This window comes from Leptospira ognonensis, assembly GCF_004770745.1.
GTDB classification, from domain to species: Bacteria; Spirochaetota; Leptospiria; order Leptospirales; family Leptospiraceae; genus Leptospira_A; species Leptospira_A ognonensis.
In genome coordinates this window covers 1-57,671 of sequence record NZ_RQGD01000014.1, presented here as the reverse complement: position 1 = coordinate 57,671, position 57,671 = coordinate 1, and the positions used below count along the sequence as shown (strand labels likewise).

Here is a 57,671-nt window from a genome sequence, read left to right as displayed (position 1 = left end):
TTTTCGAATCGGGATCATTTACATTTTTTAATCGGATCATCCCAGGTATATATTTTTCTTTGAGTTCGGATTCTGAGAGACCTTGTGTTTCGAGTACGACCGAAAAACTTCGTATCTCGCCCGAATTAAGAGTGAGTTGTTCTCCTTCGCCAGAACGGATGAGCATTTGTTTATGATGCCGCGTGTCATAGGCTTCCAATACGTAAGTCGCAGGCATAGGTGCAATATTTTGAATTCGTAATGCGACAAACGCTCGCACCTTATTATCCGGTAGAAGAATCGGCGGCATAGATTTGTTTCCTGCGGCGATCATTGACATCGGCACACGAGTGATAAGTTTGTAGGTAGCAGCGGAGACAACGATTGTAAGTAGGATCGCATATATGACAGTTCTTGGACGAACCCACTTAACTTTTGTTTTGGTCTCAATCTGATCGAGTGAAAAATAACCGATGAGAGTTTTTTTATTTTCTTTTGCCATGATGCTCGTGCAAGCATCCACACACTTTCCGCAAGCGACACATCCGACTTGTAAACCATCGCGGATGTCGATGCCAGTGGGACAAACCACCACACACATATTACAAGAAATACAATCACCGATCTTCGACTTCCCGTCTCGTCTCGGCTCGCCACGTTTGTAGTCATACGTAACATTCCACGAGTGTTCGTCCATGAGAATGGTTTGGAATCTAGCATAAGGGCAGGCATATTTACAGAATTGTTCTCTGATAAACCCGATATCAACAAACATTGCTATGGTGAAAAAACCGATGAATAAGGGATATGTTTTCGAAAGGAAAGTTAAATTGGCAAAATCAGCTGCCATAGTATATGGACTTACAAAATAACCAATCCAATGAAAGGAGGCGATGAAAGAAATGATCATCCAGATCGTATAAACTAAATATTTTTTTAAAGCGGGAGCATCTTTTTTTCCGTACTTGGAATCAAGAATAGCCCTTCCAATGCGATCGAATAGGTCTGTATAAATTGTCTGAGGACAGCCCCATCCACACCAAACCCTTCCGATCACGGAAGTAAAAAAGAAAAGAGAAAGTCCCATCGTGAGAAGGAAAAACCACAGGATTAGACCCTCCTGTGGAATGAACAGACCACCAAACAAATGGAACATACGATGAGGAATGTCCAATCGAACCAAAGGAGTCCCTGATGGTAAAACCACCCACGGTGCACCTAGAAATAACATTACGAGAAAACTCATCACAAAATTTCTTCTGGTTCTAACTTTACCTGATTGGGGTCTGGAAATGATCATTTATTTTGCCTTTACCAACGTTTCATTTTTAGTCGCAAGCCAAGCAAGCACGGCATAAACTTTTTCTGCTCCGAGACCGTTCCAAGCTGGCATACCACCTCGGTTCAGTTTTTGACGTTCAGGCCCGATTCCGCCCATCACGTTCTCGAATACTTCTTTGTCTGTATTTCCATGAATCCAGTCTTTGTCCACAAGGCTTGGGCCAACAGCACCTTCACCCGTAGGACCATGACATGCGGCGCAGATTTGCTTATACGTCGCTTCTCCCTCCTTAATCGCTACCGCATCACCGCGATAAGGGTTGGACCCGTCAGCTACAGCAACTAACTTCGTTTTTGCTGGAAATTTTAGTTCATGTTCTTTGACTTCGTTCTCATATGCTACATTTTGAGGCCATTCAGAATACCAGTGAAAATACACTACGTATCCAATGGAAAAAATAATGCTTATGAGCCACACTAACTGCCACCATGTGGGCATGGGATTATCTGCTTGGTATATCCCGTCGACTTCTTTCGGTTCTTTCATAAATTAATCCTCCTCGAGCATTCTTTTTGCAGGACGCTCGATTTCTTCTTTTGTGCGTTTTTTATAAACGTAGTAGGTGATGTAACCGATTGCCAAAACGAGAAAAGGCAATCGTAATCCTTTGTAGATAATCAGTAGATCTTCATCACTCATTACAAATACCTACTTGATGGACTTCTGTAGTTCAGCAGAATCTCTTCCTAGCTTTTGAAGATAGGCGACGAGCGCATCCCCTTCCGTTTTGCCTTTCACGAGATCAGCTGCCTTTGCAAAATCTTCTTCCGTATATGGCACTCCCACTTTACTGAGCGCTTTCATATTAGAAACTATTTGTTCCGCATCAACAAGATTGTCTGCTTCGAATAACCAAGGATATGCTGGCATAATCGAATTTGGAACTCCACCAAGTGTTCTAGGGTTCAAAAGGTGGTTTTTATGCCATTCATCAGATCTTAGCATTTGGGACTCGTGTGCGAGATCAGGACCAGTCCGTTTAGACCCCCAAAGGAATGGATGGTCATAAACATACTCGCCACCTTTTGAGTAACCGTTACGTCCGTATGCTTTTGTTGGATCAAATCTGTCCACTTCCCATTTGAAGGGGCGAACCATCTGCGTATGGCAGCTGATACAACCTTCTTTTTGGTATACGTCGCGCCCTGCTAGCTCTAAAGCTGAGTAAGGTTTTACGGCTTCAATTTTAACGACTGATTTCGTTAAAAAGAAAGGTGGGATCAGTTCAAAGAGACCGCCAATTAACACGGCAATGGTCGCGTATACAGTAAACTTTACGCTTTTATTGTCCCAATGATCAGCAATGTTAGACAACCAATCTAAAAGTTTGTTAAATCCTAACAACATTATCTTGCTCCTATTCGTAGGTCTTGTTCAACGAATCCGCTATCTTTAGCTTGCATCGTCTTGATAAAGTTATAAACCATGATGAGGATACCTGTTAAGTAGAGTGTCCCACCGATAGCTCGGAAAAGTCGGAAAGGTTTTAAAAATTCAACAATTTCGATCCAGTCTTTATAAACTAGTTCTCCATTTTCTCCAACCGCTCTCCACATAGATCCTTCTGTGATTCCTGAAACCCACATAGAGATGATATAGAGTAGGATACCAAGTGTTCCTAACCAGAAGTGAAGATTTGCTAGTTTCTCGCTGTATAAGTTAGAGTTCCAGATACGCGGAACTAAATAGTACAATGCAGCAGCAGACATAAAGCCAACCCAACCCAATGTTCCTGAGTGAACGTGACCAATGATCCAGTCTGTGTTGTGGCCGAGAGCAGAAACGGCACGAATGGATAGCAATGGACCTTCAAATGTTGACATACCGTAGAATGTAACGGCCGCTAGCATCATCTTCAATGTCGCATCTACTTTAATCTTATCCTTAGCCTGTGTCAGTGTTAAGAATCCATTCAACATCCCACCCCAGGAAGGCATCCAAAGCATGATAGAGAAAACCATCCCCGTTGTTTGTAACCACTCCGGTAGTGGAGAATATAACAAATGGTGTGGACCTGCCCAAATATAGATAAAGATCAGTGACCAAAAGTGTATGATCGAAAGTCTATGTGAATAAATCGGCTGGTGTATGTGTTTGGGTAAATAGTAATACATGAGGCCGAGGAAAGGTGTGGTCAAGACGAATGCGACTGCATTGTGTCCATACCACCACTGGATGTTGGCATCAAATACTCCTGAATAAACAGAGTAGGATTTTAGTAAGCCCGCTGGAATCACAATGTTGTTTACAATAAAAAGTAAAGGAACAGTGATAAAAGATGCTAAATAAAACCAGATAGCAACATACATTTGTTCTTCTTTTCGTGTGAAGATCGTCGCCATATAATTTACCAAGAAAATTACATACCATACCACGATGAGCAAATCTAATGGCCATTCTAATTCAGCATACTCTTTAGATTGGCTGTAGCCAAGAGGAAGAGTAATCGCTGCTAAAACGATCGTTAAATTGTATAATACTAAGTGAACTTTTGACATCGTATCATTCCACATTCTGACTCGACAGAGCCTTTGTATGGTATGGTATGCCGTGGCAAAAATGACACTAAGTGCGAAGCCAAAGATGGCTGCGTTTGTGTGTAGGGGGCGAAGTCTTCCGAAACTCGTGAAGGGAAGTTCCAAGTTCAGCTGTGGATATACCAATTGGAACGCGATGATCACACCGAATAACATCGATGCAACGCCCCAAATTAAAGCTGAAATGATAAACCCTTTTACGATAAAATCGTCATATTGAGGTTTTTCTGTAGCCAATGTCTCACTCCTAAAATCTAGCTTGTGCGAGCTGGAAGAGTGTTTCTTTACTCACACATTTACTTTATATCAAAAGGGACGAATCAGAAAAAGGAAAACTAATATTGCGAAGACATCAGAAAGGTTGATAATTGTCATACAAGGATCCTAAATGAATATTAGAATCATTAAAATCAGCGGGCTATCTTTGAGATTTGTTTCTCTTAGAATTGCAGTTCGTAACCAAAGTTAGTTTTGGGTTCATACCTTCTTTCTAAAACCGAAGAATAAGGTACAGCGTCCAGCTGTCCCATTGTCGTACGCATGAAAAATCTATCTTTACTGTCAGGTGCCGTATCTTCGTCACTTCCCGCATCAGCGACATTCGCTTTGGGGTGAAAAAGGAATGCATCCAAAACGTTCCAAAGATAGACGGCAGCGGTGATCCCGCCAACGTACTGCAAGTTGCGGTAATGTTTTTCCACGGATTCTCTTTGTCCTTTGAAAGGGGACACTTCATTCGCCGCATAGGCAGAGATAGGATCTACGGGGGTTGTCGAAACGACGGGCCCCGCACCGAGTAGCGCGCGAATATAGCCCGTTTGTGTGTAGGGATTGTCTATGTTATTATAATCTCGTTTTGCATTTAAAAAGTAGCGATTTTGTTCATAAGTAAGAAAGAGTCCCACAGCTATGAGAGAAGGGTATAAATAAGCCTGTAGCTTTCTTCCTTGGCGGTACTGCCCCCAACCTGGAAGAACGGCCGATCTCCAAGTGGCACCACCACGAGTGAGGTCCTTACGTTTCTCAGCAGCGAGACGTTCGTCTTCCTCTGCTTGTTTCTTTTTGGCAGCTTCTTCTTTCGACTTATTGGCATTTGCCTCTTTGTCTGCTTTTTCTTTTTCTGCTAATTCTTTTTTGAGACGCTCGGCTTCTTCTTTCTCTTTCTTAATTCTCTCTTTTTCCGCTGCCGCAAGCGCTTTTGCTTCTTCCGCTTTTCTTAGTTTATCTTCTTCGTCTGCTGTGATGTGTTCTTTATAGACAACTTTTAAAATATCAGCCTTAGAAATGACGGAGGTGCTTCCATCTTCTTTTTGGACTTTTAACTTATTTTGGTCTTGTTCGATGATTTTACCTTTGATGGTTCCGCCACGCTTCAAAAGAATATTCTCTGCAGACAAGGAAAAATAAATAAAAAATATACAGAAAGGGATCGTGATGTTCAGATTGAGTTTAGATATGGATTTCAAAGGTGCACTCTTTTGCTGCAATATTACTTAACCATTCTAGTCGTCATTTTGACAACAATTAGGCTACTATTTCCTATCATGGTTCTCTTTTACAAGCAATGCAAGAATATTTTTAACCCTAAAAGGGGGGAAGTTCTGCCAGCAGGCAAAACCCTCCCTTGTTACGAGGTCGTCTGTTCCAAATGCAGTCCGAATTCAAAGTAAGATTCTAGGCATCTACTTCCTGAGTTAAAAAGTGGTGCACTTGTTCAGCACACTTTCTCCCTTCGGAAATCGCCCATACTATTAAGGATTGTCCCCGGCGGACATCGCCACAAGCGTACACTTTAGGCAGACTTGTAGCGAAAGAGCCAGGTTTTGTTCCAAAGTCAGCTTTGACATTTCCTCTTGCATCTAGATCCAGTCCTTGGCTCTGGAGGTCTTGCAATAACCCTTCTTTTACCGGATTTACAAAGCCCATCGCAAGCAACACTAAGTCTGCCGGCCATTCAAATTCCGTTCCTGGAACTGGATTAAATTTTCCGTTCTCCTCTTTTACCTCTTGCCCGTAAATAGATGTGACTTCTCCCTTATCATTTCCTTTGAAACCGAGAGTAGAGATGGCCCATTTTCGATTCACACCTTCTTCATGTGAGGTGGAAGTTCTAAACATTTTAGGATATAAAGGCCAAGGAGTGGAAGGATCTCTTTCCTTGGGTGGTTCTGGGAATAGTTCAATTTGAGTAATGGATTTTGCACCATGACGGTTGGAAGTTCCGACACAATCCGAACCGGTATCACCACCACCAATCACGATGACATTTTTGCCCTTAGCGTTTAGAATTTCGATTTGGTCACCCGCAACACTCTTATTGTTTTTAGAAAGAAACTCCATAGCAAAATGGACACCCTTTAGTTCTCTTCCTGGTAGAGGGAGGTCTCTTGGGATTTCAGAGCCGCAAGCGAGAACAATGGCATCAAAGTCAGCTTGCAGTTGTTTTGTTGTAATATCTATACCAACGTTTACGTTTGTTTTGAATATGACACCTTCGGCTTCCATTTGTTTCACACGCTTGTCGATATGCCATTTTTCCATTTTGAAATCTGGGATGCCGTAACGAAGAAGTCCGCCTATTCGGTCGTTTTTTTCAAATAGAGTTACAGAGTGTCCGGCACGCGCGAGTTGTTGGCTTGCCGCGAGCCCTGCTGGCCCAGAACCAATGACAGCAACTTTCTTATCTGACTTATGACTTGGTGGTTGCGGGATCACCCATCCTTCTTCCCAAGCTCTGTCAACAATGGTTCGTTCGATGGACTTGATCGAAACAGGTGGCTCGATAATACCCAAAGTGCAAGCAGATTCACAGGGAGCAGGGCAGAGCCGTCCCGTAAATTCTGGGAAATTATTTGTTTTAGAGAGGTTATCCCAAGCTTCTTTCCAGCGTCCACGATACACAAAATCATTGAACTCAGGGATTAGGTTATCAACGGGGCAGCCTGTTTCGCCATGGCAAAAAGGTATGCCACAGTCCATACAACGCGCGCCTTGTGCTTTCGCTGTCTCCTCTGGGAAAGGTTTTTCAAATTCTTTATAATTTTTTAACCTTTCGCCTGGGGCGATTTTTTGAAGGTATTCTTTTTTAAATTCTAAAAATCCTGTTGGCTTACCCACGTGCGACTGCTCCTTCTTTTTTTCCTTTCTCCGAACCGTTCTTTGCTTCTTCAGCCAATTTCTGAAGTGCCTTCTTGTAATCTTTTGGTATCACTTTCAAAATGTTCGCAACTTCCTTATCCCAAGCATTGAGAATTTGAGAAGCACGTTCTGAACCTGTATATTTTTTCTGATTCTCGATGAGAGTTTTCACTTCGGAAATCTCTTTTGTATCCGTAAGTGATTCTAAATCGACCATCTCTTTATTGATGTATGACTCTGCATCACTTTTAGGATTCCATATATAAGCAATGCCTCCAGACATACCGGCGGCAAAGTTTCGTCCAATCTCACCAAGAACAATCACACGACCGCCTGTCATATATTCACAACCGTGATCTCCTGTTCCTTCTACGACAACAGAAGCACCAGAGTTTCGGACGCAAAATCTTTCACCTGCGAGCCCATTGACATAAGCATGCCCGTTTGTCGCACCAATGAAACAAGTGTTACCGATGATGATGTTTTCCTCAGCCTTATAGGGAGCTGTTTTCGGTGTTTGAAAAATCAGCTTACCTCCGCACAAACCTTTACCTACATAGTCATTGCCTTCACCAATGAGTGTAAACGTCATGCCATTGGTCACAAATGCTCCAAACGATTGTCCTGCGGTTCCCGTGAATTCGATCTTGATCGTGTCTTCTGGTAGACCATTAATTCCATGCACCTTTGTGACTTCATGAGAAAGCATCGTACCTACGGAGCGATTGAGGTTTACAATCGTTGTTTTGATTTCCACTGGTTGGTTATGATCAATGGCTGCCCGAGATTTTCGGATCAACTCATTATCAATTTGTTCATCTAAGTGATGGTTTTGTTCCTTAGTCCGGAAGAGTCCTGTAGGGAAAACAGGTGTCGGTCTATGGAGTACTTTTGTAAAATCAAGCCCTCTCGCCTTCCAATGGTGGTGTGGTCTTTTGAATTTTATTTTTTGGACTTGGCCAATCATTTCTTCAAAAGTTCTGAATCCTAGTTTTGCCATGATTTCTCTGACTTCTTCTGCAACAAAAGTCATGAAGTTTTCTACATACTCAGGCTTACCTGTAAATTTACTTCTTAAGAATTCATCTTGCGTGGCGACTCCGACAGGACAAGTGTTCAAGTGGCATTTTCTCATCATGATGCAACCAACAGCGACAAGTGCCGAGGTAGAAAAACCAAATTCTTCTGCACCAAGTAACGCACCGACTACGACATCCTTACCAGTTAAAAGTTTCCCGTCGACTGCTAGATAGACACGGTCCCTGAGACCATTGGCAACGAGTGTTTGGTGGGTTTCAGATAGGCCAAGTTCCCAAGGCGTACCAGCATGATGGATAGAGGAGATGGGACTTGCACCTGTCCCACCCTCATGCCCTGCAATTAGGATATGATCTGCATGTGCCTTTGCAACACCGGCAGCAACCGTTCCCACACCAGATTCAGAAACTAATTTGACGGAAACACGCGCACGCGGGTTTGAATTTTTTAAATCAAAGATCAACTGTTTTAGATCTTCGATAGAATAAATATCGTGGTGCGGAGGAGGGGAGATCAAGGTCACACCGGGTGTTGAGTATCTCAATCTACCAATGTAGTTATCAACTTTATGCCCTGGCAATTGACCACCTTCTCCAGGTTTTGCGCCTTGTGCCATTTTGATTTGAAGGTCATCGGCATTGGTAAGGTATTCCATGGTCACACCAAATCTAGCGGATGCGACTTGTTTGATGGCCGATCTCATCGAATCGCCATTTGGTAAAGTCTTAAAACGAATCGGGTCTTCGCCACCCTCGCCTGTATTTGATTTGGCACCGAGTCGATTCATGGCGATCGCAAGGGTGGTATGTGCTTCCCAAGAAATGGATCCATGACTCATCGCACCTGTCTGGAAACGTTTCAAAATGGCACTGACAGACTCTACCTCATCGAGAGGGATTTCTTTTGAGCCTTCAAAATCTAAGTTGAACAAGCTGCGAAGTGTAATCGCCTTATCGTGCTGATTGTCAATGAGAGAGGAAAACTCTTTAAAGATTTTATAATCTCCCGTTTGCGTTGCACGTTGCAATTTATGAACGGTCGTTGGCGTATAAAGATGCGTATCTCCATTTTTGCGGAAGTAGTGAACTCCACCTGGTTCCAAGTTATTTGGAAAAAAAGTTGGGTCATACGCGGTTGTATGTCGTCTCACCGTTTCTTCTTCAAGCATCTCGAGAGATAGACCTTCGATTTTCGACTGCGTCCCGGCAAAATATGTATTGACGAGTTCAGAGTCGAGCCCTACGGCTTCAAAAATCTGCGCGCCACAATACGACTGCAAGGTGGAGATGCCCATTTTTGAAAAAACTTTGAACAGGCCCTTGCCGATGGACTTGATATAGCTTTTTTTTGCATCTTTGTAGTCCTTTACTTCAGGAAGTAATCCCTGTTGTGCAAGATCGGCTAAGGACTCGAAAGCTAGATATGGGTTAATGGCATTTGCGCCGTAGCCACATAACAGAGCAAAGTGAGCAACTTCCCTCGGTTCCCCAGATTCGAGTACAATACCAGCTTTAGTTCGTAAACCTTCTCGGATTAGAAAGTGATGCAATCCCGAAACAGCGAGAAGGGAAGGAATGGCTGCGCGTTTTTCATTTACCCCGTGGTCGGTGAGTATGATTAAGTTAACATTTTTTTCCCGAATGGCTTTTGCTGCTTCCTGACATACTTTGTCCAAGGAATTTCGCATATCATGCTTTTTCTTTGGGTCAAAAAGGATTTCGAATGTTTTAGCTTTGAAATGACCTTCACTGATCTGTTTGATCTTTTCAAAATCTTCGTTTGTTAGGATCGGATGTTCCAATTCCAGCCTATGAGCATGTTCTGGCTGTTCGTCGAGAAGATTCCCTTCTGGACCGATATAGGTCGTAAGCTCCATCACCAATTCTTCCCGAATGGGGTCGATTGGCGGATTCGTAACTTGTGCAAAATTTTGTTTGAAATAGCGGAAGAGTGGTTGCGGTTTTTCGCTGAGCACAGCTAACGCCGAGTCAACTCCCATGGAACCAGTTGGTTCCTCTCCATTTACGCCCATCGGTTTTATAATCGTGAAAACATCTTCATGGGTGTATCCAAAAGCTCTTTGGCGTTCTAAAATGGTTTCGTGTTGCGGTTGTTTTACGAAATCGGGGTCCGGGAGCTGCCCCAAACGAATCATTTTCTCTTCGACCCATTTGCGATACGGCTTTTGAGTGGAAATTTGTTTTTTGATTTCTTCATCATCGAGGATCTGCCCTTTCTCCATATCGATCAGTAGCATCCTACCTGGTCTTAGGCGGTCTTGTTTGAGAATTTGGTCTGGAGGGAGGTTCAGCACGCCCGCCTCAGAGCTCATGATGATTTCATCCGATTTGGTGATGATAAAACGTGCAGGTCTCAGCCCATTTCTATCTAAAGTGGCTCCAATGATTCTTCCATCTGTGAATGCGATGGCTGCTGGTCCATCCCACGGTTCCATAATCGTCGCATGATACTCATAAAATGCTCTTCGGTCCGCATCCATACTCTTGTTTTTTGACCATGCCTCAGGTATCATCATCATTACGGCATGTGGCAAGCTTCGTCCGCCCATGACAAGTAACTCAAGAACAGTATCAAAGGTAGCCGTATCAGATTGCCCTTCCATCACGATTGGCAACATTCGTTTTAGTTCTTCACCATATAACGGAGATTCCATGACCATCTGGCGAGCTGCCATCCAGTTCATGTTTCCACGTAGGGTGTTAATTTCACCATTATGTGCAATCTGACGGTAGGGGTGGGCAAGATCCCAAGTTGGAAAGGTATTTGTCGAAAATCTAGTGTGAGTTAGACAGAATGCTGATGTTAGATCAGGAGATTTTAGATCTTCGTAAAATTTACGTACCTGGTCTCCAAGTAACATGCCTTTGTAAACAATCGTTCTAGAAGAGAAGCTAGGTACATAGTATTGAGATCTATCTAATTTATATTCGCTTCGAATTCTTCTATCGATGAGTCTACGAATGAGAAATAGTTTTCTTTCAAATTCATCCGAAGTTTTTATCTTCTTTGATTTTTTACCTATGAATACTTGTCTGAAGACAGGCATTGTTTTTGAAGCTACAACCCCCGCATACTCTTTGTTTGTTGGTATTTCACGGAATCCAAGAAAATCCTCTCCCTCGTCAACGATGATTTTTTCGATCACATTTTCGATGGCTTCTCTTGTTTCTTTGTTTTGAGGTAAAAATAATACTCCGACGGCGTAATCACCTTCCTTCGGCAGGGTAAAAGGCAAAACCTTTCGAAAAAAAGCGTCCGGCAGATTGATCATGATTCCCGCACCATCGCCAGTCTTCGGATCTGCTCCCTCGGCGCCACGGTGCTCTAGGTTGCACATAAGTTTGATCCCTTTGTCCACGATGTCGCGAGAACGGACGCCCTTATAATTTGCTATGAATCCTACTCCGCAAGAGTCTTTATCCTCTGCAGGGTCGTACATACCTTGCGCTTGAGGTCCGAGCGGGGGGAGGGTGAGTGGATTTCTTTCTTTGTGCATGACTATCCTATCCTAAAGCAAGTAATGTACCTTGTCCCGGAAAAAGCGTCTCGTGTCGAATCCTTTTAAAATCAGCAGATTGTGGTAGATTTAGGCATTCCGAAAAATACAGAAAAGTACGTTCTTATGGCAAATAGCGCAAAACAAGGTCAATATGCTATTATTATGGGCAGAAGAAGGTGTTCAGACAGAAAGCAAAATGAGAGAGGAATTGGCAGAAAGCGCATTACCTCCCTTTGAGCCAGAAAAGGATCTTTTCTGTAATTTCCTCTTTTCGAAGTCCTGTTGTATCGATTTTAAAGTGGGCCGACCTTTGGTACTGCGGCAGTCTCCTTGTTAGGATTTCCGAATATTCTTTTGTTTTCGAAAGATCAGGACGAGTCTTGTCTCCCTCAACTTTTGCGATAAGTTCCTCTATATCCTTTTCGAGTAAAATGATCCTACCAATTTTTCTTAGAAGAGCGAGTTTGCGTTCACTCAAAATCTCATTGCCATCGTCGTCTAAGTCGAAGAGGATCCCTCCACCACAATCGAGTACAATTCCTTCGGCATTTTCAAGTTTTTTTAAAACAGAATATTCTAATTCTCTAAACTTTTTCCAACCGTTTTTTTCAACGTACTTTGGTATGCTGACCCCTCCATTTTCATAGACGATGACAGAATCAGTGGAGACGCTTGGAAGTCCCGTTGCTTTAGAGAGAGCGCGTGATAATTTTGATTTACCAACTCCTCTTGGACCGATAAGCACAATATTCATAAGCTTAAATGTTTAAGAGATCAGCAAGGCCCGCTTGTAAGTCAGGGATGTGCAGAAAATATGTTTCTATATCAGCCTCAGTGACACCTGTCTGAGTGAGTGCAAATGGAGATATGGGAACAGATTCTCCCCCGATATCAATGCCTATTCCGGAAACAACGATGAGAATGCTTGCGATATGCACAACACTTGTTAGCAAAGGATTCACAGTGGAGAGATCTGGATTGAGATAATGAGCAACAACATCAACAAGTTCAGGTGGAAAATTCCATCTTGTGAGAAGGATTTCTGAGATTTCCATATGTGTGTAGCCAAAGTATTTTTTCTCAAGCAGAGGGAAGGGGTCTTTGTTTTCTTTCAATTCATTTCTTAATTGGAAAATCACTGGTTGAAAGAATTGTGCGAGGACGATTTTCCCCACATTGCATAATAATCCTGAAGTAAATGCCAAGTCTTTATCGATCTTAAGTTTTTTATGAGTGACGATCCGACTCGACATCTCCGCGACGAGAAGTGAGGAAGTCCAGAGTTGTGCGGCTTCCAATTGGTAGCTTCCCAGATCTTGTGAGAGGATCCCCTTTGCCGCAGTCACGAGAACAATTTCTTTGACAGTTTTGGTCCCAAGAGTCATCAATGCTTCTTGAATCGTGCGAATTGGTTTAGAGGCACGGTAATAAGCAGAATTGGAAAGTTTGATCACACTCGCCGTGATCGCTGGGTCCTTAGAAATTTCTGTTGCTAAGTCGGCAATGTTCACATCCGGTTTCTGAAGCTTTTCCAAAACCTTCGACACAACAGAGGAAATGGACGGAAGTTTATTAACATCTTTTAGAATTTGATCAACTTTTTCCTTTTCCATGGTCGACTAACGCACCTTATAGAGGTATTTTTCCATACCTGCTTTCTTAAGTAAGACTCTACCATCATCACAATATAAACTGATTGTCCGCCCTTCGTTACCTGCAATGTCTTCGACGATGATCGGGATTTTATGGGTTTCCATGAACTTTCTGACGATCAGAATGTTCTGTTCTCCAATGTTTTGTAAAAAATTTGAATTGATACCCTTAAACATGGACGCTCCACCGAACATCCGGCAATAAAATTTCCCAACAGGAGACCCCGCATCTGTCATCATCTTGACCAGTTCGGGAAGAGCCGTCTCACCATATTTATGCGGAAATTTAAGGTTGTCTTTCCCTGTCGGATCCTTTGCTAGCATGATGTGCGAAAGACCTCCGATTTTTTGATCAGGATCGTAAAGAACGATGCCTATACAAGACCCAAGAGTGGTTCTGAGCACCACATCCCCTTGGCCGACCTTTATATCGGCAATTCCAACATTAATGATTTTAGATTTAATCGACATTCTACTCGTTTTTTAGAGAATGGAACCAACTACTTACGATTTAATCATAGAAATTCCTCAATATGCCTTCAATCAAAAAAACTAAACCAAAAACAAAAACATCCAGAAAATCCGAGTTCCAAACGGATGAACCATACCATTTAGAATACATTGGAAAGACCGCGGTCCACATTTTGGGCACTGCGCACATTTCTGAGCTTAGTGTTAAGGCCGTCGAAGACCTCGTCACGCATGTAAAACCAGATACCATATGCATAGAGTTATGCGAATCACGCATGAAATCTGTAGAAGACCCAGATTACTTAAAAAAATTAGATATATTTAAAGTTTTTAAGGAAAGAAAAATGTGGTTGCTACTTTCCAGCCTCATACTCTCGTCCTTCCAAAAAAAAATGGGGCAGAACAAGGTAAAACCTGGTGATGAAATGCGAAAGGCCCTTGAAATGGCGCGTGATAAGAAGTTAACAGTTGTTGCGGTTGATCGAGAAATTCAGACAACTTTACGTCGTGCCTGGAGCAATGTTGGGTTCTTATCAAAAATGTATCTAGTAAGTGCCCTCATTACATCGCTATTCGTGAAAGAGGATGTCTCGACAGAAAAGATAGAAGAGATGAAAAGTGAGGATATCTTAAAAGATTTATTTTCACAGCTACCTGGCCGTTATGATTCGATAAAAAATGTCATCATCGATGAAAGGGATACCTATCTCGCAGAAAAGATCAGAAGGGCGGCCACCCTTCCTTCTGCTAAAAAAATCGTGGCAGTGGTGGGGGCAGGTCACCTCCAAGGGATCATCAGTCATATACAACATGAACATGATTTGGCCCCGCTTGATTTGATTCCAAAAAGAAAATGGATGGATATGATCCAGCTAGCGATTTATCCTATTTTTTTTGCAGGCCTCATTGGTTATACGACCTATTCCCAAGGAGCCGATGCGGGAGGAAGCTTGTTATCCAAGTTAGTCATCATCAAAGGCGGTTTGGCGGCACTTGGTGCCATGATCGCACTCGGGCATCCGATCTCGATCTTGCTTGCTTTTATCACAGCTCCTATTGGTACTTTTGTTCCCATCTTTAAAGCAGGCTGGGTCGCCGCATTATCAGAATCGTATCTTCGAAAGCCTACTGTGGAAGACTTTGAGAGAATTGCCTTGGATTCGGAGAGTTTTGCTGGTTTTTGGAAAAATAGAGTGATTCGCATTTTTCTGATTTTTTTTCTTCCCCAGTTTGGTTCGACAATCGGTACTTTTATCGTTGCCTGGAAGGGTTTGAACAATATTCTTTAACGATTTTGAGGAAACGAGCGTCTAATGAGACAGACCATGAAACGTAGATTTTTTTCAGGGATACTATTATTGGGATTTTTGCTCTTTGTTAGCTGTAAATCTTCCCTATATGACCTTTGCCCGAATCTCTTTTCAAAGGCAGAGGTTTCCACATCTTCGGTTCCTAGCTGCCATGAGTCAAATCAAGCTACAAAGTCCCACAAATCGCCGCTCGAAAGAGATTGCCAGTGTCCACTTTCCTTTCAAGACTATACACTTGATTCCAAAGGATTGGAGAAGATCAGCAGTATTCTCCAAGTTTCAGGCATCATAGTCGGATTTCCTCCTGTCTTTCATGCGTCGCATAACAAAAGCTATCTCTTCGCAGTTGCTTACGGCAGAAACCAGAGCACCAAACATGATCCCAGCATTCAATTTTTAGCCTCTATTAAACTCATCATCTGATTCTTTAATATTTACCCTTCCCTTTAAATCATTTTTTTTAAGAATATAGGAGAATTATATGAATCGTAAACAATTTGTAGCACAATCAGCAGCCGTTCTTGCAACCGCAGGAGCTTTATCCAACCTTTTTGCCCAGGATCATAAGCATGAACCAGGTATGACAATGACAAGTAAGCCATCAAAATACGGAAAGGCACTCATGTCAGCACTTCATTGCAAACTAGCGGCTGAGGTATGTCTCGGACATTGCATCGCAGAACTTTCCAACGGTGATAAGAGTTTAGGAGAGTGCGCCTCCTCTACTATGGAAGTGATTGCCGCTTGTGAGGCTTTCATTTCTCTTGCCAGCCAAAACTCAAACTTTACAAAAAAGGCCGCCGCTTTATGTGAAGAAATCTGTAACTCTTGTGCAAAGATCTGTAAAAAACATGCAGACCATCATAAAGAATGTAAGGATTGCATGGATAGTTGTCTGGCTTGTTCTAAAGAAATGGCGAAGGTATAAGCTGTAATCTCAAGTCTCAGTTAAAAAATAAAAGGGTCAGCGCTTTTTCTTTTTTGCGCTGGCCTTTTTTTTGGCAACCGGCTTTGACTTTTTCTTTGGTTTCGCAGTAGGTGCTGTTTTTTTCGTATTTTTTTTGTTATAAACCGCAGGGTCATACTTCGAAAAGTCCACAACTTCCACTCTCTTGGGAGTGGAATGAATGGGGCTTGCTTTTGCGACTGGCTTCTCGATAGGATCTTTTGGTGTGCCTAGGAACTCCCTAAGAGTCCGTAGGTTTTCTTCTCGCCTAACAAGATTATAGTTGCCAGGAATATCAAACCATAAATCTCTCCCTTGGCCAAATTCTGTGCTTTCTTGCGGAGGGAAGCTAAAATCCTCTATAGCCGAAAGAGGTTGGAATAGGGGAAAAAACAGTGCATTTTTATAATTCTTTGTCACCCAGTCTGAATTTGCTCCCCAAAACGAATAACGAGTGTTCAGGAAGCGGTCGGATCCATGAAACGGTGTCCCTAAGGTAATCAGTCTTTTCACCTTTCGGCGAGCTTCGTCGGGTAACACGAGGCAGGTCAATCCACCAGTGTTATGTGCGATGAGTGTGATATCGTTAGGTGCTGTTAAGATTTGTTTCGAAAGATGGAGAACTGCCTCTTCGATTGATTTTGGGTTGCGAAGTGTGGAGAGGACAGAGACGTGAAATCCCAAGTTGTCTAAGTTTGCCTTCAGGCGATGATAAAAGCCTTTTCCTGCCTCATACCCGGGTACGATCAATATATCTTTACCAGAGCAATCTTCTGGCTCGATGTGACCTGGCAATAAGAAGAGAAACTTTGCCCATAACCTTTCCAAATTTTCTAAAAAGCGAAACATACAAAGAGGTTTATCTAGTAGGAATTTCTGTCTATGAAAAACGGAGTTTATTTTGAAGTTCTTGTAAACACTCCATCCCAAACGCCAGGAGGAGGTTCTTTGAATAGTACCTGACATCGTTCAATCAACATCTGAGCTGCTACGTCTTTCTCGCCAAAAAAAGAGAAAGATTGCTCGAAACCACGAATTGCCTCTTCCCATCTTTGTTCCGTATAAGCGAGAAAGGATTTTTGATAGATTGTCTCTCCCTGCAGGAGTTCGGGTGTCGCCTCGTTTTTCTTACAGATCAGACCATAGATTTTGACAGGTGCGTCCTTTCCCTTGACTCGGATGCGATCCAAGAAACGAAAATGGTACTCTTCTCGGCAGGCAGCCTCAATTGATTCCGAAACAAGGATATCTACCCCGTAATCTTTGGCAGCTGCTTCGAGCCTGGATGCTAAATTCACAGTATCTCCCATCATCGTATAGGAGGCTAAACTGTCTGTGCCCATAAAGCCCACCTTTGCTGGACCGCAATTTAGACCGATGCGGAACTTCATTTTTCTTGCCGACTCCGTATAGTCCATTTTTTCAATCCACACCTTCCGCAAATCTTTAATGCGTGTTAACATTTCGAGAGCTGATTTACAAGCTAGACTTGGGTGATTGGGAAACTGAATGGGTGCTCCATAGATCCCTACAATGGCGTCGCCGATGTATTTGTCGAGAGTGCCGGAATTGGCTTTTAAAATGTCTGTCATTGCAGAAAGGTATTCATTGAGTAACCGCGCTAAATCGCTTGCGGATAGTTCTTCGCTAATCGATGAAAATCCAGCAACATCTGAAAAGAAGGCAGTAATTTCCCATTCTCCGCCACGTTTCAAAGCCTCCATATCATCTAATGCTTGTGATACGACACCAGGGTCTACTAGATTTCTTAAGATGCTATTAAATTTTCTTTTGTCTTTACCTTCTGTATAGGTAAGGTAAGCGAATCCAATCAAGTATGATATGGGAAATGAGAGTATAAAGGATGTCGGTGGCAAGATCAAATCAAGACGGTAGAGGGTATAAAAAGTGCCAAGAAATAAAGCAACAGCAAGGATAGGGAAAATATTTCTGAGCCAATGTACCTGGCTATAGAACAAGATCAGGGTCCCTAGAGATAAGACAATGATGGTAAATAGAAACCCCCAGTATTGTGGCAATTCACGCAAGGTATGACCCTGGATGGTGTTGGAAGCAAATACAGCTTGTGCGATGACTCCCGGGAACAAACCAAAGGGAGTCACAACATCATCATGGGTAGCTGCGGCAGAGGTTCCAATGAGAACAATTTTATTTTCAAATACATCAGGAGGGACAGTGAGTTTGTTTGGATCCTCTACAGCTCCAGAGCTCAATTGGTTCAAAGATTCAATGATTCCTGCTGCCGAATACCTAGGAATGGCCCTTAGTTCTGCTTCCGTATAAAAGTATGCACGAACCATGCCATCCTTCCCGATTGGGAGCCTTCGTTCCTTCTCTCCACTTCGAACAATCAGAGTACCATCCTCTAGCTCAGCAGTGATGACGGATTCCGTCTCACCAAATGCGCGCAAGGCGAGAGTGGGGAAGTGCCGGTTCCCCCATTTCATAGTTGGGGCAAATCGCCTGAGTATACCATCGCTATCAGATATGACATTCACAACATGAAGGAAAGGAGCTGTTGTAAAGATTTCACCAATAGGTAGAGATGCACTTCCGTATTTCGGAAAAGGAGAGTCGGCAGGTAAGTCGATCAGAAACCTTTTGGCATTCTGTTCGATCAATGGATTTACAATCGTGGAAATATCGCTCCTGAAATTTGCAGCATGCGAAACTTTACCGATGGTTTGGTTAGCTTCAACGAGTGCAAAGTCTCGGTCAGATCTTTCTGTGAACATGATATCAATGATGGTAAGTTTGGGAGGTGCTAAAATATTAACGTAGCTCAGTAGTGTCGGGTAAACCGTACGTTTCCAAGGCCACTGACCGAGTTCAGGATCATCTGCGTGTTTGGCGATACTCTGTTCATCAATGTCGATAATGACGATTTGATCGGACATTTTGTAATGGGTCGGAAGGCTGGCAAAGAGGGCATCCGAAAGCTTGCGGTCAAAAGTTTTAGAAACTCCAAGTAAGCTGAGTAAGAGCACAAAAGACATCGGAATTGCAAGTGTTAGAAGGAAGGGGAAATAGACTTTTTGTAATTTCATGGATTGAGAAGGTCTTTATACCGATTCCATCTTTGTTTCACCAAAGGAATTCCCTTTGTATCCACGCTTGCTTCGATTCGGATGAGTTTCGCGATCCTTTCTGACGTATCTGGATGGGTTTTTTTCAGGTGATCTGCATTTTTTGATTTTGCCAGAGTGGTAAGAAAATTCCCCAAGCCTTGCGAGCCGTAACCTGCACCAGCTGCCAGACTAACGCCGGCCTCATCGGCTTCCCATTCTACTTTTTCATCTCTACCTGTTTCAAATAACTGGGTTTCCATCTCATCTAGGACTGCCGATGCGGCGGCACTGATGGTTTCACCACCTGCAGGGCTTAGCAAACTTGCTAAGATATCGAGGAACACATTGGACCCAACAAACTTACCACTGTGGAATAAGGTAATATGTCCAATTTCATGACCGAGAACTCCTGCCAATTCGGATTCACTCTGGATTTTTTTAAGTGTCCCTTTCGTGATAAAAATAAACCCACCAGGACAGGCCAAGGCGTTCTCTTCCTCGGTATCGAGGACCCCAAATTTGAAGCTTAGATCTCTTCGGGAGGAGATCGAAGCGACTTGGTTTCCCACGCTATTTAAATACCCAGTCAGAGCAGCATCCTTCATTAGGGGATATTTTTTTAAAAGTCTGGCTGCGAGGGCTCTTCCCATTTTCACTTCGGTTTTCGTATCTTCCGACACCCGTCCAGTAAAACTACTCTCCTGGTTCTCTGCTTTACTTGTTCCCGATTCTGATCCCTCGGAGGGGAGTGATTCTAACCAGCGTAAGGCTTCAAAGTCGTATAACTCAGCGCCACCTCGCACGCGCATCTTTTCTGTCTCGGAAAGCCCGCGCGCTGCGGCAGTTTTTGTGAAGTCAGAAGCTCGCTGTCTTGCCACAATCGTCTCTGTAGAATTAGAAGTAACGCCTAACTTGATTTGGCTACTAGGAGGTAGTTGGGAGACGAAGAGTTTGGAAACCCAACCTGTTTTGTCGTCCATACGTACTTGCACGAACAAACCTTGTTCGCTCATCGGATTTAAGGTCTCGCCCGGTTTTAGGGTCGGTCCATCCGAGGACAACTGCGGCTCTTTTAGGAGTTTTGCTTTCGGACTCTGGACATACAGTATGCTTTTTGCGTGAATCGTACTGAAAGTGAACCATATTAGAGAAAGATAAAGAACGGAGAATTTCATTTCAGTCAAAATGTGAAAGACTTTATGTCTTTTGAAAACTCTTTTTTAAATTGATTCTTTCGAATTGACAATTTAGTTCATCTTCTACTTAATACGTTGAGATGAAACGATTCTGTCTAATCCTGATCCTTATTTTTTTTTCCTTCATCGGGTGTTCTAAATCAAAAGACAAAAGCAATGCAGTGGATGCTTTGCTCGGAAGACTTTTGATCCGAAACCAACTGGCGAGCGGTTCTTCTACTACTCCAAGTGCCATAGCTTCTGAACTTCCCACAAGTCTGGCCGTACCTGTGCCTCGTTCCATTCGCAAGTCTTCCTCTAGCACGAGAACAACACGAAAAGCCAGACTCTTACAAACTCGTACATTTGATGAGACTCAATTAGAAGATTATTATACTTCAGGATATTCAGGACAAATTGATTTACAATCTGGTGGGGATTATGTTGCCGAAATTTTACAAGAATCAAAAAGAGATTTGATTCTACTGAGCAGCGCTTACGCTAAAGCAAAAGCGACCCCTGGAGTTTGTATTCCTGGTGGGTCAGGGACAGTGACTGTCACGCAGAGTATGTTAGATGAGATGGTAGATGGTTTAGAAAATCTCGGTCTGTCCAATGCGGAAGCAAAAACGGAGCTTTCTTCTTTGCAGGATGAAGGAGTGCTTCCCACTCTTGGTCAGGTTGTTCCGAGCCCGGCAATGCTCTATAAAGCTTCGACAAACCCGGATTACGATGTGGAAATTTCCTATTCTTTTTCTGACTCCATTGCAAGTCCCGTCGTTTGTCCCACAAACAACAAATACCAAAAACTTATGAAGTTCAAAACTGATTTTAGTAAGATTTTCAGTTCCAGCAGAAAGTCCTTAAAATCATTTGGAACTACGATCGACATCACAGCCTCTATCACCAATTTCAGCGGCACTGGGAAAAAAGATAAGACGGTTCTTAATTTTAGAAGAGTCCTTTCGTCCGGGAAAGCAAGCAAGACAATCACTAAAACAAAATTTATTTTGGAACAGTGTGATGCAGATGCTGCCAACAATTCTGGGAATTGTGTCACCCTTGGGTATCGCAATGAGGACAATTATAGTGGGACTAAATATACTACAACCGTAGAAGGCCGGACAGACGATGATGGGGGATATATCCGCACTGGATACCTTGATCCGGATGCCAATGAATATTACTTTTATGAGGAGGCTTTCAACGCCTCCCGAGAGCTCGATTATTACTCTATGTATTTCTTTGATTTAGCTGATGACTCAAATGATGATAATGGTGAAGTAGGTGACTTTTCCAATTATGATAAGTACTATGAAACCACTTATCGCTTTGAAGATCAGGTCATCTTGAAAATCAATTCAGGTGGGGTGCTTGGAACTGGTTCCTTTACTGGCTATGATGAATTTGTCATCTATCCCACCGGGGTTGACCCAAACAATGACAGCATTGGTGAATACCAATTAGGTGAGGGATTATACGTTGATGAAGATGATGACGCCGTTATTTTGATTGCCGATGATGATACAAGCGAAGTCTATATTGATTTTTATGGAGAATTGAGCGATTTCAACGCAGGATTGCAGGTTTGGCGAGTGACTTACGATACCGACTCTAATCCTGTTTATACATCTATAAATACCACGTTAAAGAAAATCTAAACACATGAAACAAATCAAACTCTCACTTCTTTTATTGCTTTCAGCCTCACCAATCCTTGCCTCGGAGCCGTTTAACAACATCCAAGGATTTTATGGAGAGCGCGCTGCTGGACTTGGTGGTGCCTTTACTGCCTTATCCGATGACCCTTCGGGAGCCTATTACAATCCAGCGGGCCTCGGATTTACGCATAACGATGGGATTTCCATTTCCGCAAGTAACTTTAAGAATGCGAAGAGAAGCTATCTCAACATCGACACTCCAGGACAGACTTACAACCAAACATCACAGGGTTATAATCCTAACTTTGTTGGGCTTGTGAAAAATTTTGATAAATGGAAGTTCGCATTTTCGATCGTAAATACCTATAATTATGCCTATAATCGAGCCGACCAGGTGAACTACCCACTTGTTTCGCCGACGATCAACACGACACGAAATTACACAAAGGAAAACTACAGCCAATTGCTCGTAGGACCAAGCATAGCCTATCTTCTCACGGACAAGCTTTCATTGGGTGCGACACTTTATTATTTGAGTGACACGAAAAATGTAGCGAGAACCCAATTTCAGCAATTCTCTGATCTTTCTTATGTCATGCGAAGCTATGTAGACAACCGCCAAACATCTGGTATTATGCCCATCATCGGAATCCAATACCAACCATGGCAAAAACTATCCTTAGGCATGAGCATCCGCAGAATCATTGTTACAGGCGGTAATCGCCTCTATAATGAGGTGTATGTGGATTCTGCGAGAAGGGCGGGAACGTCTGCCGTTGATTTTGTGGAAGGAACCGGAGATGGATTTTCCTCCATTGAAAATGGTGTGATAACAAACAAACCCAAGCTCACAACTGCGATTCCTCAAACTTCCGAAATTCGTTGGGGAGTTGCCTTCTTTCCCACAGCGAGATTTCTCGCCTCCTTTGATATCATTCACACAACAGGGTATAAAAAACGACGCAACCAAGACGAATTCAGCGGCGCTGGCAGTCGGATTACGTATACGACTACCGATACTGAGATTCGAGAATTGACACGAAGTGCGACAACAAATTTTGCATTAGGAATGGAATACTACATCATGGATACCTTCTCTGTATTAGGCGGTATTTATACCAACGAACCGAATACAAAAAAGGTCTCCTGGGCGCAGTCTGCAGCGGATTTATATCTACAAACGGCAGTAGCCAATCAGGTATCGGCAACGTCTGGAGAAAATAGTATCGTTTACCGAATCCCTAGAAGTGGAAACGATCCAAGAAATGAATACTCACGAAATCGAGGGATCAGTTTGGGATTTTCTTGGGTGACATCAAAATCATCACTATCTGTAACTTACATCCGTGAAGTAGGGAACGGAAATTCGCGCATCGATCCAAACTCTCTTTCGCAAAGCTTTGAATATAGTGCGCATTCTGTCTATATCATGGTGAGCTCTCGGAATTAACCTTTTTGCGTTTCTTCTTTTTTTATCTTTTAGTCTCAGTTTCCCTCTTCGCTGAGACTCCACCTAATTATTCTCGGGCAAAAAAAGAGCTCCTTATTGCCTGGGAGCGCGTATTCCCTTTGCCTTACGGATCGATTCTTTCTGAAGATCCCTTGCGAAAGGGAATTACAAAGGAAAAGCGAGGTGACAAAAAAGTTGTTTGGGTTTATAATTTTACTGTTTTCATGCCTAAGTATGACCGCAATCAAAACGAACCTAAGGCAAGGAAAGAGGGTAGAGAGATCCTTGTCTACTTTCTGTGGGAGCCATCGGAATCTGAAGATCCCTATCGCATACAACTTGGCGAATTAAATCAAAATCTCTAGGAGTCTCCATGTCAATTTCCAAAGAAGCTGCGGACAAATTAATCACCGAAAAAATGAAGTCAGAAGGACTGAGTGATGCCTTTATAAATGACTTTCTAGAAAAAGTCGATCAAGTTCGAAAAGGTGAAACAGGGATTGTTAAATGGGAGACCGTAGGAGATCTCGATCCCAAGACAGATGAAATTGATTTAAAAAAAATTCATGAGAACTTCCAGGAATCACAGGCGAATTTAGCAAAGCTCGTAGTCATTAAGTTAAACGGTGGCCTCGGTACGTCTATGGGTTTGGAAAAAGCAAAGTCCTTAATTCCTATAAAGGAAGGTAAATCCTTTCTCGCAGTTATGGCAGCTCAGATCGAACACATTCGAAAAAAATACCACATAGAAGTACCATTACTTCTTATGGATTCATATAATACGCAAAAGGATTCACAAGAAGAATTGAAAAAAATTGGGTTCAAACAAAAAATTGGAACATCATTCTTACAACATAAAGTTCCGAGACTGGACAAAATAAACTTGTCGCCCGTGAGTTTAACTTCGGCTAAAGACGAATGGTGTCCACCAGGACATGGAGATATCCATTTCACTCTGATCGAAACAGGTATCCTAGACCAATTAATAGATATGGGCTATGAGCTAGCCTTCCTCTCCAATGGTGACAATCTTGGTGCAACTGTAGATTCTCATATCGTCTCCTATCTGCTAAGCGAAGGGATTGATTTTGCAATGGAGATGACACCCAAAACTCTTGCCGATAAAAAGGGAGGAGCCATTTATCGAAAGTTAGTGGATGGAAAATTTCAAAGGTATGAACTCCTCGAGACAGCGCAAGTGCCGTTGGAAAATGAGCATGAGTTTAGTGGGCTCGGAAAGTTTAGGACTTTTTCTACAAATAATTTATGGATCAATTTGAGATCTCTTCGTGACAGACTACGGGAAGGCCATTTTTCCTTATCCCTGATTGTAAACCCGAAAAAGGTAGAGGGTAAGGAAATCCTCCAACTTGAAACGGCAATGGGTTCGGCTGTAGGTAACTTTTCAAAATTTAAGGGGATCATCATTCCTCGCGATCGCTTTGCTCCTGTTAAAAAAACAGAAGACTATCTCATCAGAAGGTCTGATGCGTATACTCTTAATGAGGATTACTCTTTAACGATGTCAAAGGCACGCAAAGCCAATGGTCTTGGGGAAGTACTTGTGAACCTTGATGAGAGATACTATAAAAAAATCACCGATTTCGATTCTCTTTTCAAAGCCTATCCGTCGCTTGTAGAGTGTGAAGAACTTAATGTGGAAGGCGAGATTGAATTTGACGTAGCCGTAAAAATTATCGGCAAAGTGAAACTCATCAATGCTTCAAACTCCTTAAAAAAACTGTCTGAACTGAAACTGGAAAAATTAGAAAATAATACGTACCGATTTTGAGCACGAGAAAGTTTGTTAGTTCTATATTTACTTGGTTTGTTTTGGATCTTTTCATTTTACGTTGTGGATCGCCTTTCTCTCCGAGAAGCAACTGTTTAGAAAGAAACAAGTGTGCAACGATCGAAGGGGATTGTTTCCTTCGAAATGATCTCATATATAAGTTTTCGACTCAGTCGCCGATCTATTCAGATCAAGATTTGGCAATACTCTTAAATTCTTGTAACGGACTAAAAAATAAATGCCACAAGAATTGTGAAAGTGGCACGTTATTTTGAATTTATTCCCTTACGAAGGAAAGTCTACTTTTTTCTGGGAGGAGGCTTTTTTCATAAACATCCGCCGAAAGTGAATCAAGGTTAGGGGATAACTGGATTTTCCACTTACCTTTTTCTTCCAACAGGTTGGCATCGATGACATAGTTGCCTCGATAGAACTCTTCATTATTCCATTTTAATATATAGCCGTCGTTATCGTCTGATTGTACTTCTAATTTTATTGGCTTAATGGAGGATTTCCCATCCCAATGCATAGCAGTCCAAGGTCCTAAAAATTTTGTAATTGTAGATTCCGAGAATGTGCGAACTTTTTTCGAATCGACTATCGTCTCACTGATTACACCAACTACGGACTTAGAAAAAGAACTGATCTCCTTCCCAGATTCTTTAGTTTTGAGAGCAAAAAAGTAAAATTGATTTTTGTCTAAATTTGTGACTAAAAATTGTTTCAATTTTCTGTCTACGGTTGCTACCAGCTTCCAATCCTTGCCCTGCTTTTTCCGCATAAATAGGCTAAAAGATTCTGCTTTAAGATTTTGGCGCCAGCTAATATTGATTTCACGTCGTGATGAGTTGGCTTCCACATTTTCAATCTCAGTAATCTCGCTTTCATTTCCACGTTTCGCAACGAGTTGTTTGAAACCTGAGGCAATTTCTGATGGTAACGAAATCGACTGATCAGAAAAAACGGCACTTACGGAGTAAGAGTAATCTGACTCATTGAGTTTAGTATCAACAAACTTCAGTTCACTAGTCTGGCCAATTTTTTCCCAATCATTTTCTCCTACTGGTGTTCTGAATACAATATACGCTTCAGCATTTGGAGTATTGTCCCAACTTAGGATGATCTTGTCGTTGAACTCGCCTTTGGACACTGCTAAATTTTCTGGTCTTAATTTTAAATTTCGAAGAGGGTCCAAATACCCTTGAGTATAAACGCTTCCTTCTCCCGTATTACTTTTGTTATGAGGAAACACGCGATAAATTTCTGAATCGCCATTTTTGGTCGCTTTGTAATCGGTAAAATTTGGTTTTCCCGTTTTTCCTAAAAAACGAAAAATTTTAGAAGAGGCATTCCATTTGTAAACCGAGTAGGAGTCGGCAGTCAGGTGGCTGTCCCAAGACAAAACAATCCGATCATTATATCCACCAACGCTAGCATTCAAATTTGTAATAGGCAATAGTTCCGTTATCTTAACGTCCGACGAAGCATATCCTTCATTTGATTCTGGAGAAGGTTCCGAAATTTGAGATTCATCTAAGCTTGCAACTCGGTAGATGTAGGCTTGGTCTTTTTGAACGCCGAAATCCTCAAAAGCGGGGATTTTTGACAAGCCGACTAATTGATATTTGGTTTCACCTTTGCGCTTTCTATATATTTCGTAGCCGATCGCACGGTCAATTTTTTGCCAAACGAGTCGAATTTTGTCTTTAAACTCTCCCTTTGAAACGTGCACCTCTGTTGGCGTGGAAATCAAATCGCCATTTTTTAGGATTTGATTAAGAGTCTCTAGTGCTTGCTTTTCTGATAGATACGTCTCATTTTTTCCAGAAGTAGCAATGTAAGCTGCCTTCGTTAGTTTTTGGAAGAGACTGTATTCAATCCAAAGGTAGCCATTGTCAGCCCAATTTTTTCCCCAAGAATTCCAGACCCGGAAGGCGTGTTTGTCATCATCAAAGCCAATGACAATGAGTGATTGCGCACCGATTGGTTCTCCTGAGACTTTTGAATATAAAGAATCTCCCTTGGCTTCGAGGAAGTTATCAAAAGTGAGAAAACTTATCATTACAGGAATTTTTTTCGACACCGCGTATTTAATCGATGTAAGATCTGTAGGTTCGACTTTGAAAATTTGCGATAGCCTTACGTTTCTTCCAATTTCGATTTGGTTTCCTCCTGGTTTGGTGCGAAAATTGGAAGGGGAGTAGGGCATTTCTTTTAAAGTAACAGCACCTCTACTTTGTGCCAAGATCAATGTTTCAAGAAGAGAAGACCCAGAGTCCCGCCCATTATTTAATTGGTTATAAAGATAAGCAGGAGAGTAGAAGATTGAAAGTCCCTCCGCTGTTAGGGGTTCTAGATTGGAAAGAATTTTCCTTTTATTTTTTTCTGCTTCAAGGAAGGAAATGAGACCAAAACTTACCGCAAAACCAGCGCTACTTTTTTGATTTCCTTGGTCACCTGGTGGTGAAAATGCGGCTTCAAAATTTGAGTCATGTGGTAGGCTCTTATCAGTAGATGCATGAAAAACGGGTAAACTTTCATACAATTCGTAAGGATCTGTCGTTAATCCGGAAGGGAATCTCGGCGTTTTTCGTTCACTATTGCCCGTTACAGGCCTAGAATGGAAACCGATCAAAAAAATACTAACGAGTGTAAGAATACTAAAAATTGCGATATTGTTTCTCGAAGGGAGGGACTCAATTTGCATATTTTTCTTTGCCTTTCTTCCAGGTTTTTCCCATTCTATGGCAATTAAAGTGAAAAATTGGGCAATCTCGACTTGATTTTAAGCCCTAAGTTTAAGAAAAAACTATTTTTTTAGAATGATTCAGTTAGATTGACCACTAGGATTATGAGAATGCGTATAAATCAATTATTAGGAATCCCATTTTTCCTACTCGGTGTGGCTCTGGTTGCTTTTTATTCCGTGAAAGCATGGGAAGTATTTTTAACGACCTGTCCCAATCATGATTTTTTATCTTGGGATGAAAATATACGACTTTCGAATGTCCTCGATCAGGCGGTTGATTTTAGAGAAGGGAATTATTGGAATGGGATTTTGCCTTTTTTCGAATCACCTACTTGGCCACCACTTAGGTCCTTTACGACCTTTCTTTCCTTGTACATCCCAACTGATTGGCCAGTGACATACAGAGATTCTTTTCATGGTTTGTTTTTTTTGATATTGGTTTTCCCTGCACTTTATTATATTCTAATTAAAGTTACTGCTTCTCATTTTTGGGGATCTGTTTTTGCATTCTTCTCATTTGTTCTTTGTTTGCAAACTACTGAGGTGCCTGTTTACTCATTGACCTCGATGCTCGAAACACAATCTATGTTTTTTCTTTTGCTCAGTGGATACTCGCTGTTTCGACTCTATGAGGATGATAATACTGGTGAAATCAAAAGCTCGACTAAGTATTTGGTTTCATTTTCTCTATTCGGATTTTATTTCACAAAGTATCCTTATGGTATCTTATTTTTTATGGCATGCATATGTTACGAGATCTTCAGATCTCCTTCGCGTTATAAAGAGGTGATTATCTATTTATACAAAGTTTATGCGCGTGGATTTCGTTTGGTTTATTTAATTTTTGTTTTGACTATGATCGCTTCTCTTCCCATACTTCGCGTCATTTCAAAAATAAACTTAAACCAAAGAACTTTTAAAACGTTCATGTTTTATATTTCAGTGATATTGTTTGTAGATTTTTCTATTTTCCTCTATCGCAATCGTGAAAAAGCAAAAAATGTTTTCCCAAAAACGATATCCGTACTCTGGGTTTATGCCATTTTCCCAGCATTTTTCTGGCTTTTTATCAACCCTGACAGAGTGAATGCGCTCATCGATGCCCAATTGATTGTCAATCAGTACACTCGAAGTTTCTTTTTAACACTATGGACAGAGCCTGGAATGGATCCAAAAGTGCCTGGCATTTTCGACTTCGTTTGGGGATTTCGGATCCTCATCGGCGTGACATTCATTTCTTTGATTTATTTTCTAATTCGAAAGAATGAAAGTATAGAGTCCAAACGAAAAGACCCTCTCCTTGCCGCAACGATCGTCATCATTTTAGAACTTTTAATTTTAGAAGTAACTACAGGAAATAAGCAACCCCGTCACGTATTGCAGTTTATACCTTCTATCGGATTTCTGTCTTTTGCATGGGCACTTCGCTTTGCGCAGTTTGCCGAATCTGGGTATCAGAAAAAACTCGCATATTCGATTATTATAATATGTATCTCCTTTGTCGGATGGAATTTGTTTTATAAACAAGGCTTGTTAACTGATTCCTTTTTTAATACCAAACCTTTTTGTTATCGAGGAATGAATGCATCTGATTTCCAACCTGCGCGTGAGATTGCAAGCCAGATTGAAGCCAGCAAAAAGTACATCTTGCTCAATGCGTTTCATGACCAAGCCAAATACGAATCTAAAGGTCGTTTGATCGCTTCTGATTTTGATCTAGCTATGAAATTAAAAACCTACGAATTGGGTGCTGTGCGTAATGATCATCGTTACCGTTGGAAAGATTGGTCTAGTTTTGATTCTATTTTACTCCTTAGTGACACCTGTCCGGATAGTTTTATCGAAGAAAAATTTGAAAATAGATCTAAAATGTTGACCGTTAAGTCAACATTAGTTAGAACTTACAGAGAGAGTAGCGGGATCGCCTGTTTACAGGAGTATCAGATCCTCAAATAGCGAGGTTTTTCTTTGAGCATAGCTGCCTTTTCGATCAAACGACCTATTTTCATTTCCTCACTTGTAATCCTCATGGTATTTACAGGTTTCATCAGCTTGAAACGGATTGGTGTAGATCTCTTTCCCGATATCAACATACCGTTTGTTGTGGTGTCTACCGTCTATCCTGGAGCTGGTCCGGAAGAAATAGAGACATCTATCTCAAAACTCTTAGAAGAGGAATTAAGTTCTATTTCAGGACTCAAAAAAATAACATCTCGCAACCAAGAAGGTGTTTCGATCGTATCAGCGGAGTTTTCACTTACAACGGATATAAAATATGCGGAACAGCAAGTAAGAGATAAAACAGCACGCGTCAGACCAAAATTACCCACTGCCGCAAAGGAACCGTTAGTCCAGCGCTTTGACCCATCAGATCAACCTGTTATGCGGATTTCCGTTTTTGCGGATCTACCAGATGGTGAATTATATGATCTTGCACGAGAACAGATTAAGACCAAACTAGAACAAGTCAGTAGCGTTGGTGCTGTGAAAATAGTAGGTGGTTCTCGACGTGAAATACATATTGAACTTGATCGAAATAAATTAAACCCGTTTCAAATATCCGCTGTATCCATTGCAGGTCAGATCAAAAATTCTGGAACGAATATTCCGGCAGGTAAGGTTGATTCTGGATCAACGGAAACTTCATATCGGACGGTTGCAAAGTATGAGACACTTTCCCAGATAGAAAACACTGTCGTTTCGTTTGGTGGTGAATTTGGAAGAGGTGTACTCGTAAAAGATCTAGGTCGAGTGGTTGACTCGATAGAGGATAAACAGACATTAGGATTTTTATATGCTGCTATTAATACAGAGGAACACAAAGAGCCAAATGCGATTGCGAAATTATTTTTTAAATATGATCCACCAGTCAAAAAGAGAGAACAGAAGAGGGCTCTTTTTTTAGATGTCTATAAACAATCAGGAGCAAATACTGTTGCTGTAGCAGATGGGATCACCGCCAAAATCAATCAAATTAATGAAAGGATAAAGGACCAACCTGGATCTCCAAAAGTAGTGCTTGTACGTGACGGGTCGAGATGGATTCGAGCTAATATTGAAGACGTTACTCTTGCTATTATTCTCGGGATATTACTCGCAGTTCTTGTCGTTTATCTATTTCTGGGTAATGTTCGTTCTACGATAATCACTGGGATGGCTCTGCCAAATTCAATGCTCGGGGCCTTTATCATCATGTATGCGATGGGTTTTACGATGAACGTGATGACCCTTTTAGCTTTATCTCTTGCTGTGGGTCTTCTCGTAGATGATGCCATAGTCGTGCGAGAGAACATTTTTCGAAAGCTGGAAGAGGGGGAATCCGTACTCGTTGCCGCAAGAAAAGGAACCGAAGAAGTTACTCTTGCTGTGATTGGAACCTCACTTACGGTCATTGCTGTCTTTCTTCCGATTGGATTTTTGTCAGGTATAGTAGGTCAATTTTTTAAGCAATTTGGATTGACTGTTGTTTTTGCTATGATCATTTCACTTTTCGATGGCCTAACAGTTGCTCCTATGCTCTCCGCTTATTTTGCAGGCAAACAGACACATAACCAAAAGAAAAATATAGTTCTTAGAAACTTTGATAAGTTTCAATCATTTTTAGATGCTGGTTATGCGAAAGTTATGCGTTATGCATTAAAAAAACCATGGGTAGTACTTCTTATGACAGCCCTTACTCTGGTGGCCAGTATCATGTCTTTGCAATTCGTAAAAAAAACCTTCCTTCCACCAAATGATCAAGGTGAATTTATGGTGAGCATTGAAATGCCTCCTGGGACCTCTCTTGCTGGGACCTATGAAGTCGTAAAGAAGGTAGAAGATGACATGAAGGCTAAGATCCCTGAAATCGATTATCTAGCAACTGTTGTTGGTAACACGGACGGTGAATCAAATATTGCCAATATCGGCGTAGCCCTCCTACCTTCCGAATACCGCCGAACAACCACGATTCAAGTTAAAGATACCATTCGAGAACTATTAAAGGCATACAGTTTTGCGAGGCCAAAGGTGAACGATTATTCAGCTGTTGGTGGAGGAGTCCAATACCCATTCAATTTGAATATCAAGGGAGAAAATTTAAAAGAACTCGAGGACTACTCCGCAAAGGTTATGAAAGAACTCGCTGGTGTAACAGATCTCACCGACATCGATACGAGTTACCGAACAGGAAAACCAGAATTTCAAGTAGTGCCAGATCGTGCCAAAATGCAGACCGTTGGGGTTGTGGCTGGAGTTATGGGAGCTGAGTTAAGATATCATATCGAAGGTGGAGAGGTTGCAAAGTTTTTACAAAATGGAATCGAATATGACGTTCGCTTGCGCCTACGGGAAGACCAAAGAAATTTACGTAAATATTTTTCTGAGACTAGGGTTCCAAACATTCAAAATCGCTTGATTCCTCTTTCTGCCGTTGCAGATGCCAAAGAAAGTTCTTCGCCTGCGCGGATTATACGGGAAGATCGATCTCGGGTCATCCCCATCAATGCGAACTTAGCTCCTGGAGGCGCCATCGCATCTGCAACAGAGGCGGCCGCAAAAATTTTGAAGGAGAAAGTTCCACCACCTCCGGGCATAACGTTTGCTTTTGTGGGTCAGTCGGAAGATTTTAAAGAGTTGATACAGAACATCATATTAGCTTTCGGGATGGCTATTATTTTCATCTATTTGGTTCTTTCCTCGCTGTATGAATCTTTTATCACACCGATAACGATTTTATTTGCGATCCCACCAGCTATTTCTGGCGCCTTTTTTGCGTTAGCCTTAACCGGGGAGATGCTGAATTTATTTAGTATGATTGGATTGATTCTTTTAATGGGCTTAGTCGCAAAGAACTCGATCCTACTTGTCGACCACGCGATACAGGCAATGAAGGAGCAGGGCATGAATCGAAATGATGCCATTTTTGATGCAGGCGTCAAAAGACTCAGACCGATCCTCATGACCTCGCTTGCGATGATTGCAGGAACGCTTCCAATCGCACTAGGGATAGGAGAGGCCTCCAAGTCCAGAACAGCGATGGGTATTGCCATCATCGGTGGATTGATACTCTCAACCGTGATCACCTTGGTGGTAGTTCCGGCTGTTTTTGGCTACGTCGATCGCTTCCGCGAATGGGTAGAAGCAAAATTTCGCCCTGACTATGGATTGGATCTAAAGAACTTAGAAGACTAAAAATCGACTTGTTTTTCTAAAAAATTTCGACTCATGATACTCCCATGTCGCAAGAAAAACGAGTTTATAAAAGGATCTCTGAAAAGGTTCACCTAACTTACCGAGTCATCCAAGTTGGCTCGGATCAGATTTTTCATCCAAAAGATAGAGGAGAAGGACAGTCACAGGATTTATCCGAGGGAGGACTTCTTTTTAAAACGAGCGAACCGATGCCTCTGGGAACTCGATTGGAACTTGAACTCAGATTCCCAGACGTCAGATATGTTCTTTATCCAAAGGCGAAAGTAGTGCGCTTGGAAGAGTTTAATGACGGTGAGTACTATGTGATCGGATTAGAATTTAATCAACTTTTTGAAAATGATAAATCATTAATCTTGGAACATATCCATCGACATTCAAAGTAAATTAATTTAGATTTGGTGAAACGTGAGCGGGTGGTTTGATTCGATGTTTACTCAGAATATGGAAGGAGACTAAAATCGTAACAATTGCTAAAAACGGAAGTGCGACTAAATTTAGACCATACCAACCGACCTTAGATTCTAGATACGCAGAACTATAAGTGGAAACAGTTGCCAATAGGTAGACGATAGTATCATTTAAGGCTTGGATGGAATTTTTTTCGGAAGGATGGTATTGATCCACCAACAGATTTGTTCCGCCCACATACATAAAATTCCAGCCAATACCGAGTAAGATCAATGCCAAGGCAAAAGGTAAAAAGTTTGTTCCTTGTAAAGCGGCAATCACTTCTAGAAACAAAGTGATTATTCCAAAAAGAATCAATTTAGGTGCACCGAGTTTGCGCACAAGAAATCCAGAGAAAAATGAAGGTATATACATTCCGAGCACATGCCATTGCAAGACGATGGTAGAGGTATGCATATGATGCCCGTGCGTTTGCATCGCAACTGGCACAGCCGACATCAACATAACCATGAGTCCAAAGCCAATCCCGCTGGAGAGAACCGATGTCCATAAGCCGGAATTTCTAATATGGTAGCTGAACGGGCGTGAGGTGGACTCGTCATGGGTCAGTTTCATTTCTGATTCGATCGTTTTTGCGACTTGCGGGAGATTGGCAATCAAAAAGAATTGTATGCATAAGGAAATAGATAGGATTAGAAAGCATCCTAGAAACAAATGATTTGGTAGAAGGTCCTTTCCATAAAGTCCAGCTAACGGTCCAAGGAAGGCAGCGGGAATTCCAGCTAGAAGGATCCAAGAAAGAGCAGTGGCCCTGTCTTTATGAGGGACACTTTCCATTGCCGTAAATCGTAAGTATTGTAAAAAAGATTGGTGAAGTCCGTAAAACAGATGTCCTACGCTAAATAGAATAAAGTTCCGACTGTAAAGTCCGAAAGATACTACTCCTATCCCAAAAATACCAATACTTGTTCCGATCAATAGCCCGTATTTTCGACCAACCTCTCTCATCATATAGGATGCAGGAATGAGTCCTATTAGAGTTCCGAAAATGACTAGAGACAATGGCAGAGAGGCCGATTCTGGGTTTTCCGAAATTGTTTTGCCCGCAAGGATAGTTACTGCCATCATCATCACTGATCCAATCTGGAAAAAACTTTGTGTTAATGAGAATAGACCGAGTTTTGTAAATTTATCTTTCATTTTAGTATGTCTTTGATTTCTTTTAGGACAGAGGATTTCCCCGAAAACACTCTGTCCTCGGCTGCGGTTATTTTATCCCTTACGCCTAACCTTCCATAAAACTCATCCAAAACGGCTTCTTTTAATGTCTCCTCAAACCAGAGTTTCATTTGTTCCTTTCGATTGCTCTGAAAATAAGTGTTTTCTATGGTTGTAAGTTTATAATCTTCGATGAGAGACCAAATCTCTTGGATTCCAGCCCCTCCGAGTCCACTGCAGGTAATCGCACGAGGTGTCCATTTTGATTCTGGAGGTGGAAATAGATGCAATGCAGACTCATACTCTGCGCGTGCTCTCGTAGCAAAAGGTTCATTTTTACCATCAGCTTTATTGATTGCAATCAGATCTGCCATTTCCATAATCCCACGTTTGATTCCTTGCAATTCATCACCAGCACCAGCTAACATAAGTAAAAGGAAAAAATCAACCATGGAGTGAACTTGAGTCTCCGATTGACCAACTCCAACAGTTTCTATGATGATTACATCGAAGCCTGCCCCTTCGCATAAATAAATGGACTCACGAGTTTTTCTGGCAACGCCTCCAAGAGATCCACTGCTAGGTGAGGGACGGATGAAAGCGGAGTCAGATCTTGATAATGATTCCATCCTGGTTTTATCTCCAAGAATGCTACCTTTCGTTCGTTTTGAACTAGGATCAATGGCTAGGACTGCAATTTTAAATCCTTTTTCAATGAGATAGTTGCCAAAACTTTCAATAAATGTAGATTTACCAACTCCAGGAACACCTGTTATACCAATTCGGATGCTTTTTCCTGAATGAGGTAGAATTTGTTCTAATATTTCTTGTGCTAGATCATTATGATCCTCTCGGTTGCTTTCAACAAGTGTAATCGCTTTAGAAAGGAAAGTTCGGTTTCCCTGGAGAATCCCGTTTGCAATCAATTGAGTATCGATTGAAGATTTTTTATAGTTTTTTCTTTGTTCCTCTACATAAGGACTAATGGATGGAACATCCTCTACGCCAGGCATCACACTTAAAGCGCTGGGCGTTGAGGATGGTTTTGAAATTTCAGGCTTGTTAGGCGGCTCTCCGTTCATTTAACATAATCGTTAAGATTTGTTTTGCAGCTTCGGAGATCACCGTGCCTGGTCCAAAAATCGCAGTTGCTCCTGATTTGTAGAGAAAGTCGTAGTCTTGGGCTGGAATCACTCCACCAACCACCACTAACACATCTTCAGCGCCAAGTTTTTTTAGCTCTGCAATTACTTGTGGAACAAGAGTTTTGTGACCAGCAGCAAGAGAAGAAATACCGAGTATGTGTGCATCATTTTCCACGACCTGCTTTGCAACCTCTGCTGGCGTCTGAAACAATGGTCCGATATCAACGTCAAATCCCATATCCGCAAAGCTGGTAGAGATCACTTTGGCACCTCGATCGTGTCCGTCTTGGCCCATTTTTGCTACCATAATGCGAGGGCGGCGACCTTCTAATTTTGAAAATTCATCCGCAAGTCCTCTAGCTTCAATGAAACCTTTGTCCTCAGATATTTCAGAAGAATATACACCAGAGATTGATCGAATCACAGCTTTGTACCTTCCAAAAACTTTTTCCATGGCATAGGATATTTCGCCGAGAGATGCTCGTTTACGAGCTGCATCAACCGCGAGTTCAAGTAAATTACCAGATCCACTTTCCGCACATTTGGTGATCGCATTTAGTGCCGCTTCAACTGCCGTGTTATCACGCTCAGCCTTCATTTGATTCAGTCGTTTGATCTGAGATTCTCTAACGGCTGTATTATCAATATCTAAGATATCGATAGGTGCTTCTTTATCTAAACGATACTTGTTCACACCTACAATCACATCCTTGCCCGAGTCTATGCGTGCTTGTTTCCTTGCTGCAGCTTCTTCGACTCGCATTTTTGGGATGCCAGTTTCAATTGCTTCTGCCATACCGCCTAACTTTTGTACCTCTTCAATCAAGCTCCAAGCTTTGTGAACTAAATCATGGGTAAGTCTTTCGACGTAGTGAGAGCCGCCCCAAGGATCGATCACTCTATGGATGTTTGTTTCTTCTTGCAGGTAAATTTGTGTGTTTCGCGCAATGCGTGCAGAAAAATCTGTAGGAAGGGCGATCGCCTCATCAAGGGCATTGGTGTGAAGGGATTGTGTATGTCCAAGGGCTGCTGCCATTGCCTCAATGCAGGTTCTGCCCACATTATTATAAGGATCTTGTTCTGTGAGGGACCAACCTGAGGTTTGGCAATGGGTTCTGAGAGCCATTGATTTGGCATTTTTCGGCTGGAACTGCTTTACAATCTTTGCCCAAAGCAACCTTCCAGCACGCATTTTGGCTATTTCCATAAAATGATTCATACCAATCGCCCAGAAGAAGGAAAGTCTCGGCGCAAATTCATCAACACTCAAACCAGATGCAATTCCTGTTTTTAAATATTCCCAGCCATCAGCTAACGTATACGCTAGTTCGAGATCTGCGGTCGCGCCCGCCTCTTGCATATGATACCCAGATATCGATATCGAGTTAAACTTGGGCATATATTTTGAAGTATAGCCAAAAATATCCGCGATGATTTTCATCGACTGTTTCGGTGGGTAGATATATGTATTTCTAACCATGAACTCTTTTAAAATATCGTTTTGTATTGTGCCGGCTAATTTATCTTTTGAGACGCCTTGCTCTTCTGCCGCGACGATATAAAAAGCCATGATGGGGATCACTGCACCATTCATGGTCATAGAAACTGACATTTGATCTAAGGGAATTTGATCAAAAAGAATCTTCATATCCAAGACTGAGTCGATGGCAACACCCGCTTTTCCAACATCACCGACGACTCGTTCATGATCAGAATCGTAACCTCTATGAGTTGCTAGGTCAAAGGCGACGGATAATCCTTTTTGTCCGGCGGCTAAGTTCCTTCTATAAAATGCATTCGATTCTTCTGCTGTTGAGAATCCTGCATACTGTCTTACCGTCCAGGGTTTGTTCACATACATCGTAGAATAAGGCCCACGTAAGTAAGGAGCAATGCCCGCAGCATAGTTTAAATGTTCCAAACCCGAGAGATCTTCTGCCGTATAACGAGATTGGATGGGGATACCTTCTGGAGTTTGCCAGAGGGAGGCAGATTGATTTTTTGCTGCCGCTTTTGGATTCGAGAATGGAATTTTAGTAAAATCAGGTCGCATTGCTCAGTATTCCTTATAATTTCGCTTGAGCTTTTTCCATAAACTCAATGAGGTTTCGTTTCAAATGGATGAAGTCAGTAATCCCTAATTCGTTGGCAGTTGCAATGAGGTCTTTCGGAAAGCCTGCAATAATGGGCCAAGCGGAAGGCATTTCTTTTTTCACGCTCTTTGCAAATTCGGGAAGGAGTGTCGTGTATTCTTCATCGGAAGAACATAAAACAACGATGTCGGATTTACTTTGTTTTGCGGCAGATATTCCTGACTCAATCGTATCAAAACCAGCATTGTCTAAGATCTCATAACCCAAACAGCCAATGAAATTGGAACTAAAGCCGGCTCTCGCTTTACGCATATTTACATCACCAATTGTTAGAAGAAAAACTTTCGGAACAGATTTTCCTTTGGCTACATGAAGGTCAGTAAGAACCCTGAGACGATCAAAATCCCAGGAGAGCCTAACTGTATCTACACGTTTGTATTTTCCCTGGTTTGGGAAGGCAAGTAAGGATTTCGTATTTGTGATATTCTCACCTAACTCTGGATGCCGTTCTTTTGGTAATGCATACTGGTTTGTGCCAAGTAAGGTTTGTTTTTTTGATGAGGCGGCATCTCGTTTTTGTTTGGCGCTGGCAATGATCGCATCCTGTACCTTGCCCATTTGTAAATTTTTATAGTATCCACCTTCGGCCTCGATCGCTTGGAATTCTTCCCAGGCTCTCTCGCAGAGTTGGTGTGTTAGAACTTCAAGGTAATAAGAACCAGATGCTGGGTCCTCTACTTTATCCAAATGTGCTTCATGACGGAGGAGTAATTGTGAATTGCGTGCAATCCGTTTTCCAAATTCATTTGTTTGGGCGTAAACTGAATCATACGGATTGACATAAACGTAATCAGCACCTCCAATCACAGCAGACATCGCCGCCGTTGTTCCTCGGAGGATGTTCACATGAGGATCATAGGCCGTAAAATTCCAAGAAGAGGTACTGGCAAAGATTACGGCTTTCGTTACGTCCCCAAGGCCAGGTTCATAGACATTTAACACCTGACTCCATAAAATACGCATTGCCCGTAGTTTCGCAATCTCCGTAAAATAATCAGAACCAACTCCCATCCAAAACCATAAGGAATTGGCAGCTAATGCTGGGGTTACTCCGGATTCTACAAGAGTATTGAAATATTCTACTCCTGCGGCTAATGTAAAGTTGAGTTCTTGGGAAATGCTCGCGCCTGCATCTCTAAAGTAGTTAGAATGTACGCAGATGAATCTTTCGTTTATATTTGAGGAGGCAAGAGAACTTAGATTTGTCTTAACTTTTTCTTCAGAATCCCCGAGCTCTCCACAGAGAATCGCAGTGCCGAAAGGATCATAGTCTGCTAGAAATTGTTTTGAACCCTTTGCCTTGGCTCGAATCTCTTTTTCAAAAGTAGGTGTTCTGTTTGCGAGGGATAGTATAACGGGCGTAACGCCCAGATCGATGCCTTGTAATAGATTCTTAATATCATCGGCAGAATGAATGGGAACTCCGTAAGATTTGGCTCCTTCTTCATGCGAGTAAAAAAGAAGTGCATCTGCTCCCGATAGGAGTGCCTTTTTGGCGGATTCATTTGCCTGGGAAGCAGATCCTTGATTTAAGATCGATTCCGTAATGTTCCAACCTTTTTGATTTCGACTGATGTCTGGTAAGGGGGAGGGTAGACTTTCTTTTCTGTAAAACGGCTGTATCGTAATGCCATCTTCTGTGTGCCATTCTACTTTCTCAAACGGTTGGCCTTTTAAATCTTTAAGGATGGTGTTTTTCCATTCCTCGCTCGTAACTCCTGGGAACTCAGAAAATAATAATTCGTCCAATCTATTCCTCTACCGTTTCGTATTCTTCCATATAGCCTGGAAAGTCTCCCAAACCTCGCACGAAAGTAAACCTCGCTGGGTAAATGACAAGCCGTTTCGCCGCTTGTTTCCAGGTTCCAGATAACAATGTAAATGGCGTAGCCACGATCCAGGCTGCCGTACCGAGAGCCGTACTCGCTAAACCGACTGGTCTTGCAAGGAGCACATCGAGTAACATTTCACCACCGCTTGGAACCTCACGGGCAGATAGGGTAAGCGAGCAGAAGCAAAATAAGAAAAGGATGGACATGCGGCGTATTTGTTTCATATAATAAAACACTCAGTTTCTCTAATGATAAAAACGACAGAGAGCTTGGTGTAAAGTAAGAAATATGACAAAAGATATAGTTTTATTCGGTTTGTATAGCATCGTCCACTTGGTTGCCATTGTATCCATCACAAAAGAGAATGTATTTTTTTTACCGAGCAAAATCATTCCTATCCTGCTTCTCATCCTCTTTCTCTCTCGGGATTGGGCTTATCTCTTAAAAAAGGGGAAATTGGTGGTGGTTGCCTTGGTATTCTCCCTCTTCGGAGATTCGTTTCTCGCTCTGCCTAGTCCAGATTTCTTTGTACCTGGTCTCGGATCCTTTCTTGTCGCCCAGCTGATTTACGCGTATGCATTTTCCATTGGATCGAAACTGTCGATCGTTCGGTTGATTCCGTTTGTGATCTTTGGTTGTACATTTTTCTATTTCCTTAAGCCAGAACTCGGTCCGCTCCTGATTCCCGTTGCCGTTTATGTATCAGCGATATGCCTAATGGGCTGGAGGTCATTGGCAAGAGTTGCGCCTAGTCGCGTCTATTTTCTCGGATTATTTGGGTCACTCATATTCATTCTCTCTGACTCAATCATCGCCTATTCAATGTTTCTAAATCGCACAATGGATCGACAAGTTGCTTCTCTTCTCATCATGATCACATACTATCTCGCCCAGTTTTTCATTTATGCAGCTACGAAAGTTGAAGAATTGAACTCGGTAAGAAGGAAAAGTACTTGAAAATTGACAACTGTGAGTGAAAATATAAGCGCTTTCTCTAAGGAATCTAAAAAATGAAATCCCTAAAAAAAACCACGTTTATCGAAGCAATCGCTGCTGCCATTGATCATGAAGTTAAATGTTTTCAATTCTATCTAAAAATATCAGAACAGCTTCCAGAAGGACCCATCCGCGAATTGTTTAGCCAACTTGCGTTAGATGGAGATGAGCATATCAAATTCATCAGAGAAGTATATAAAAACGCAGAAGGCAAAGAACTGCCAAATCTAAAACAATTAAATGAAATTGAAAAATTTCATTCCTCTACGATGCTAAAGATCATGGATAAGTTAGATCGAAATAAAAACGTTGAAGTTAAGTCTGACGAAAAAAAAGCCTTGGAGCTTGCTGTCCGTGAAGGCGAGGATGCCCGAAATTTTTATGCGAAAATAAGAAATAAATTCCAAGACCCGAAGATCAACTTACTTTTTCAAAAGCTTGCTAACTTCAATGATGCGAATACTTCATTATTGTCTGCACAAGCTATGGCGATGGAACAATCTTTACCTGCAGATCAGGTTTTTTATTGGGAGGATGAGGCATTACTTGCAGAAGTAACGCCAGTTAGTCCGCAGATTAAAAAATCGACTCCTAAAAAAACCCTTCCAAAGGCAAAAAAAACGGCTCCAAAGAAAAAGGTTCCAACTCCTAAGCCCAGCGCGAAGAAGGCCTCAAAAAAAGTAAGTAAACCTGTCAAAAAACCAACGCCTAAAAAAGCAAAGCCAGTCGCTAAAAAGAAAGGAAAGAAAAAATAGTGAAATACAAAGTAACACATGCATTCTCCGTATCGCTTGAAAAACTCCTTCATGCGAGAGAAGAAAGATACCAACATTTAGATCAGTTCCCAGATTTAAAAAACGTCACACTCATCGAGGAAAAAAAAGAAGGAAATATCATTACCCAGAAGAGAAAAGTGAGTTTGGAAGGATCTTTGCCCGCTGTTTTGCAGGCGGCACTTTCTGACCTATCCTTGCTTGAAGAATCGACGTTCGATACCACAACAAACACTCACGTTTTTAAGATTTCCCCACCTGGTAAGGACAATGTGTTTATCATTAAAGGAAAGAGTGTATACCAAAGTACGGGCGCGAATGCATCGGAAAGGAGTTATGAAGTGGAAGTGATCTCTGGTTTACTTTTTGTTTCCCCCATCGTAGAAAAGGCGATTGAAGAAATCCATAAACATAGCTTAGAAAAAGATAGAAACTCGATTGCAAAGTTCTTAGGTTTAGAAACGTAAAAAATTCGTGAGATTCCAGTAGGCCGAGGAAGTTTTCATGACTCGGCCCTTGTCTCTACCTTTCTGCTTTGGGCAGAGTCTGCATGTCCACCACACTTGGAAGTTCTTTCGAGGAATACCGGATTTCGCCCGTTGTATTCAATAGATAATACCTAGGCAATTCCCCCGTTTTCAATTCTTCAAATCTGTCATCCGCTATCATGGATGAAAATTCCAGATCAGATGGGATCAGATTCAAAAGAACATACGCCCCTAAATCAGGCTTTCCTTCGCCGCATTCCAACCCGATCAAGCCATCACATCGATGTTTTGTGACCGAGACCAAGATTAGCTTTCCTTCGCGGGATGCCTGGGAGAAGGCAAAGGACTTATTATGACTCCAATAAAGGCTTTCGCTTGCGAGTTGGTTTAAATGGATGTAGGCGAAAACGAGAAGAAGGATGAACAGCGGCATGGCCAGAAAGCCAATCAGATAGTAGACTTTATAATACTTTTTCATTTTTAAACTAGCAGACAGAAGCGAGTTCTGTCTGCCAATTCATAATTTGATTCTAGTGGCTACGCGGCGGGCGCGTTTTTCTCAAATTTTCCTTTTTGGGTGTAAAGATAAACAAAGGCTCCGATTCCCAGCACAAGAAGGCTAATGCCCAGAAGTGGTCGGAAAAAGATCCACGCAACAGCAATCGTCATAAAAGATAGGGAGAAGGCAAGGATGCCAGCAACGATGCTTACACCCATTTCTAAAATCCCACCAAGGATGGGGATAAATCCACCTGCTGCCGCGATTGGTCCAAACAACAATCGGAATCCCATAAACATAGCTAAGAATCCGAGGACTCGAACGACCCAAGTTCGGACTACGTTTGCATCTTGTGCTTCTTGGAACATGGTGACGGCATCTTTTTCACCAAAATCAAACATGAGTATGGTGGTATCTCTTTTGGTTTTGTATGGGTTTACGGTATCACCTTTGAGAGACCCGATGATGGATGCCGTTCCTTCCAACGCAACCCGGTGGCTGATTTTTAAATCTCCAATTGCTGGGGAAGCAGGATTGGATCCGATGTAAATTTGATTTCCTTGCGGATGAGCTTTCGAACCAAATTTTGATTTTACGGCATTTTTATCCGCTTGGTCGTAATCCAAATCGGAATTGGGAGAAATCGAATCAATCAATGCATCCGAAAAGTTTAGATTCCCTAGCGTTACGGAATTTGGACGAATAGTCTTTGTCTCGTAAGGCATCGATGGGTTGGTGTGACCGTTTGGTTCTTCAAAGTTGCTCGAGTTGATTTCAGAAGAAGACCAATCTTTTTTGTAGGTATAGGTTTTCTTTTTATCGCTGTCTTCTTTGGAATTTTCTTCCCATTGGTACATTTCGACACTGCGCGTTAACACAAGACCTTTTACTTCTACGCCAAACTCAGGGTCGGAGATGGCAGCACCTGCTTTTGCCTCACCGGTAGCGTGTATAAGCTTCCCGTTATGCGATGCTATGTCTTTTGTAGCATCAATGCTGACGACAAGGCCTGCGCCTTCTTCAAGTCCCTTTGCAATGTCTACTGCACAGCCCTCATTTTGAAATAAAATGGGGAAGGAAGCAATTAAGAGTGCAACACCGCCTACCGTACCTTTTAAACTTTCTGTAAAATTTCCCAGCATAATCTCTCCTGTAGAATCAATGGCTCAAAAACTATCGAATCATACGCGATTTCTGAATTCTGGAAAGAACTTTTTTGGTCAGGAAAAAAAACTACACTTCTGCCAAGGCGGTTTGAGGCTGACATAAACTAATGCTTGCGAAAGCGCGGAGAGGGAAATGGAGATCTGGTATACTGAAAAATTGGAAATCGAGAAGGGAAGAGCGGTAAGTTACCGAGTGACAAAAACTCTAGAGAGTTTGCAGACTCCGTTTCAGAAAATTGACATATTTGAGACACAAGCGTTCGGTCGGATGTTCACCCTTGATGGTGTCACCATGGTTACAAATAAGGATGAACATTCCTACCATGAGATGATTGCTCATGTTCCGATGATGAGCCATCCAAATCCGGAATCTGTTCTTGTGATCGGAGGTGGTGATGGAGGAACGGTTCGTGAGGTACTCAAGCACCCGACTGTCAAAGAAGTTGTCCTTTGTGAAATTGACAAAGGAGTCGTTGATATCAGTTACAAATATTTTCCAGAATGCGCTGATGCCATGAAGGATAAGAAAGTAGTCCATTATTATGATGATGGAGCTAAGTTCGCACGTGAAAACAAGGGTCGCTTTGATGTGATTCTAGTGGACTCAAGTGACCCCGTTGGACCTGCGGAAGTATTGTTTAAAGAGCCATTTTTTCGAGATATGGCAGGTGCCTTAAAACCAACTGGAATCATTGCAACCCAAGCAGAATCCTTCTGGTATCATGGAGATGTCATTTCTTCTCTATTCGAATTCATCCCGAAAATCTTTCCAGAGTATGGTTATTATTATACGACAATCCCGAGCTATCCTTCCGGAATCATAGGATTTACCTTTATGTCAAATGCGATAGATCCTTATAAGGTGAGTCCAGATGTTAGTCGATTGCCAAAGGGATTAAAATATTACAGTCCTGAGATGCATAAATCTGCTTTTGTCTTGCCTGAATTTGCAAAGGCTTATATTAAGAGAAAAGGTTAGTATTTTCATGTCCTCCCTTCTTCATATGATTTTTGTTATATTGCCGAAGGGATTGATTTTTTCACTTCTTTTTAGTCTGCCTCTAATCTCACTGGTTGCCCAGGAATCCCGTGCCATCGAACTTGACATGGAAATTGAGGCTCATGAGAAAAAAGGAGAGACAGAAGCCGCCGAAGAAAAGCGAAATCTCAGTAGGGATATCCGAAGGAGAAATTTTGCCCGGGATAAAAAAGCGATCATAGAAGTAGGTGATCCCAGACAGAAACTCCCGCCGCCATTTTATGCGGGAAACAAATCGTTTTGGGGTGGGTTTTGGGAGCTAGGATTTCGAGCGAATGTACCAGCAGCCTTTTTTAAATCTGGGATGGATTGGTCCTTGGATAACGGGCGCGTTGCCTTTCAGAATGGTTCACCCTATTTGCCGCGAAGCGTAGTTCCCTATCAGAACGAGTCTGTACTTCCTTTCATAGAAGAGAAAGGAAGGATCGCTCCAAAAGAAACGGTTCTTCCCACTATTCAGCTAAATTTTGTATCAGAAAACAAGAAATGGGGATTCGAATATTCTAATTTACCAGTACACGGCTCATATGAACACTCCGCCTATGGTTTCGGCCGGCAATTTGCGAGATACAGTACGCGTTTTGAAATGTATGATCATAAATTTATGTTTAAGGTGCATGAGGCTTTAGAGCATGATCGATGGTTCACTTGGGATTTTGGACTTCGTGTTGGTGGGTGGCAAACAAATTCTTCGTTTTTGTCACCCACACTCAACCAAGCAGGGGATCTTAGTGAGACTGCGAAATTTGTGGCTCCGAGTGCCGGGTTTCGCATCTACCAAACGGCGATAAAAAATAGTCGGATAGAATTTGGTTCTGACATGTTTTATACAACGCTTGGCTCGTTTCAATATGAACGACGAAACATGCGAGATGGTTTGATCGATTTATCTGGAAACTACATTTCAGGAAACCAATTTTATAAAGTCGAGTCAGCCAAACCTTTAGAAATGAAAATTACGGGTATAGACTTAAATCTAATATATTCGTTTATCCTAATGGACTATCATAGGTTAAGTTTTGGAGCGAGATCTACTTCTTATACTTGGAATGCCAACGAATCAAAACTACCAAACTTTTTAGCATTTAGCAATGAAGCTTTGGCTTTGGGAATTCAAAACTGGTATACAACTTCTGCCTTTTATGAGGCGGACGGGGATGGTCTGCGAGCCTCTCGTTATTTTACCGTTACGAATTTTTTTATAGGTTATAGCTATGTTTTTTAGATATGTGCGATCAATGATCCACTTCTTCTTACTTTTGTTTCTCTTTCAATGTTCGACTTCCATACGCGTATACCGACCTGTTGCGAACGAGAGTCCCTACGAAGTCATCAAAACCTTTCCAAAACTTTCTGTAGTAGCTTCGCACCCTTTTCCAGATAGATTTGCCCTTTACAGTCCTTATATTTATACAACGAAAGGCATTCCATTTTTTGGGACCGAATATGATTTAAAAAATGAATATGGTGATTTTGCTTATCTAATACGGAAAGAATTATCAATCCGACCTGAAAAATACCAGCTTCTCATCGCCGAAGGCGGGAAAATCGACGTGAAAGAATTTGTTTTCGAGTCGGTTGATAATTGTTATGCGAATGATGTAAATCTAAAACTTAAAGTCGATGTGCAAATAGGGAAGCGAAACGTAGAGACCTTTATCTATTCTGACCAAATCCATTCCTATATCTCTGATTGTTATTTAACGGGGAGCATTCTTACCATTATCCCTTTGGTATGGTATGTTCCTTATGCTGGATTTCGAGGGAATAGGGAGGACCAGCTCAATGAACTGGGTAGAAATGCTATCGAGGCCTATTTCCAATTTTTAGAAGGTTTGAACGGTTACGTTACCAAAACACCATCTACGCCGAATAAAACAACCGTTCCTTTTTTAAACGAACCTGCCACCGACCCCAAAATAAAAGAGATCATGGATAATCTGTAATATGAAATTCCTAGCTCAAATATTTGTTATGTTGTTTATTTTGGTTTTGATTTCTGGCTGTTATTCCATGGAAAAAAAATATAATTATGGAAATCCCTATTTGCCTTCTCCAGCTTTCGAAGAGGGAGAAGAACAATTCGAAGAAGGGGAGCCTTTTTGGATTATTGATAAAACGGGACATTACTTTTTTTCCCTTCCTTCCAAGTTAGTACTATGGAATTGGAAAATGGAAAATCATGAGATTTCAGAAGAAACAAAAGAATACATGAAAAGGTATATAAAAGAAAATAACCTTCGCGATGTTAAGGTTAGATTCAATCAATATGCGCCCATTTCTGAATGGAAACGATTGTCAAAAAATGAAAACATCAGCGGTCTAGCAAGATATACAGTAGGTATCTTTTCGCTCCTAAGTTATACGTTTTTGCCCGAAAGATTGCTTGCTGGAATCCTCGGAGGCGACCACTATAATTCTTTTACGAATACGATAAATATTTATTCTGATTCCATACCAGTTGTCATTCATGAAGCGGGTCATGCTAAAGATTTTTCTTTAAGAAAGAATCGGACCGCTTACGCCATGGCATACGCAGTCCCACTTGTCGGGACTCTTTATCATGAAGCGCGCGCAAGCAATGATGCCTTTGCTTATTTTGCCGAGAAAGAAGATAGAAAACAGCTTGAAGATGCCTATGACCTTTTGACCCCAGCATATTCTACTTATGTTGGCGGCTCCATAGGAGACTTGGTCTTAAAACCTATCACTAGTTTAACTGTGATACCAGGTCATATGTACGGTAGGTATAAAAAAAGATCGATTGATGAGCAGTTACGTGCGAGAAAGAAAATAGGAAATGTAAAATAAGATGTCTTCGGCATTCATTAAAAAGTACGTGGCGCGACGTGAGGAGTTAAAATCTCTTCTTTGCATTGGCATTGATCCAGAATGGGAGAAACTTCCGCACTCCTGCCTCTCTTCGGATGCACCTCTCTTTACATTTTCCAAGGCTATCATCGATGCCACTCAAGGCTATGCTTCGGCATGGAAGCCCAATGTTGCTTTTTTTGAGCGATTTGGTTCCAGAGGTTTTTTGGAATTCGAACGATACATTCTATATTGCAAAGAGATCAACCAAAATATTCCGATTGTGGCCGATGCGAAGAGGGGCGATCTGGCAAACACAGCAAAAGAATATGCCAAATATTATTTTGAAACCTTAAAAGTGGATGCCCTGACTGTGAATGCATATATGGGTCGAGATTCCTTACTTCCGTATCTTGACCTTGGCGGATTTGTTTTTATTTTATGTTTAACATCAAATCCGTCCTCAGCCGACTTGCAGAAGTTAGTGCTTAAAAAAACAAATTCGTATTTGTACGAAGAGGTTTCTGATTTTTGCGGCAAACTCAATGCCGAATACCCAGGCCAGGTAGGGATGGTCATGGGTGGTACACATCCGGCGGAGCTTGCAGAAATGAGGCGTCGTCATCCAAAAATGTATTTTTTGATCCCTGGTTATGGGGCTCAAGGAGGCAGTTTAGAGGATATCTACGCAGCCTGTGGTCGAGATTCGCTCATCAACTCTTCGAGAGGTGTCACCTTATTGTCAAGAAATGATGACTTCGTAAGCCTTGCGAAAAAAAAGGCCGAAGAAATTCAAAGCCAAATGAGCCAACTTCTTTCGTCCAATGTCTAAACATAGATAAAGGACTTCTTTAGTGAAAGAAAAATTAGCGATCATCGGTACAGGTATTTCTGGTTTGGGAGCCGCATACTTTTTAGCAAAAGACTATGATCTAACCTTGTATGAAAAAGCTGATTATATCGGCGGGCATACAAATACCCTTGATGTAAAAGAGGATGGTAAGCTCATACCTATTGATACAGGCTTTATCGTTTTCAATCATGTAACCTATCCAAATTTACTTCGATTGTTCAATACCTTAAACGTACCGACCAAAAAATCAGATATGTCTTTTAGTGTGCAATATGCCCCCACTAACTTGGAGTTTTGTGGGTCAGGATTGAATGGACTTTTCGCTCAGAGACTCAATTTTTTCAAACCACGCTATATTAAAATGTTACTTGAGATCAATCGTTTCAATGTAAATGCACCAAAGATTCTCTCAGATGCAAAGTATGATGATTGGGACTTAGGCCGTTACATGCGAGAAGAAGGCTATGGTGAGGATATCCTTCATAATTATCTGATTCCTATGAGCTCGGCCGTTTGGTCGACACCACCCGATTTGATGCTGAGTTTCCCTGCCAAAACGCTTGTTCGGTTTTTCCATAATCATGGATTTTTAGGACTTAGTACCCAGCACCAATGGTGGACAGTCGATGGTGGCTCGAGAGAATATATCTCTAGAATCACCAAAGATTTTAAAGATAAAATCCACCTCAATGCGGGTGTTGCTTCCGTGATGCGAGAAGGAAAGCAGGTGAAAGTAACCCTTGAAAATGGAAAAACGGAACTCTTTGATAAAGTAGTTATGGCAACACATGGTCCAACTTCTGCCAAACTTGTGAAAAATCCGACTCCCTTAGAACAAGAGTTGCTTCCTCTATACAAATACCAAAAGAACATCGCGACATTGCATACGGATGCGTCTGATATGCCTAAAAAAAGGTTCATCTGGTCGAGCTGGAATTATAAGATCACAAGAGGGAATGACGGTAAGTTACAACCATTCACGATCTATTGGATGAACCAATTACAGGGTGTATCGAAGAATAAAAATTATTTTGTAACTATCAATGACCCCTCTCGGATCAAAAAAGAACATATCATAAGAGAAATAGAATACGAACACCCATTGTTTTCTGTAGAGGCCGCTCTTGGCCAAGAGAAACTTCCCAAATTGAATGAGACGGGGCCAATCTACTATGCAGGGGCATACTTTCGCTATGGCTTTCATGAAGATGGTTTTTTATCTGCAGTGAATGTAGCCGAAGCAATCCTAAAGAGAAACCCTTGGAACTAAATTCAAAAATCTATTCTGCTTTGGTCTCGCATACGAGACTCTTCCCAGTCAAGAACCAATTTCGTTATCGCGTAGGGACGTTTCTTTTGGACTTGGATGAACTAGATGGATTAGATAAGCGAGTCTATTTTTTTGGTAAAAATCGATTTTCACTCTTTTCCTTTTGGGAAAAAGACCATTTGCATTATGGAGATGGAACTCTAAAGGATCAGATACGAAATTTTTTAAAAGACTCAGGAGTTGAGTCAAGCATATCAAAAGTTTACATTGTTACAAACTTACGGGTATTTGGTTATGTTTTTAATCCTGTTTGTTTTTACTTCTGTTTTGATGAAAACGCTAAAATGGTATGTACCATCGCAGAAGTTGGCAATACATACGGCGAAATTAAACCTTATGTAGGTTTGGTGGATGATCATGCAAAAGGAACAATTTCGCAACCTGAGTCTTTTATGCGCGTTTGGAAAAACTTTTATGTATCACCTTTCATACCCTTAAATTCGGAATTTGAGTTTAGATTGAATTTTCCCAAAGAAAATTTACAAATAGGCGTAGATTCTTTCGAGGACGGAAAGAGAGTACTTACCACAGCTTTTCTTGGAGAAAAAAAACCATTTTCTTCCTGGAACTTATTTATTCTTTTCTGCCGATATCCGTTCATAACAGTCCAAATAATAGCGCTCATCCATTACCAGGCTTTAAAGCTTTGGATCAAGCGTGTACCATATATAAAAAAAAATGAGAATATAGAAAGGCAAACAGGAGTCACCCTTGGAGAAGTCAGCAAACCAGTCTCTCTTGCAAGAAACGATTGAACCCGGAATTTTAAGACAGATAGAGAGTACATCCGGAAAGCAACAGTACGCTATTTATCAAACGCTATTTTTTAAAGCCTTAGGTCGTATGCGAAGAGGATCCATTCGTGTGATTCTGCCCGATGGTTCACAGTCCATGCTCGGTGACTCATCTTCACCTTATGAAGCTAGATTTCACTCGGCGATCATGCATATAAAAAATCCAAAGTTTTTTAAAAGATCAGTTTTGCACGGAGACATTGGATTTTCCGAATCATACCTGATGGGTGAGTGGGAAACGGATTCTATTGAAAACGTGATTTCATGGTTTATCTTGAATGTGGATGATTCTCCAAGTCTATCTGGTGCGAAAAAAAAGTTATTTCACTTAGATCTTTTTAATTTAGGAAACAAGTTTTTGCACTTTTTAAGAAGAAATTCGCAGAGAGGCAGCAAAAAAAATATCGTAGAACATTATGATCTTGGAAATTCATTTTATAAGCTTTTTCTTGATCCTACCATGACTTATAGTTCTGCATATTTTGAAAATCTGGACCAAAGTTTGGAAGATGCGCAGACAAGAAAGGTAGCGAAACTTTGTGAAAAATTAAATCTAAACTCGAACGATCATTTGCTGGAAATTGGGAGTGGGTGGGGTTTCCTTTCAATTTATGCGGCAAAAAATTTCGGATGTAAGGTAACTACCGTTACATTATCTGAAGAGCAGTACGCATTTGCAAAAGAAAGAATCATAAAAGAAAAATTAGAGCATCTCATCGACATTAAAATCCAAGATTACCGAGACATCACGGGTTCCTATACGAAGATAGTTTCCGTTGAAATGCTGGAAGCTGTTGGCGATGCGTATTATGAATCATTCTTTAAAAAGTGCCAAGAGGTCTTAACTAGGGAGGGACTGATGGCGTTACAAGTGATCACTTGCCCTGACTCTAGATTTTCAGCGTTCAAAAAAGGTATAGACTTCATTCAGAAACATATCTTTCCTGGATCCTTGCTTCCTTCGATCGGACGAATGAATGAAGCCATCAACAAAACAGGTGACATGTATCTTTACCACTTGGAAGATATGGGATCAAGTTATGTTAAGACATTGCGTCTTTGGTTAAAAGCATTTGATGAGAATATTTCTGAAGTTCGTAACCAAGGATACAGTGAAACGTTCATTAGGAAATGGAGATACTATTTAGCCTATTGTGCATCGGCATTTCATATGCGAAATATCAGTGTGGTACAAATGGTTTACACCAGACCAAATAACTTACACCTCTCCTAACGCAAATTTAGTCGTAAGTTCTTTTTATATCGATCACTCATCATGCTCTGGAAGTTGTGACTGGAGCATGTAAACCAAATCAATTTCGGGTGAAGAGTAGCCGGCTGTTGTCATAGCGGCAATGATCTGCCCACGGTGATGCGTGCCATGGTTAAAAACGTGGGCAAGGGCTGGTGTAAACGGGATCTTCGATTGGAAACCTCGCATCGTAGAATAATCAAGAGTTTCAGGAAAGGATTTTGCACTTTTGATTAAGCCTTCCCATTTTTTTGTTTGATCGACAAGTCTATCTTTTAATTTTTCTCGATCCATTTCAATTTCTAAATCGAGAGCAATCACTGGCGATCTACCTTCGGCAAAACGAGAAAACCACAGTTGGTCTACGACCAGAAGGTGATTCAGGGTTCGGTGTATCGATTTAAAAAAGAGTCCAGAATCCTTTCGATAATCCGTATCACTGACTCCGCTTAAATGCAGGTAGAGATGGTCCGTTGCCCAGGTATGGTATTTCGCCAAAATTTCAAGGTGATTTTTAAGTTCCATCGTTATACCGATTAGACTGTCGCTTGCATTGGCGGGAGTCTATCTTCCTAAAAACAGATTGCCAAACTTTCGGAAAATTACGAATCTTTGCCAATGAGAGAATCTAAATCTGTATTCGATTTCAATGAACCCTTGGAGAGAGTATGGCAGGCCATTACGGTATATGAGGTGTTAGTTCATTGGTTAGCTGATGAGGTTAGAGGTCGTCCGAAAGAAGGGGCTGACTTCTCTTGGACTTGGCATCTAGGAATTGAAGGAAATTTTACCTCTCACGGAACATACAAGAAGATTGTTCCGGAAAAAGAGCTTATCATGGAGTGGAAGGACCACCCTGCAGGGGATATTTATTTACAGCTCATTTTCGAATCTTTGGGAAGCAACCAGTCTAGATTAACGATCATTAACGGAGGGTTTCCTAACTCTGATGCATTTAACGTATGGTTAGAAGGTGCGAAAGAGGGCTGGGACAGCCAGGTAGAAAAGCTGCAAGTATTCTTGAAAGAACACCCAGACTTCTCACAATTTTTAAAAAAGGTTTGATCTCTCGCGCCCTTCTAAAATCCTGGTAAAAGTAAGGGTTAATGAGGAGGGTCTACAATGGGATATCCCGAACTAGAAACCTATTTCCAAAGGCTAACAGATATTACTGATCGTATCGCGATGATGAATAGTCATTTTGATGCAACACCAGAATTAGATATACCGATGTTATTTGAATTTTATGAAGACATTGAAAAACATTCTTGGGAGACAACCGACCGCGAATATTATGATCTTTTCACGAGTTACTTCACTTTTCATGTGAAAACCGTAGAGGAAATCATCCAGGAAGCGCGCGAGATTTTGAATCCTGAAAATCGTGAATATGTCAAAAAGCTTGTTCAGCACGTAAAAGCAGCTGATGAATGGTTTTTAACTCTTAAAAAAAGAAGAAAAATCTTAAAGACGCAAGTTGCTTAAGAACCGACACTCCGAAGAAATTCGGAGTGTATTCACCCCCAATTGCTTTACATTTCTATAGCTATGTGATTTCGTTTACGAAATGAAAAAGCAAACATTTCTCTACTACCCACTCCTTTTGCTTCTTCTTGTTTTTCTTATTGATCAGATTTTTCGCGTCCCCTTTGTTCAGTTATTAACGAAACTCGATCTAACTCCCGTTAATTATACAGCAAAAAAAGACTTACTTGAAAAAATAATACAGAATCGCGAAAACCTAAAAAACAAGAAGCTAATGGTCATTCTTGGTTCTTCACGCCTCCTTTATTTCGATGCCGATGACTTAAAGAATTTTTACCCAGATTGGGAGATTTATAATCTTTCCTCTGCCGTGACCACTCCTGCCTACTATGATTATAACCTAACAAAGCTATTAGACGCGGGAATACGTCCTGATCTTGTGTTAATGGAAACCGATCCTAATCAATTCAATCAAAACTCGATCTTTAAAATTTCAAATCTCACATTTAGTTTTGATCTACCGTATGTCATTCGCAATTCATCCTTATTTGGAAAAGATCATGTTTCCTTCTTTTTAGGTCGCAGACTGTTTGCGGTTGGAACCTATAAACCATACCTAGACCAAATGTGGAGAAATTACACCAACTCCAATCTAGATGGGTTTATAAGTATGAAGCAAACAACCTATGATCATATTTTAAATAAAAATGGGCATGGTCTTTCTCCCATCGACAATTATGTAGAAAAAGATGTGAACATGTTGGATATGACAAGTCACAGAACACTTGATTGGCTATTTTCCTCATACCAACCCAGTGAAATGCAGTTTGCTTTTTATGAGAAAATTTTAGCTCGTTTAAAAATGGAAAAGATAAAATCAATTGTCATCTGGCCTGTTTCTTCTCCAAGTTTTGAAGCCCTTCTTTCCACTCATCCGGCTCTTCCTGCCTGGGAAGAGAGAGTAGACAAAGTTTCGAATGAAAATGATTCCCCCGTTTTAAAACTAAAAAAAGATCCTAATTATTCATGCAATGCGTTCGCTGATGGGGGACACATTTCTAAAGAGTGCTATCATTCTTTGATGCGGGCAGTTCTACTGGAATACTTTCGACGTTTCGAACCGGCTCGTCTATAAATTGAGTACCACATAAAGGAAGAGGGGACAAAGTTTCAGAGGTACTCCCACTTTGAATTAAACTTTTATAACGATCGGCACCAGTTGACTCTGATTTGGATTCTAGACTACCTCTAATTGCTGTTAAGGGAGAGCTACTAGAATATGCACCCCAGCCAACAAGAGTTTTTGTATTTCCCAAATTTTTGACTGTTCCCATATTTTCAAATTTGCTACTAATCGAAGTTAAATTGTAGTTCGTATTCAAGACAAAAGATGATCCTGTTTGAAAGGTTAAGTTGCCTGTTACTGCAGGCAACGGTGAAGTAATAAGATCGTTTAGAGTGGATTCAAAGGGGTAGGTAAGATACGCACTTGCCAATGATTTATTTGAAATAGTAGAGCTCGAGATATCTGATGCAGAAAAATAATCGATAGAACTAAACCCTGTAATCGCACTTGCTTGCCCAAAAAACAACATAAACGTATTAAAAAATACGGTTGGATTGTCTGATCCGAGGATGCTTGAGTTAAACCGCGACGAGCTCCGAAAGACTGTCATGAGTTGGCTTGCCGTCCCCGCTCTGACTCCAGATGCATTCCCTTGAACTGAGGCTCGGAAAAAATTATTTTTTTCCGTTTCATTATTCCCCGAGATATCGTAAAGATATCTCATATAGGCATATGCCATCGCATATTGTTTTAAAATGGTGGCGGAGCTAGAAGTACTAGCCCAAGAGAGTAGAGAGATGCCATTGGCGCCATTGGGACATCTCGTCGTTTCTGTTCCGCGAAAACAAGATAACCTTGCCGTTTGTGGACCGAAACCTGCGATGTCGCTTGCCACTTCGCTTGTGCCCTCATTGATCCAGGTATCATCCGTTACGCGAGCTGTGTTCATATATTGATATCGTATTAAATGTTGAAATTCATGTGCTGCAGTAGAAGCAAAGGCAGTGGGATCGTTTGCTAAGCTTGCGACGAGTTCCTTTCCATCGATATAAAGGATTTCTGCGTAGTTAGATCGAATTGATGAAACCGTTCCATCGCGGAAAAAATTTACGGGGTCATAAAAACCTGCCACATAGGCAGAGTTTGTTGCCGATCCATCCACAATGTCCAAAACTAGAATTTTAATTTTGCCATTTTTATCAACATCGGAAGGTTCTCCAAATGCGGAAACTAACTTTGGATAAGTACTATCATTGAACTCGGTTGCAAATTTTAAAAGGTCCATGTTTACAAATAAGCCACGTTGTTTATAAACAATTACATTCGATTTCGTGCTGATTATATCTACAGGAACACAATAGCTGCCTTGTGTTTGGATGTTTCGTGCCCAAATATCGCCACCTGTTTCGCAATTCCCGATGTTTGAGATCAGGCTGAAGGCAAAAAGGTTTTGGGTGTCACCACTTTCGGGTGAGAGCGTTAAATAGTAGCTCGCGAGAGGTATGGCACAGGAATTAAAAAAATATAGGAAACAAATAGACGTAATTAAACTCAGCAATGGACTGAAGTAATTAGCTTTGTTATGCATAAATTTGGTGTCTTCATTAGTATTTGGCCGGCAATTCTGGTTCAAAGTCTTTTTTTCCCGCTTTCTCTTTTGGCGGTTCCCACATCGGGACTCTACTTTTCCAAAAGCATTCCTACAAATCATGGGTTTATCCTAATAGGCATTGAAATCTCAAAAGCTACTTCAGGAATCACCTTTCTTGCCCAAGAATTGCGCTTCCATTCAGTCAAGGGCTGGGAGGAAATCCTTTACGCAGGCCGTGGGGAGGAACGTGACGGCAGTTTAGAGCTTCTGCCAAACTCTTGCCAAGTGCGGGCAAATGTTACCTTCGGGGAGAAAAAGGGTCTGGTTCGGCGTTACGATTGCACCCACCTTCGTTTTGAAATTCGTACTACAGGCGAGATTCCCAGCCTTTCTTCTAGCCTTTTGGGTACAGTTTCTCCTGTGCCCTTGGTAAATTGGCTCCCTGGAACGACAGGGGAACCAGTCGCCGTCTCCTTCCTGCTTCCCGGCTCCAGAGACGAAGAAGGAGTTTGGGGGTTTCATTTGAATGGCATAGGAAAGAACAATCCAAGCTTCCTTTGGGACCAACAGTCCAAAAAATGGGATCGATTCCAAAAATTTGAGTCCCTTGGTTCTCCTTTGGACTATCATATCTACCGCTGGAAGCGAACCTTTTCTGATTGACCAGAGGCCAAACCAAGCAGACCTTCGATTTACGTGAAAAAGATCAGAATTGGGGTCATTGCTGCCGCTGGAAAAGGGACGCGTGCCTATCCTCGTACTAGTTTTATACCGAAACCCTTGTTTGTCATCGAAGGGAAGACCATCCTCCATCGAAACGTGGAACTCTTATACAAGACATTTGGCGTCGAGAAAGTCTATATCCTTGTTGGCCATCTTAAGGAACATATCCTAGCTGAGATTGAAGTGATTCGTTTGGCATTGCCAAAAATTGTCATTGAGCCTGCGCCTTGGACAGAAAAAGGCCTAGCATCTGATATCGCGAGTTTAGAGAAAAACATTCAGGAACCCTTTCTAACAATTCTCGGTGATGAATATTATTTCAAAACTGATCATGAAAATTTCTTAAAAACAGTAAAAGCACATCCAAAGTTAGCTGCCTCAATTGGTGTTGTCAAAACATCTCTGCTCTCACGCATACGCAAAAATTATTCTGTTGAGTTGGATGGAGATAAAATCGTTGATTTGGTAGAAAAACCTGAGGACCCGCCAAATAAAATTTTGGGATTGGGTTCTTACCTGTTCACACCAGAATATTTCAAATACTTTAAAATCACTCCGCCTTCATCCAAATCAGGGGTCATTGAAATCACCCAAGTCATTGATAAGATGGCGAAAGAATCCGCTGGCGGTGTGTATGCCACTACGCTTTCTTGTGAATACTTTAACATCAATTCAATGCAAGATTATTATCATGCAGTATACGAAGTACGAAATGAACTTTTCCCTAAGTTTAAATCTTCGCTTGTGATTCCTACAAATAATAATGAACGTTCCATTACAGATGTGATCGTTGATTTTAAAGATAAATTTCACGAAATTCTTGTGATTGATAATGAGTCCACAGACGATACGATCAATCTTTGTAAAAAGGAAAAAGTGAAAGTTCATACCTTCCCAGGAGAAGGGGACCCTAAACGACTTGGTGAACAAGTGCGTAGAGGCATAGAACAAGCGTCAGGCGACATTATCGTTGTTGTCTCGCCAGATGGATCCTTTCGTTCAAAAGA

General features: G+C 41.5%; 51 protein-coding genes (1 of these 51 running past the window's edge). 27 read left to right on the top strand and 24 right to left on the bottom strand.

Features of this window, described 5'->3' with window-relative positions:
• The 11 genes from ccoG to EHQ58_RS03965 form a co-directional block, all read right to left on the bottom strand.
• A protein-coding gene (ccoG, locus tag EHQ58_RS04015; protein ID WP_135622259.1) for a cytochrome c oxidase accessory protein CcoG crosses the window boundary here: on the bottom strand, positions 1-1,279 show its 5' portion. 38 nt of this gene lie to the left of the window's left edge; only the first 1,279 of its 1,317 coding nucleotides appear in the window; its start codon is at positions 1,277-1,279; the stop codon falls past the left edge of the window.
• Positions 1,280-1,807, bottom strand: a complete 528-nt coding sequence (locus EHQ58_RS04010) for a c-type cytochrome (protein ID WP_135622257.1) — start codon at positions 1,805-1,807, stop codon at positions 1,280-1,282.
• Between the two features lie 3 nt (positions 1,808-1,810).
• Positions 1,811-1,960, bottom strand: a complete 150-nt coding sequence (locus tag EHQ58_RS04005) for a cbb3-type cytochrome c oxidase subunit 3 (protein WP_135622255.1) — start codon at positions 1,958-1,960, stop codon at positions 1,811-1,813.
• Positions 1,961-1,969: 9 nt separating this feature from the next.
• The gene (gene ccoO, locus EHQ58_RS04000; protein ID WP_425460468.1) at positions 1,970-2,668 is read right to left on the bottom strand and encodes a cytochrome-c oxidase, cbb3-type subunit II; all 699 of its coding nucleotides are present in this window, start codon (positions 2,666-2,668) and stop codon (positions 1,970-1,972) included.
• A complete protein-coding gene (gene ccoN / locus EHQ58_RS03995) occupies positions 2,668-4,095 on the bottom strand; it encodes a cytochrome-c oxidase, cbb3-type subunit I (protein ID WP_135622253.1) in 1,428 nt (475 codons plus the stop codon). The genes ccoO and ccoN overlap by 1 nt, the downstream gene beginning before the upstream one ends.
• Before the next feature lie 203 nt (positions 4,096-4,298).
• A complete protein-coding gene (locus EHQ58_RS03990) occupies positions 4,299-5,324 on the bottom strand; it encodes an LA_0442/LA_0875 N-terminal domain-containing protein (RefSeq protein WP_246047118.1) in 1,026 nt (341 codons plus the stop codon).
• Positions 5,325-5,532: 208 nt separating this feature from the next.
• Positions 5,533-6,975, bottom strand: a complete 1,443-nt coding sequence (locus EHQ58_RS03985) for a glutamate synthase subunit beta (RefSeq protein WP_135622251.1) — start codon at positions 6,973-6,975, stop codon at positions 5,533-5,535.
• Entirely contained in the window at positions 6,968-11,551 is a 4,584-nt protein-coding gene (gltB, locus tag EHQ58_RS03980; protein WP_135622248.1) for a glutamate synthase large subunit, read from the bottom strand. Before gltB ends, EHQ58_RS03985 begins: the two co-directional genes overlap by 8 nt.
• Positions 11,552-11,777: 226 nt before the next feature.
• Positions 11,778-12,308 (bottom strand): shikimate kinase, encoded by a 531-nt coding sequence (locus EHQ58_RS03975; protein ID WP_135622246.1) that lies wholly within the window; start codon positions 12,306-12,308, stop codon positions 11,778-11,780.
• A gap of 4 nt (positions 12,309-12,312) precedes the next feature.
• Positions 12,313-13,167 (bottom strand): HDOD domain-containing protein, encoded by an 855-nt coding sequence (locus EHQ58_RS03970; RefSeq protein ID WP_135622244.1) that lies wholly within the window; start codon positions 13,165-13,167, stop codon positions 12,313-12,315.
• Between the two features lie 6 nt (positions 13,168-13,173).
• On the bottom strand, positions 13,174-13,677 hold the full coding sequence (locus EHQ58_RS03965) for a chemotaxis protein CheD (protein WP_135622242.1): 504 nt from the start codon (positions 13,675-13,677) through the stop codon (positions 13,174-13,176).
• Positions 13,678-13,739: 62 nt separating this feature from the next.
• On the opposite strand from EHQ58_RS03965, the gene EHQ58_RS03960 reads away from it, so the two are divergent.
• The 3 genes from EHQ58_RS03960 to EHQ58_RS03950 are packed head-to-tail and all read left to right on the top strand — an operon-like array spanning position 13,740 to position 15,915.
• Entirely contained in the window at positions 13,740-14,966 is a 1,227-nt protein-coding gene (locus EHQ58_RS03960) for a TraB/GumN family protein (protein WP_135622240.1), read from the top strand.
• A 36-nt stretch (positions 14,967-15,002) separates the two neighbouring features.
• Positions 15,003-15,410 carry a hypothetical protein gene (locus EHQ58_RS03955; protein WP_135622238.1) on the top strand — a complete coding sequence of 136 codons (408 nt, stop codon included), beginning with the start codon at positions 15,003-15,005 and terminating at the stop codon, positions 15,408-15,410.
• A gap of 58 nt (positions 15,411-15,468) precedes the next feature.
• Positions 15,469-15,915: a four-helix bundle copper-binding protein gene (locus tag EHQ58_RS03950; protein WP_135622236.1), complete on the top strand. Its 447-nt coding sequence runs from the start codon at positions 15,469-15,471 to the stop codon at positions 15,913-15,915.
• 36 nt (positions 15,916-15,951) lie between these two features.
• On the opposite strand, the gene EHQ58_RS03945 is transcribed toward EHQ58_RS03950, so the two are convergent.
• From EHQ58_RS03945 to EHQ58_RS03935, 3 genes are read right to left on the bottom strand one after another with little or no spacing between them, the layout of a single operon-like run.
• Positions 15,952-16,782, bottom strand: a complete 831-nt coding sequence (locus tag EHQ58_RS03945) for an esterase/lipase family protein (RefSeq protein ID WP_135622234.1) — start codon at positions 16,780-16,782, stop codon at positions 15,952-15,954.
• A gap of 47 nt (positions 16,783-16,829) precedes the next feature.
• Positions 16,830-19,001 carry an adenylate/guanylate cyclase domain-containing protein gene (locus tag EHQ58_RS03940; protein ID WP_135622232.1) on the bottom strand — a complete coding sequence of 724 codons (2,172 nt, stop codon included), beginning with the start codon at positions 18,999-19,001 and terminating at the stop codon, positions 16,830-16,832.
• Positions 18,998-20,197, bottom strand: coding sequence for a M48 family metalloprotease (locus EHQ58_RS03935; RefSeq protein WP_135622230.1), 1,200 nt, complete (start codon positions 20,195-20,197; stop codon positions 18,998-19,000). Before EHQ58_RS03935 ends, EHQ58_RS03940 begins: the two co-directional genes overlap by 4 nt.
• A 101-nt stretch (positions 20,198-20,298) precedes the next feature.
• Here EHQ58_RS03935 and EHQ58_RS03930 point away from each other — a divergent pair, with 101 nt between their 5' ends.
• From EHQ58_RS03930 to EHQ58_RS19075, 5 genes are read left to right on the top strand one after another with little or no spacing between them, the layout of a single operon-like run.
• Positions 20,299-21,858, top strand: coding sequence for a hypothetical protein (locus EHQ58_RS03930; RefSeq protein ID WP_135622228.1), 1,560 nt, complete (start codon positions 20,299-20,301; stop codon positions 21,856-21,858).
• Between the two features lie 4 nt (positions 21,859-21,862).
• Positions 21,863-23,308 carry an OmpP1/FadL family transporter gene (locus EHQ58_RS03925; protein ID WP_135622226.1) on the top strand — a complete coding sequence of 482 codons (1,446 nt, stop codon included), beginning with the start codon at positions 21,863-21,865 and terminating at the stop codon, positions 23,306-23,308.
• Between the two features lie 5 nt (positions 23,309-23,313).
• Positions 23,314-23,673: a hypothetical protein gene (locus EHQ58_RS03920; RefSeq protein WP_135622224.1), complete on the top strand. Its 360-nt coding sequence runs from the start codon at positions 23,314-23,316 to the stop codon at positions 23,671-23,673.
• Positions 23,674-23,681: 8 nt separating this feature from the next.
• The gene (locus tag EHQ58_RS03915) at positions 23,682-25,100 is read left to right on the top strand and encodes a UTP--glucose-1-phosphate uridylyltransferase (protein WP_135622221.1); all 1,419 of its coding nucleotides are present in this window, start codon (positions 23,682-23,684) and stop codon (positions 25,098-25,100) included.
• A gap of 23 nt (positions 25,101-25,123) precedes the next feature.
• Positions 25,124-25,375, top strand: coding sequence for an LA_0364 family Cys-rich lipoprotein (locus EHQ58_RS19075; protein WP_135622786.1), 252 nt, complete (start codon positions 25,124-25,126; stop codon positions 25,373-25,375).
• 2 nt (positions 25,376-25,377) lie between these two features.
• On the opposite strand, the gene EHQ58_RS03905 is transcribed toward EHQ58_RS19075, so the two are convergent.
• Positions 25,378-27,807 (bottom strand): C1 family peptidase, encoded by a 2,430-nt coding sequence (locus EHQ58_RS03905; protein WP_135622219.1) that lies wholly within the window; start codon positions 27,805-27,807, stop codon positions 25,378-25,380.
• Positions 27,808-27,957: 150 nt separating this feature from the next.
• Between EHQ58_RS03905 and EHQ58_RS03900 the strand changes: the two genes are divergently transcribed.
• The 3 genes from EHQ58_RS03900 to EHQ58_RS03890 are packed head-to-tail and all read left to right on the top strand — an operon-like array spanning position 27,958 to position 33,425.
• Positions 27,958-29,805, top strand: a complete 1,848-nt coding sequence (locus EHQ58_RS03900; protein WP_342776208.1) for a hypothetical protein — start codon at positions 27,958-27,960, stop codon at positions 29,803-29,805.
• 12 nt (positions 29,806-29,817) lie between these two features.
• A complete protein-coding gene (locus EHQ58_RS03895; protein ID WP_135622215.1) occupies positions 29,818-33,021 on the top strand; it encodes an efflux RND transporter permease subunit in 3,204 nt (1,067 codons plus the stop codon).
• Positions 33,022-33,065: 44 nt separating this feature from the next.
• Complete coding sequence (locus EHQ58_RS03890; protein WP_135622213.1) at positions 33,066-33,425, top strand: PilZ domain-containing protein; 360 nt, start codon at positions 33,066-33,068, stop codon at positions 33,423-33,425.
• Position 33,426: 1 nt separating this feature from the next.
• Here the strand turns inward: EHQ58_RS03890 and EHQ58_RS03885 are convergent, their stop codons facing one another.
• Genes EHQ58_RS03885 through EHQ58_RS03865 form a run of 5 tightly spaced genes read right to left on the bottom strand, consistent with a single transcriptional unit; the run spans position 33,427 to position 40,022 of the window.
• Complete coding sequence (locus EHQ58_RS03885) at positions 33,427-34,650, bottom strand: MFS transporter (protein WP_135622211.1); 1,224 nt, start codon at positions 34,648-34,650, stop codon at positions 33,427-33,429.
• On the bottom strand, positions 34,647-35,750 hold the full coding sequence (gene meaB, locus EHQ58_RS03880; RefSeq protein ID WP_135622209.1) for a methylmalonyl Co-A mutase-associated GTPase MeaB: 1,104 nt from the start codon (positions 35,748-35,750) through the stop codon (positions 34,647-34,649). The genes EHQ58_RS03885 and meaB overlap by 4 nt, the downstream gene beginning before the upstream one ends.
• Positions 35,731-37,866, bottom strand: a complete 2,136-nt coding sequence (gene scpA / locus EHQ58_RS03875; RefSeq protein ID WP_135622206.1) for a methylmalonyl-CoA mutase — start codon at positions 37,864-37,866, stop codon at positions 35,731-35,733. The genes meaB and scpA overlap by 20 nt, the downstream gene beginning before the upstream one ends.
• A 13-nt stretch (positions 37,867-37,879) precedes the next feature.
• Positions 37,880-39,715: a methylmalonyl-CoA mutase family protein gene (locus tag EHQ58_RS03870; protein ID WP_135622204.1), complete on the bottom strand. Its 1,836-nt coding sequence runs from the start codon at positions 39,713-39,715 to the stop codon at positions 37,880-37,882.
• Position 39,716: 1 nt separating this feature from the next.
• Complete coding sequence (locus EHQ58_RS03865; RefSeq protein ID WP_246047116.1) at positions 39,717-40,022, bottom strand: hypothetical protein; 306 nt, start codon at positions 40,020-40,022, stop codon at positions 39,717-39,719.
• A 64-nt stretch (positions 40,023-40,086) separates the two neighbouring features.
• On the opposite strand from EHQ58_RS03865, the gene EHQ58_RS03860 reads away from it, so the two are divergent.
• The 3 genes from EHQ58_RS03860 to EHQ58_RS03850 are packed head-to-tail and all read left to right on the top strand — an operon-like array spanning position 40,087 to position 42,034.
• The gene (locus EHQ58_RS03860) at positions 40,087-40,755 is read left to right on the top strand and encodes a lysoplasmalogenase (protein WP_135622202.1); all 669 of its coding nucleotides are present in this window, start codon (positions 40,087-40,089) and stop codon (positions 40,753-40,755) included.
• A gap of 53 nt (positions 40,756-40,808) precedes the next feature.
• Positions 40,809-41,549, top strand: a complete 741-nt coding sequence (locus EHQ58_RS03855; RefSeq protein WP_135622200.1) for a ferritin-like domain-containing protein — start codon at positions 40,809-40,811, stop codon at positions 41,547-41,549.
• Positions 41,549-42,034, top strand: a complete 486-nt coding sequence (locus EHQ58_RS03850) for a DUF2505 family protein (protein WP_135622198.1) — start codon at positions 41,549-41,551, stop codon at positions 42,032-42,034. Before EHQ58_RS03855 ends, EHQ58_RS03850 begins: the two co-directional genes overlap by 1 nt.
• A 55-nt stretch (positions 42,035-42,089) precedes the next feature.
• Here EHQ58_RS03850 and EHQ58_RS03845 read toward each other — a convergent pair whose 3' ends face one another.
• On the bottom strand, positions 42,090-42,533 hold the full coding sequence (locus tag EHQ58_RS03845; protein WP_135622196.1) for a hypothetical protein: 444 nt from the start codon (positions 42,531-42,533) through the stop codon (positions 42,090-42,092).
• 59 nt (positions 42,534-42,592) lie between these two features.
• Positions 42,593-43,696, bottom strand: a complete 1,104-nt coding sequence (locus EHQ58_RS03840; RefSeq protein WP_135622194.1) for a TMEM43 family protein — start codon at positions 43,694-43,696, stop codon at positions 42,593-42,595.
• Between the two features lie 157 nt (positions 43,697-43,853).
• Here EHQ58_RS03840 and speE point away from each other — a divergent pair, with 157 nt between their 5' ends.
• The 8 genes from speE to EHQ58_RS03800 are packed head-to-tail and all read left to right on the top strand — an operon-like array spanning position 43,854 to position 51,781.
• A complete protein-coding gene (speE, locus tag EHQ58_RS03835; RefSeq protein ID WP_135622191.1) occupies positions 43,854-44,699 on the top strand; it encodes a polyamine aminopropyltransferase in 846 nt (281 codons plus the stop codon).
• A gap of 7 nt (positions 44,700-44,706) precedes the next feature.
• Positions 44,707-45,984, top strand: a complete 1,278-nt coding sequence (locus EHQ58_RS03830) for a hypothetical protein (protein ID WP_167883527.1) — start codon at positions 44,707-44,709, stop codon at positions 45,982-45,984.
• Positions 45,974-46,705 (top strand): hypothetical protein, encoded by a 732-nt coding sequence (locus tag EHQ58_RS03825; protein ID WP_135622185.1) that lies wholly within the window; start codon positions 45,974-45,976, stop codon positions 46,703-46,705. Before EHQ58_RS03830 ends, EHQ58_RS03825 begins: the two co-directional genes overlap by 11 nt.
• On the top strand, positions 46,695-47,570 hold the full coding sequence (locus EHQ58_RS03820) for a hypothetical protein (RefSeq protein WP_210412781.1): 876 nt from the start codon (positions 46,695-46,697) through the stop codon (positions 47,568-47,570). Before EHQ58_RS03825 ends, EHQ58_RS03820 begins: the two co-directional genes overlap by 11 nt.
• Position 47,571: 1 nt before the next feature.
• Entirely contained in the window at positions 47,572-48,402 is an 831-nt protein-coding gene (gene pyrF, locus EHQ58_RS03815) for an orotidine-5'-phosphate decarboxylase (RefSeq protein ID WP_135622181.1), read from the top strand.
• Between the two features lie 22 nt (positions 48,403-48,424).
• Positions 48,425-49,693 carry an NAD(P)/FAD-dependent oxidoreductase gene (locus EHQ58_RS03810; RefSeq protein ID WP_135622178.1) on the top strand — a complete coding sequence of 423 codons (1,269 nt, stop codon included), beginning with the start codon at positions 48,425-48,427 and terminating at the stop codon, positions 49,691-49,693.
• On the top strand, positions 49,684-50,508 hold the full coding sequence (locus tag EHQ58_RS03805) for a DUF1365 domain-containing protein (protein WP_246047114.1): 825 nt from the start codon (positions 49,684-49,686) through the stop codon (positions 50,506-50,508). The genes EHQ58_RS03810 and EHQ58_RS03805 overlap by 10 nt, the downstream gene beginning before the upstream one ends.
• Positions 50,465-51,781: an SAM-dependent methyltransferase gene (locus EHQ58_RS03800; RefSeq protein ID WP_246047112.1), complete on the top strand. Its 1,317-nt coding sequence runs from the start codon at positions 50,465-50,467 to the stop codon at positions 51,779-51,781. Before EHQ58_RS03805 ends, EHQ58_RS03800 begins: the two co-directional genes overlap by 44 nt.
• Before the next feature lie 33 nt (positions 51,782-51,814).
• On the opposite strand, the gene EHQ58_RS03795 is transcribed toward EHQ58_RS03800, so the two are convergent.
• Positions 51,815-52,324, bottom strand: coding sequence for a DinB family protein (locus EHQ58_RS03795; RefSeq protein WP_135622176.1), 510 nt, complete (start codon positions 52,322-52,324; stop codon positions 51,815-51,817).
• Between the two features lie 93 nt (positions 52,325-52,417).
• Here EHQ58_RS03795 and EHQ58_RS03790 point away from each other — a divergent pair, with 93 nt between their 5' ends.
• The 3 genes from EHQ58_RS03790 (at position 52,418) to EHQ58_RS03780 (ending at position 54,419) form a co-directional block, all read left to right on the top strand.
• A complete protein-coding gene (locus EHQ58_RS03790; protein WP_135622174.1) occupies positions 52,418-52,864 on the top strand; it encodes an SRPBCC family protein in 447 nt (148 codons plus the stop codon).
• A 57-nt stretch (positions 52,865-52,921) separates the two neighbouring features.
• Positions 52,922-53,284 carry a PLU-1-like domain protein gene (locus EHQ58_RS03785; RefSeq protein WP_135622172.1) on the top strand — a complete coding sequence of 121 codons (363 nt, stop codon included), beginning with the start codon at positions 52,922-52,924 and terminating at the stop codon, positions 53,282-53,284.
• Positions 53,285-53,366: 82 nt separating this feature from the next.
• On the top strand, positions 53,367-54,419 hold the full coding sequence (locus EHQ58_RS03780; RefSeq protein ID WP_135622170.1) for a DUF1574 domain-containing protein: 1,053 nt from the start codon (positions 53,367-53,369) through the stop codon (positions 54,417-54,419).
• Here the strand turns inward: EHQ58_RS03780 and EHQ58_RS03775 are convergent.
• Positions 54,343-55,938 (bottom strand): peptidase MA family protein, encoded by a 1,596-nt coding sequence (locus EHQ58_RS03775; protein ID WP_135622168.1) that lies wholly within the window; start codon positions 55,936-55,938, stop codon positions 54,343-54,345. The genes EHQ58_RS03780 and EHQ58_RS03775 overlap by 77 nt on opposite strands.
• Between EHQ58_RS03775 and EHQ58_RS03770 the strand changes: the two genes are divergently transcribed.
• The gene (locus EHQ58_RS03770) at positions 55,933-56,604 is read left to right on the top strand and encodes a hypothetical protein (RefSeq protein WP_135622166.1); all 672 of its coding nucleotides are present in this window, start codon (positions 55,933-55,935) and stop codon (positions 56,602-56,604) included. The two genes, EHQ58_RS03775 and EHQ58_RS03770, sit on opposite strands and share 6 nt — an antisense overlap.
• Before the next feature lie 33 nt (positions 56,605-56,637).
• Positions 56,638-57,671 (top strand): glycosyltransferase family 2 protein (locus EHQ58_RS03765; protein WP_135622164.1); only part of this gene is annotated, 1,034 nt, incomplete at its 3' end.

What these genes read in the sequence shown, in the direction of transcription:
- EHQ58_RS04010 (WP_135622257.1), bottom strand. Translation starts at nt 1,807, where the DNA reads ATGAAAGAACCGAAAGAAGTCGACGGGATATACCAAGCAGATAATCCC.
- EHQ58_RS04005 (WP_135622255.1), bottom strand. Translation starts at nt 1,960, where the DNA reads ATGAGTGATGAAGATCTACTGATTATCTACAAAGGATTACGATTGCCT.
- ccoO (WP_425460468.1), bottom strand. Translation starts at nt 2,668, where the DNA reads ATGTTGTTAGGATTTAACAAACTTTTAGATTGGTTGTCTAACATTGCT.
- gltB (WP_135622248.1), bottom strand. Translation starts at nt 11,551, where the DNA reads ATGCACAAAGAAAGAAATCCACTCACCCTCCCCCCGCTCGGACCTCAA.
- EHQ58_RS03975 (WP_135622246.1), bottom strand. Translation starts at nt 12,308, where the DNA reads ATGAATATTGTGCTTATCGGTCCAAGAGGAGTTGGTAAATCAAAATTA.
- EHQ58_RS03970 (WP_135622244.1), bottom strand. Translation starts at nt 13,167, where the DNA reads ATGGAAAAGGAAAAAGTTGATCAAATTCTAAAAGATGTTAATAAACTT.
- EHQ58_RS03965 (WP_135622242.1), bottom strand. Translation starts at nt 13,677, where the DNA reads ATGTCGATTAAATCTAAAATCATTAATGTTGGAATTGCCGATATAAAG.
- EHQ58_RS03960 (WP_135622240.1), top strand. Translation starts at nt 13,740, where the DNA reads ATGCCTTCAATCAAAAAAACTAAACCAAAAACAAAAACATCCAGAAAA.
- EHQ58_RS03955 (WP_135622238.1), top strand. Translation starts at nt 15,003, where the DNA reads ATGAAACGTAGATTTTTTTCAGGGATACTATTATTGGGATTTTTGCTC.
- EHQ58_RS03950 (WP_135622236.1), top strand. Translation starts at nt 15,469, where the DNA reads ATGAATCGTAAACAATTTGTAGCACAATCAGCAGCCGTTCTTGCAACC.
- EHQ58_RS03945 (WP_135622234.1), bottom strand. Translation starts at nt 16,782, where the DNA reads ATGTTTCGCTTTTTAGAAAATTTGGAAAGGTTATGGGCAAAGTTTCTC.
- EHQ58_RS03940 (WP_135622232.1), bottom strand. Translation starts at nt 19,001, where the DNA reads ATGAAATTACAAAAAGTCTATTTCCCCTTCCTTCTAACACTTGCAATT.
- EHQ58_RS03935 (WP_135622230.1), bottom strand. Translation starts at nt 20,197, where the DNA reads ATGAAATTCTCCGTTCTTTATCTTTCTCTAATATGGTTCACTTTCAGT.
- EHQ58_RS03930 (WP_135622228.1), top strand. Translation starts at nt 20,299, where the DNA reads ATGAAACGATTCTGTCTAATCCTGATCCTTATTTTTTTTTCCTTCATC.
- EHQ58_RS03925 (WP_135622226.1), top strand. Translation starts at nt 21,863, where the DNA reads ATGAAACAAATCAAACTCTCACTTCTTTTATTGCTTTCAGCCTCACCA.
- EHQ58_RS03915 (WP_135622221.1), top strand. Translation starts at nt 23,682, where the DNA reads ATGTCAATTTCCAAAGAAGCTGCGGACAAATTAATCACCGAAAAAATG.
- EHQ58_RS03905 (WP_135622219.1), bottom strand. Translation starts at nt 27,807, where the DNA reads ATGCAAATTGAGTCCCTCCCTTCGAGAAACAATATCGCAATTTTTAGT.
- EHQ58_RS03900 (WP_342776208.1), top strand. Translation starts at nt 27,958, where the DNA reads ATGCGTATAAATCAATTATTAGGAATCCCATTTTTCCTACTCGGTGTG.
- EHQ58_RS03890 (WP_135622213.1), top strand. Translation starts at nt 33,066, where the DNA reads ATGTCGCAAGAAAAACGAGTTTATAAAAGGATCTCTGAAAAGGTTCAC.
- EHQ58_RS03885 (WP_135622211.1), bottom strand. Translation starts at nt 34,650, where the DNA reads ATGAAAGATAAATTTACAAAACTCGGTCTATTCTCATTAACACAAAGT.
- meaB (WP_135622209.1), bottom strand. Translation starts at nt 35,750, where the DNA reads ATGAACGGAGAGCCGCCTAACAAGCCTGAAATTTCAAAACCATCCTCA.
- scpA (WP_135622206.1), bottom strand. Translation starts at nt 37,866, where the DNA reads ATGCGACCTGATTTTACTAAAATTCCATTCTCGAATCCAAAAGCGGCA.
- EHQ58_RS03865 (WP_246047116.1), bottom strand. Translation starts at nt 40,022, where the DNA reads ATGAAACAAATACGCCGCATGTCCATCCTTTTCTTATTTTGCTTCTGC.
- EHQ58_RS03860 (WP_135622202.1), top strand. Translation starts at nt 40,087, where the DNA reads ATGACAAAAGATATAGTTTTATTCGGTTTGTATAGCATCGTCCACTTG.
- EHQ58_RS03855 (WP_135622200.1), top strand. Translation starts at nt 40,809, where the DNA reads ATGAAATCCCTAAAAAAAACCACGTTTATCGAAGCAATCGCTGCTGCC.
- EHQ58_RS03845 (WP_135622196.1), bottom strand. Translation starts at nt 42,533, where the DNA reads ATGAAAAAGTATTATAAAGTCTACTATCTGATTGGCTTTCTGGCCATG.
- EHQ58_RS03840 (WP_135622194.1), bottom strand. Translation starts at nt 43,696, where the DNA reads ATGCTGGGAAATTTTACAGAAAGTTTAAAAGGTACGGTAGGCGGTGTT.
- speE (WP_135622191.1), top strand. Translation starts at nt 43,854, where the DNA reads ATGGAGATCTGGTATACTGAAAAATTGGAAATCGAGAAGGGAAGAGCG.
- EHQ58_RS03830 (WP_167883527.1), top strand. Translation starts at nt 44,707, where the DNA reads ATGTCCTCCCTTCTTCATATGATTTTTGTTATATTGCCGAAGGGATTG.
- EHQ58_RS03825 (WP_135622185.1), top strand. Translation starts at nt 45,974, where the DNA reads ATGTTTTTTAGATATGTGCGATCAATGATCCACTTCTTCTTACTTTTG.
- pyrF (WP_135622181.1), top strand. Translation starts at nt 47,572, where the DNA reads ATGTCTTCGGCATTCATTAAAAAGTACGTGGCGCGACGTGAGGAGTTA.
- EHQ58_RS03795 (WP_135622176.1), bottom strand. Translation starts at nt 52,324, where the DNA reads ATGGAACTTAAAAATCACCTTGAAATTTTGGCGAAATACCATACCTGG.
- EHQ58_RS03790 (WP_135622174.1), top strand. Translation starts at nt 52,418, where the DNA reads ATGAGAGAATCTAAATCTGTATTCGATTTCAATGAACCCTTGGAGAGA.
- EHQ58_RS03785 (WP_135622172.1), top strand. Translation starts at nt 52,922, where the DNA reads ATGGGATATCCCGAACTAGAAACCTATTTCCAAAGGCTAACAGATATT.
- EHQ58_RS03780 (WP_135622170.1), top strand. Translation starts at nt 53,367, where the DNA reads ATGAAAAAGCAAACATTTCTCTACTACCCACTCCTTTTGCTTCTTCTT.
- EHQ58_RS03770 (WP_135622166.1), top strand. Translation starts at nt 55,933, where the DNA reads ATGCATAAATTTGGTGTCTTCATTAGTATTTGGCCGGCAATTCTGGTT.
- EHQ58_RS03775 (WP_135622168.1), bottom strand. Translation starts at nt 55,938, where the DNA reads ATGCATAACAAAGCTAATTACTTCAGTCCATTGCTGAGTTTAATTACG.